Genomic DNA, 57,223 nt, shown 5'->3' with positions numbered 1-57,223 from the left:
TGGCGCGACGATCCGTCCGACTCCCGCTCAGAGCGATACGAGTGGCTCAGGGCGGGCGACGTCGCCCGCTCCGTGAGCTGGCTCGTGCCCCCGTCGTCCACCGGGACGAAGTCCCAGTAGTCGACGACATTCGGCACGGGTCGAGCGAAGCGACCGTCCCTCAGCTGTTCGCGGCTGCGAACTTAAGCAGTAGGAAGCCGACCGCGATTCTGCGAGCGCGTTGTAGGCCCAGCGATCCGACCGGCCGCCCTTCGAGGGAGTGGGCCGCTTCGGCGGCTCATGGTCGCGCCGTCTTGCGCCGGCGACTCGCTGCCGCCGGCGCACGGTTCGTACTTGTCCTCGACTACCACCTCGTGGGGTCGAGTCGGGCATGCCGAGGAGGCTCTCGATCGAGCGTTCGGAGTGCCGCCACTCACTTGGCATGCTCGCCCCATCGGCGTCTCGAGGGGTCCTCTGGAGCGCTGTATCGAATCCGCGTGCCGTCATGGACGCGAACCAGCTGGCGATCCCTTATGACACGTATATGACACGCCATCGCGTTCTAGCAGGTGAGACAGGTGCCCCGAGTGGGATTCGAACCCACACTGGATCGGGTTTGAGCCGAACGCCTCTGCCGGTTGGGCTATCGGGGCCGGGCAGCAGGATAGCCGCCCAGCTCACCGCGGGTGGTGCCCGGCGTCGGGCGCGCGGACCCGGCTCACGGTGAACGGCCCCGGCTGCTCGCCAGCGGCACGCTCCCCGAACTGGCTGTTCACCACGAGCAGCGACCGGCCCACGAGTGCGGCCGTCGTCGGGTCGTCGAACCCGGGGTCGGTGGTCCGGTACACCACCGTGCCCGAGGTCAGGCGGCGGTCGAGGGCGATCGTGACCACGTACCCGACGTCGCCCTGCCGCTCGACGGCGTAGAGCGTGCGGCCGGTCAGGACCAGCCCGTCGCCGGCGACGGTGCCGCCGGCGAGGTCGATCGGCCGGACCGAGCCGTCGGCGAGCCCGATCCGGAAGAGGGTCGCGGTGTTCGACTGGGCGACGACCGCGTACCGGGCGTCGGCCGAGACGGCGATGCCGTTCACGTTGAACCCAGGGCGGTACTGCAGCGGGGTGCGGGTGAAGTCGAGGAACGTCGGCAGCATCTCCACGGTGGTCGTGCGGCGGTCCTGCGCGGCGATCCGGTAGAGGACCGGGCGCAGCGAGTCGGTGACGTAGACGTCACCGCGCGGGCTGATGGCGATGTCGTTGAGGAACGTCGGCTCGCCGGTCGGGGCGACCGTCCACGACCCGGTGAGCTCCCGGGTGCGCACGTCGTACGCGAACACGCGGCCGGTGGCGCCGCCGGCGACGAACAGGGTGCGACGGTCGACCTTCATGCCGACGGCGGACGTGCGGCCGTCGGTCCCGCCGAGCAGGAAGGGCGTCGCGGTGGGGGAGCGCAGGTCACCGCGGTAGACGGTGCCGTCCGTCGTGCTGCCGACGTAGTAGGCGTCCCAGCCGACGGCGATGCCCTCCGGGAAGATGTCGTCGGCCGCGGGGCCAGCCGGGTCAAGCAGGTAGCTGGTCGGTCTCTCGTGCGCACCCGCAGCGGGAATGGCCACGCCGAGCAGGAGCAGGGCGGCGAGGGCCGTGCGGACGGATCGGTGGCTGCGCATCGTCGGGCCTCCTCGGACGTGTCCGTTCGCCTCCGAGGCTACGACGCGGACGGGCGGGAGTCACCGGCGAGCACGCGCGTGGGCCGCCTCACAGGCGTATCTGCTGCGAAGCGGGCGGCGGCGCCCACTACTCTGTGCAGGTGAGCACCGACGCGACCCCCGAACCCACCGAGGCGGCCCCCGCCGCCTTCGACCTGAGCGCGCCTGCTCCCTCGGGCGAGCCGACCCCTCCCGCCACGGCGCGTCCTGCGCGGCGTGCGGTCGTGGCCGAGGACGAGGCGCTCATCCGCATGGACGTCGTTGAGACGCTCCGCGACGCGGGCTTCGACGTGGTCGGCGAGGCCGGTGACGGCGAGCAGGCCGTGCAGCTGGTCACGGACCTGCGGCCCGACGTCGTCGTCATGGACGTGAAGATGCCCGTCCTCGACGGCATCTCGGCGGCCGAGCGCATCGGCAAGGCCCACCTGGCGCCGGTCGTGCTGCTGACCGCCTTCTCGCAGAAGGAGCTCGTGGAGCGGGCGCGCGACGCCGGCGCGATGGCGTACGTGATCAAGCCGTTCAGCCCGGCGGACCTGCTCCCGGCCGTCGAGATCGCGATCTCCCGGTACGCGCAGATCAGCGCGCTGGAGTCCGAGGTCGCCGACCTGGCCGAGCGGTTCGAGACGCGCAAGCGCGTGGACCGCGCCAAGGGGCTGCTGATGACCAAGATGGGTCTGACGGAGCCGGAGTCGTTCCGCTGGATCCAGAAGACGTCGATGGACCGCCGGCTCACCATGCGCGAGGTGGCCGACGCGGTCATCGAGCAGGTGGGTGGCGCGTCGTCCTGACGCGGTGCTGACCAGGCCGGCCGGAGCGATCCGGCCGGCCTTCGTCGTCCTCAGCGCAGGGACACGTCGACCACGAGCGCGCGGTGGTCCGACAACCCGGTGTCGACCGAGCGGGCCGGGCCGGCGGGCTCGACGCGGCCGTCCGCCAGGATGTGGTCGAGCTGGCGGTCCGGCTCGCTCACGGGGAACGTCGCGGCGGTCGCCAGCGACCGGAGGCCGGAGGAGCGGACCGCCTCGTCGGCCTCGATGTTGAGGTCGCCGAGCAGGACGAGCGGGCGCGGGTGCGGCTGCACCATGGTGACGAGCCGGCGCAGCTGCCGGCGGTTCCAGCCGGGGATGTAGGTCAGGTGCGTGGCGACGACGGTGAGCGCCCCGGCGGGGTGCTGGACGACGGCCACGAGCGCCGCACGGGGCTCGTCGCGGACGAGGGTCGGCCAGCGCGCGTCCGGCCAGCGCACCGGTGCCCGGCGGCGCAGGACAGGCAGCTGGTAGACGTGCCAGCTGAGGACCGGGTGACGGCTGAGCAGGGCGATCCCGTAGCTCGCGAGCGCGGGCTGGCGGTCGCCCGTCGCGGCGGTCCACAGCCCCGGCTCACCGTGCAGGGTGGCGACGAAGCGGTGCTCCGGAGCGCCCATCGCCTCGGCGGCGACGACCGTGAGGTCCGCCCCGTGGGACCGCGGCTGGTCGCGGTCCACCTCCTGGAGCGCGAGGACGTCGACGTCCAGGTCGCGGACGGCGTCGGCGAACCGTCCCACGTGGACCTCGCCGTCGGCGAGCGACCGACCATGCAGGATGTTGAAGGTTGCCAGGCGCACCCTGGTGATTCTCCCGGCCGACCTGCGAGCCCGCCCGTCGGCGTGTAGACAGTCGTTGCATGAGCCAGCAAGGGGCCCTCGTCGACCCACCCGACGACCGCACCGCCCTCCAGGACGGGCTGCGGCTCGTCGCGGTGGCGCTGACGGACGCGAAGATCCCGTTCGCCCTCGTCGGCGGGTACGCCGCCTGGGCGCGCGGTGCGCCGGAGCCGAGCCACGACGCCGACTTCGCGGTGACCCCGGAGGACGTCGACCGCGCCAAGGAGGCGATCGCGGCCTCCGGCATGGACGTGGAGCAGCCCGCCGAGAACTGGTTGTTCAAGGCGTTCCACCACGGGCAGCTCGTCGACGTCCTGTTCCGGATGGTCGGTGAGCCGGTCACCCGCGAGCTGCTGGAGCGCAGCGACGAGCTGGAGGTCCTCGCGGTGCGGATGCCGGTGCTCCAGGCCACCGACATCGTCTCGGCGAAGATGCGCGTGCTGGGCGAGCACGCGTGCGACTTCGGGCGGCTGCTCGCCATCGTGCGGGCGCTGCGGGAGCAGATCGACTGGCCGCGGGTGCGGGCGGACGTCGCCGGTCACCCGTACGGCCGCGCCTTCCTCTTCCTCGCCGACGAGCTCGGGATCACCGACGCCGGCACCGGAGGGGCCCCCTCCGAGGTAGCTCCCGGAGCGGCTGCACCGGCGTCCTGAGCAGCACGGGCAGCCGGTCGGGCGTCCAGATGCCGGTGTTACTGGTTGGTCACAACTCGGCAACAACCCGCCGTGAGACGTCCCCATTCACATCTCGGACACAAACAATGAGTACCTTCGCGCCACACCTGCTGGATCCCTACCGGGTTCCCGCGGATCGCAGTACTCACAGAGGGGTACCAGGCATGATTCGTTCGACCCACGTAGTCCGCGCCGCCGCCTTGGCCGGCGCTGTCGCCCTCGCCCTGACCGCGTGCAGCGGCGCCGACGAGCCGGCCGACGGCGAGAGCTCCGCAGCGCCCACCGCTTCGGGCCCGCTCAAGATCGGCTCCCTGCTCCCCGTCACGGGCAACCTCGCCTACCTCGGCCCGCCCGAGATCGCCGGCGTCGACCTGGCCGTCAAGGACATCAACGACGCCGGCGGCGTCAACGGTGTCCCGGTGACCGTCTCGCACAAGGACTCCGGCCCCACGTCGGACCTCGCGACGATCGGCACCCCGTCCGCCAAGGCGCTCATCGAGGAGGGCGTGCACGTCATCATCGGCGCCGCGTCCTCCGGCCTGTCGCTCGGCGTCGTCGGCCCCATCACCGACGCGGAGATCGTGCAGATCTCGCCCGCCAACACGGCGGCGGACCTGTCCGGCATCAGCCCGTACTACTTCCGGACGGCTCCGCCGGACGAGGTCCAGGGCCAGGCGCTCGCCACCCAGATCATCGCCGACGGCCGCAAGTCGGTCGGAATCCTCGTCTTCGACGACCCGTACGGCACGGGTCTGCGCGGCTTCGTCCAGCAGAACCTGGAGCCCGCGGGAGTCTCGGTCACGTACGGCGCCGAGGGTGCGGGCCAGGACTTCCCGCCGGAGCTGTCGGACTACTCCACCGAGGTGGGCGAGGTCGTCGCCTCGAACCCCGACGCGATCGTGATCATCACGTTCGACGAGGTCCGCGTCATCGTCCCGCAGCTGGTCCAGGCCGGCTACGACATGTCGAAGGTCTACCTCGTCGACGGCAACGTGGCGAGCTTCAAGCAGGACCCGGCCGACTCGGCGAAGTTCTTCTTCGACCCGGGCACCATGGAGGGCGCACAGGGCACCAACCCGGGCGCCAACCCGACCGACGAGTTCAAGGCCCGCCTGCTCGAGGTCAACCCGGACCTGAAGGACTTCAACTACGGTCCCGAGTCCTACGACGCGACCATCCTGGCGGCCCTCGCGGCGGTCAAGGGCGGCTCGAACGACGGCCCCACCGTGCAGGAGAACATGGCGGCGGTGTCCGGCACGACGGACGGCGAGGAGTGCGCGACCTTCGCCGAGTGCGTCGAGCTGCTCGAGGCCGGTGAGGAGATCGCCTACCAGGCCGTCTCCGGTGTCGGTCCGTTCAACGAGAACAACGACCCGTCGTCGGCGTACGTCGGCATCTACAAGTACGACGCCGAGAACGTGCCCGTGTGGCAGAAGGCGGAGTTCGGCGAGGTCAAGGGCAGCTGACACCCGTCAGCCGCGCATGACGCGGGCCCGGTGGGGGAGTAATCCCCCGCCGGGCCTTCGTCGTCGCCAGGACGGTACCGTCGCCAGGGCGGCACGAGAGCCGCCACGAGCAACGAGAGAGGCCCGGCCGGGACGTTCTCCGGCCGGGCCTCTCTGCGTGCTCTCAGTCGTCCGTGGCGATCTCGTCGGCCGCCAGCGTGCCGAGGTACAGCTCGACCACCTTCGGGTCGTGCATGAGCTCGCGCCCGGTCGCGGTGTAGGCGTTGCGCCCCTGGTCGAGGACGTAGCCCCGGTCGCAGATCTGCAGGGCGCGCCGGGCGTTCTGCTCGACGATGATGATCGACACACCCGCCCGGTTGATCTTGCGGGTCCGGATGAACGTCTCGTCCTGACGCACGGGGGACAGGCCCGCGGACGGCTCGTCCAGCAGCAGCACCTTCGGGTCCATCATGAGCGCGCGGCCCATGGCCACCATCTGGCGCTCGCCACCGGACAGGGAGCCGGCACGCTGGCCCCGGCGGTCCTTGAGGTTGGGGAAGAGGTCGACGATGAAGTCGAGCCGCTCCGCGAACTTCCCGGGCTTGAGGAAGCCGCCCATCTGGAGGTTCTCCTCCACGGACAGCGACGGGAAGACGTTGTTGTTCTGCGGCACGCACCCGACGCCGCGGGCGACGAGCGTGTTCGCCTTGAGGTTGGTGATGTCCTCTCCGCCGAGCGTCACCGAGCCCGAGCGCACGTGCACGAGGCCGAAGATCGCCTTGAGCAGGGTCGACTTGCCGGCACCGTTGGGACCGATGATGCCGACCAGCTCGCCGGGGTAGAGGTCGAGGTTGCAGCCGTTGAGGATGTTGACGCCGGGGATGTACCCGGCGACCAGCTCGTCGGCGCGCAGCAGGGGCTCTCCGCGGTCCACGGGTGCAGGTGCGGGGGCGGGATCGGTGACGGTCATTCCGTGGCCTCCTCGGCCTCGAGCTGTTCGAGCACACCTTCGGCCATGACGCTCTCGTCACCGAGGTCGGTCTCGTGGTGGGCGCCCAGGTAGGCGTCGACGACTGCGGGGTTGGCCATGACGGCGGCCGGGGGCCCCTCGGCGACGATCTTGCCCTCGGCCATGACGACCACCCAGTCGGCGATCCGCCGGACCATCTGCATGTCGTGCTCCACGAACAGCACCGTGGTGCCCTCGTCGCGCACCGTCTGGATGTGCCCGAGCAGCGACTGGGTGAGCGCGGGGTTCACCCCGGCCATGGGCTCGTCGAGCATGACCAGCTCCGGGGTGGCCATGAGGGCACGGGCCATCTCGAGCAGCTTGCGCTGGCCGCCGGAGAGCGACCCGGCGAAGTCCTCGCGCTTGGTGTCGAGCTTGAATCGCGCCAGCAGCACCTCGGCCTGCGCGGTGATCTCCCGCTCACGCGCGATCCACAGCGGCTTGACCAGGGACGTGAAGAACCCCTCGCCCGGCTGCTTCGTGGCACCGAGCTGCATGTTCTGCAGGACGGTGAGGCGGGAGAGCGCCTTGGTCAGCTGGAACGTGCGCACCATGCCGGCGCGGGCGACGCGTCCGGCGGGGACCCCGTTCAGGCGCTTGCCGTTGAACTCCCACGTGCCGGAGTTCGGCTTGTCGAACCCGGTGAGCAGGTTGAACAGCGTGGTCTTGCCGGCACCGTTGGGGCCGATCAGCGCGGTGATGGCGCCGCGCTGGACCTCCAGGTGACGCACGTCGACGGCGGTCATGCCGCCGAACCGGCGCACGACGTCGTCGGCGACGATGATCGGGTCGGGCTTGGCGACGCCGGGCTCAGGCGCGACGCCCGCCAGCGCCTCCGCCGCGGTCCGCGCGATCGGGGCGGGGGAGGACAGCTCAGCGGACATCGAGCATCAGCTCCTTCTTGTCACCGAAGATGCCCTGCGGGCGGTAGATCACCAGGAGCATCAGCGTGATGCCCACCAGGATGCCCGCGAGGGGCTCGAGCTGCTCGGGCTTCATGACGGACGGCGGCAGCAGGTCGCGCATGACCGTCTTGATGAGCATCAGCGCGACGAAGAAGATCATCGAGCCGATCACCGGTCCCCACAGGGTGGCGGCGCCACCGAGCAGCAGGATGGTCCAGATGAAGAAGGTCATCGAGCGGCCCATGGCGTCGGGCTGGACGCTGGCCGGCATGACGAACAGGATCCCGGCGAACCCGGCCATCGCGCCGCCGAGCACCAGCGCCTGCATCTTGTAGCCGTAGACGCCCTTGCCGAGCGACCGGACCGCGTCCTCATCCTCACGGATGCCCTTGAGCACGCGCCCCCACGGGCTGGACATGAGGCGCCACACCAGCAGCACGGCGAGCAGCACGACGACCCACGCGACGATGCGCGTCCACCAGCCGTCGCCGACGTTGTTGGAGTAGTTGAACGGGCCGAGGGCCGTCCGGCCGTCCGGCAGCACGGACAGGGCCAGGAAGTCCTGGTTGAACCGGCTGGCGGGGATGCCGGCGGCGCCGTTGGTGAGGTCGGAGAACACGGACGACCGACCGGTGAGGCGCACGATCTCGGCCGCGGAGATCGTCACGATCGCGAGGTAGTCGCCGCGCAGCTTCAGCGTGGGTATGCCGAGGATCAGGGCGAAGACCACCGCGCAACCGACGCCGACCAGCGCGGACAGGGCGAAGCCCTGCTCGGCCTGGGCCGTCGCGGCGAACCCGTACGCGCCGACGAGCATGAAGCCCGCCTGACCCATGTTCAGCAGGCCGGTGAAGCCGAAGTGGATGTTGAGGCCGATCGCGGCGAGCGCGTAGGCGGCGGTGGTGGGGGCGATCAGCTCGCCCGCGGTGAGGGACAGCAGGTCCGACCAGTTCATGGGAGTCTCCTAGCCGACCCGCTCGGCGCGGCCGAGGATGCCTTGAGGTCTGATGAGCAGGACGAGGATCAGGATCAGCAGGGCGACGGCGAACTTGAGGCTCGACGGCAGCCAGAGCGTGGACATCTCGACGACGACGCCGATGATGAGCGACCCGATGAGGGCGCCGTAGGCCGTACCCAGACCGCCGAGCGTCACCGCGGCGAACATGAGCAGCAGCATCTGCAGCCCGAGGTCCCACGAGGCCCCGTTGAAGGCCAGCGCCAGGAGCGCGCCGCCGAGACCGGCGAGGCCGGTCGCGAGGATCCACACCAGCCGGATGATCTTGTCGACGTCGATCCCGGAGGCCGCGGCGAGCGCCGGGTTGTCCGAGATCGCGCGGGTGGCCCGGCCGGTGCGGGTGCGCTGCAGGAAGAGCGCGACGCCGACCAGGACGACGGCAGCGCAGCCCATCGCGATGTACGAGGGGATCGACAGCCGGATCGGACCGACGCTCCACGCCTTCGCGATGGACGGGAGGACCTGCAGCGTGCTCCCGCCGAAGCGGAACTGGAACAGGTACTGCAGGGCCAGGGACAACCCGATCGTGACGATCATGAGCTGGACGAGGCCGACTCGTCGCCGGCGCAGGGGTCTCCAGATGACCACGTCCTGCAGCCAGCCGCTCGCGGCGCTGATGACCACCGCGGCGAGGACCGACAGGACGATCGGCCAGTGCAGCTGGATCGAGAACACGAAGGTCAGCAGGGCGCCGAGGGTGACCTGCTCGCCGTGCGAGAAGCTGGACAGCCCCGTGGTGCCGTAGATCAGGGACAGCCCGACAGCGGCCAGCGCCAGGATCAGCCCGTACCGGATGCCGAGCGCGAACTGCTGGAGCAGCCGGGTGGGGGTGACCGTGCCGGTGGCGGACGAGCTGCCGCCGGTGCTCGGCGTGGTGTCGAGGACGAGGTTGAAGTCCACGGTCGACGACGCACCGACCACCGCCAGCTGCTCGGTGGGGTTCTCCGCCGACTCCGCGAGGGCCGCCGTGCTCGGCAGGGTCGACTCGTCGAGCTCCACCGTGTACCGGGCCCGGCCGGGGATGGCCACGGACCAGGTGCCGTTGGCCGCGGTCGTCGTCTCCTCCTCGAAGTCCTCGTCCTCGTCCGACACCGTGATGGTCACGCCCTCGACCGGTCCGGCGGTGTTCTGCAGGGTGCCACCGATGCAGCCCGTCTCGGCGTCCGCGACGCAGGGGGTCGCGGCGGCGGCGAACGCGGGACCGGCCTGCAGGCCGATCACCCCGAGGAGCGCCGCTGCGAGCATGCCGAAGGCGATCAGCAGTCGAGTTCTGCGGGGCCTGTCCGTCGTCGCGACAAGCGGCACGGTGGGTCTCCGTCCAGGTTCTAGGGGGGTCGAGCTCTCGCACGTTCCGACGCCGTCGTCGAACGCGCGACGCCTACCGTGTGGCAGGACGATAGGCACGGATTGTGTCCTGTTCATTTCGCCATGGCGAGTCTGCGGGTGCTGCGGATGTGTGCGTGTCGGTGATTTGTGGTCGGACGTCCAGCTTTGCGCGGGCGCCGGTACGGTCTGTCCCCGTACGGGGACTAGGTATTTCGGTGCCCCTGCGTCATGATCGAGGCGGCGGCATCGCGGGCAGAGGTGACGCCACCCCGACCGGATCCCCCTCGTCCCGTCTGGAGGTACTGCTGCCGTGCGTCTCGGAGTGCAAGTCCGCGAAGCCCTTCCGGGCGACCTGGAGAGCCTCGTCGCGCTCTGCCTGGCGGCCCGCCGCGAGTCGGCGGTCGGCTCACAGCTGTGCACCGACGACGCGGACCGCCTGCGCGACCAGCTCGGGGCGCTCCTCGCGGTACCGGGTGGACGCGTGCTGCTGGCGCTGCTCGACGACGAGCCGTCCGGGCTCCTGCTTGCCCGGTTGGTCGGACCCGGACCGTTCACCGACGTCGTGAGCCTCGACATCGAGGCCGTCTACGTGGTCCCGGCGGCCCGCCGTCGTGGACTGGGCCACGCACTGCTGGTCGGCGCCGTGACCGTCGCTGAGGAGTCCGGCGCCACCGAGCTCTACTCCTCGCCGCTGCCCGGGTCCCGCGGCATGCAGCGGTTCCTGGCCCGGCTCGGCTTCGCCCCGGCGGCGTCGCACCGCGTCGTCACCACGTCCGGGCTGCAGCGCAGGCTCGCGCACGAGCACGGAGCCGGTGTAGGCGGCACGCTCCGCCGGTCCGGTCCCCGCGGGCTGGAGGACCTCATCGCCCGGCGCCGGCAGGTGCGCGAGGCACGCCAGCTGCAGGCGGAGGAGCCGGTGCCGACGGCCCGGGCGTCCGGAGCCGATCAGCCGAGGGCGGCGTCGATCAGCATGCAGGTCAGCCGCGCGGTGCAGACGGGGCGTCCCTCCTCGTCCACGACCACCACCTGGTAGGTCGCCAGCGTCCTGCCGAGGTGCAGGGCGGTCGCGGTCCCCGTGACGAGGCCTGACCGCGCCGAGCGGTGGTGGGTCGCGTTCAGCTCGATCCCGACCGCGGCGCGCCCCTCGCCCGCGTGCGCCATGGCGGCGATGGAGCCGAGCGTCTCGGCGAGCACAGCGGAGGCCCCGCCGTGCAGCAGGCCGTACGGCTGGGTGTTCCCGGCCACCGGCATGGTGGCGACGGTGCGCTGCGCGGAGGCCTCCGTCACCACGATGCCCATGCGGTCGATGAGGGTGTCTGTGAACGTGGAGAGCAGGGCTGGCGATGGCGTGGTGGTGTCGGACATGACAGATAGGTTGGCACCCGTGAGCGACGCACTGCCAGCGGTCCCGCCGGCCACACCCGGAACGCCTGCCCGACTCCTCCTGATCGACGGTCACTCGATGGCCTACCGGGCGTTCTTCGCGCTCCCGGTGGACAAGTTCGCGACGTCGTCCGGAGAGCCGACCAACGCGGTCTTCGGGTTCTTCTCGATGATCGCGAACCTGCTGCGCGACGAGGAGCCGACACACGTCGCCGTGGCCTTCGACGCCGGGCGCACCACGTTCCGCACCGAGGTGTACGAGGCGTACAAGGGCAACCGCGACGCGACGCCCGCGCCGTTCAAGGGGCAGGTGGCGGTGATCGAGCGGGTCCTGGAGACCATGCACATCCCGTCGCTGACCAAGCCGCAGTTCGAGGCGGACGACATCCTGGCCACCCTGTCGGTCCAGGCGCGCGCGCAGGGCATGCAGGTGCTCATCTGCACGGGAGACCGGGACGCGCTGCAGCTGGTCAACGACGACGTCACGGTGCTCTACCCGGTCAAGGGCGTCTCGGAGCTGGCCCGGATGACGCCCGCGGCCGTCGAGGCGAAGTACGGCGTGCCCCCGGGGCGCTACCCCGACCTGGCGGCGCTGGTCGGGGAGACCAGCGACAACCTCCCCGGCATCCCCGGCGTCGGTCCCAAGACCGCGGCGAAGTGGATCACGCAGTACGACGGGCTCGACGGGATCCTCGCGGCCGCGGACCAGGTGGCCGGCAAGGCGGGGGAGTCGCTGCGCGAGAACCTCGAGCAGGTCCGGCTCAACCGCCAGCTCAACCACCTGCTCACCGACCTGGAGCTCCCGCTCGGGCCGGAGGACCTGGCGGCGCGGCCGTGGGACCGCCCGGCGCTGCACGCGATCCTCGAGGAGCTCGAGTTCCGGGCCATCCGCGACCGGCTCTTCGCGATGCTGCCCGACGAGGCCGGGGAGGGCCCGGGCACGGTCGCCGCTGCCCAGCTCGACCTCACGGTCCTGGGCTCGGGCGAGCTCGCCGCGTGGCTCGCGGAGCGGTCCGGGCGGGCGCTGGGTGTCGACGTGCGCGGATCGGGCGCCCCGGCCGGCGGTGACGCCTGGGGGATCGCCGTGGCGGACCCGGAGGGCCAGGCGGCCGCCTTCGACCTCCAGGAGATCCACCCTCCGGACGAGACCGCCCTGGCGGCGTGGCTCGCGGACGCGTCGGCGCCGAAGATCGTGCACGCGGCCAAGGAGGCGTGGCACGCGCTCGCCGGTCGTGGCCTGCCGCTGGCGGGCGTGGTGTTCGACACCGAGCTCGCCGCGTACCTGTGCCAGCCCGACCGCCGTGCGTACGACCTGACGGACCTGGCGATCGGCTACCTGCACCGCGAGCTGGGTGCCGAGGCGACGGACGGTGCGCAAGGAGCGCTGGACCTCGAGCTGGACGGTTCCGACGAGGGCCGGCGGGCCGCGGTGCGTGCCGCGGCGGTCCGGGACCTCGCGGACGTGCTCGGCGGGGAGCTGACGGACCGCGGTGCGACCTCACTCCTGGAGGGTCTCGAGCTACCGCTGGTGGACGTCCTGGCACGCATGGAGCGCACCGGCATCGCGATCGACTCCGGCTACCTCTCGGGCCTCGAGAAGGCGTTCGACGGCCAGGTGCAGAACGCCGCCGCGGAGGCGTACGCGGTCATCGGTCGCGAGGTGAACCTCGGGTCGCCCAAGCAGCTCCAGGAGGTGCTCTTCGACCAGCTGGGCATGCCCAAGACGAAGAAGATCAAGACGGGCTGGACCACCGACGCCGCGGCGCTCACCGACCTGTTCGCGCGGACGCAGCACCCGTTCCTCGAGCAGCTGCTCGCGCACCGGGACGCCATCCGGCTGCGGCAGACGGTCGAGGGGCTCCTGCGGTCCATCGCTCCCGACGGGCGGATCCACACCACGTTCCAGCAGACGATCGCCGCCACGGGACGGCTGTCCTCGGCGGACCCGAACTTGCAGAACATCCCCATCCGCACGGAGGCCGGCCGCCAGATCCGGCGCGCGTTCGTGGTCGGCGACGGCTACGAGACGCTGCTGACCGCCGACTACTCCCAGATCGAGATGCGGATCATGGCGCACCTCTCGGGTGACGAGGGGCTGATCGAGGCGTTCCGCTCCGGGGAGGACCTGCACAGCTACGTCGGGTCGCGCGTCTTCGGCGTGCCCACCCACGAGGTCACCCCGGCGATGCGCTCCAAGATCAAGGCGATGAGCTACGGCCTGGCGTACGGGCTGTCCTCGTACGGCCTCTCGCAGCAGCTGGCCATCGAGGTGTCCGAGGCCGCGGCGCTCATGCAGGACTACTTCTCCCGGTTCGGCGGCGTCCGGGACTACCTGACGGGGGTCGTCGACGTCGCCCGGCAGACCGGCTACACGGCAACGATCCTGGGACGGCGCCGCTACCTGCCGGACCTGACCAGCGACAACCGCCAGCGCCGGGAGGTCGCCGAGCGGATGGCCCTCAACGCGCCGATCCAAGGCAGCGCGGCCGACCTGATCAAGGTGGCGATGCTGGGGGTCGACCGGGAGCTCGCCGGCCGGGGCCTGCGCTCACGGATGCTCCTGCAGGTGCACGACGAGCTCGTGCTCGAGGTCGCGCCGGGGGAGCGGGACGAGGTCGAGGCGCTGGTGCGCGAGCAGATGGGCGCCGCGGGCGACGCTGCCACGGACGGGCCGCTGGACGTGCCGCTCGACGTCACGGTCGGTGCGGGCGGGTCCTGGCACGACGCCGGCCACTGACACGTCCCTCGATCGTGCGGATTCCTGGCCTTTCGGGAGGTTCGTCGTAAGTATCGGGTGCATTTTGGGGTGATCTACGCCACAGTGTCGGGCACACAGTGGCGACGGAGCCGCTGACGTCCCTGCTGGGAGGCGCTGGTGACCGACACCTTCGGAGAACGCGAGACCGACTACCAACGAGTGCAGAGCAGCGACGAGTTCCAGGCCCTCAAGCGCCGGTTCCGCCGCTTCGTCTTCCCGATGACGGCCTTCTTCCTGGCCTGGTACTTCCTGTACGTGCTGCTCGCCAACTACGCGCACGACTTCATGGCGACCAAGGTCTGGGGCAACATCAACGTCGGCCTGCTGTTCGGGCTGGGGCAGTTCGTCTCGACCTTCGTCATCACGATGCTCTACGCGCGCTGGGCCAACAACAAGCAGGACGCCGTGGCCGAGCGGCTGCGGCTCCACATCGAGGACGGCACCGCGCTGGACGGGGGTGTCGCATGAGCGCCTCGCTGAGCAGCCTGCTGCGCGCGGCCGAGTCGGAGGACATCGGCAACCCGGCCGTCAACATCGCGATCTTCGGCGCCTTCGTGCTCATCACGCTGGTGATCGTCTTCCGCGCGTCCCGCAACAACAAGACGGCCGCCGACTACTACGCCGCCGGGCGCTCGTTCACCGGCCCGCAGAACGGCACCGCGATCGCGGGCGACTACCTGTCCGCGGCGTCGTTCCTGGGCATCTGCGGCGCCATCGCGATCAACGGCTACGACGGCTTCCTGTACTCGATCGGCTTCCTGGTGGCGTGGCTCGTGGCGCTCCTGCTGGTGGCCGAGCTGCTGCGGAACACCGGCCGCTTCACCATGGCCGACGTGCTGTCGTTCCGGCTCAAGCAGCGGCCCGTCCGCATGGCCGCGGCGCTGGCCACCCTGACGGTCGTGTTCTTCTACCTGCTGGCGCAGATGGCCGGCGCGGGTGGCCTGGTCGCACTGCTGCTGGGCGTCGAGGGCGTCGCGGCACAGGGCCTGGTCATCGCCGTCGTCGGCGCGCTGATGATCCTGTACGTGCTGGTCGGCGGCATGAAGGGGACCACCTGGGTCCAGATCATCAAGGCGATCCTGCTCATCGCGGGCGCGGCGGTGATGACGCTCTGGGTACTGGCCAAGTTCGGCTTCAACCTCTCCGACCTGCTCCAGGGCGCCATCGACACGGCCGGTGAGGGCGGCGAGGCGCTCATCGCGCCCGGCAAGCAGTACGGCGTCAGCGCGATGAGCCAGCTGAACTTCCTGTCGCTCGCCCTGGCGCTCGTCCTGGGCACCGCCGGCCTGCCGCACGTGCTCATGCGGTTCTACACGGTGCCCTCGGCCAAGGAGGCCCGCCGGTCGGTCGTGTGGGCCATCTGGCTCATCGGCATCTTCTACCTGTTCACCCTCGTGCTCGGCTACGGCGCGGGAGCGCTCGTCGGGCCCGACGTCATCAAGGCCGCGCCTGGTGGCGTGAACTCGGCGGCGCCGCTGCTCGCGTTCGAGCTGGGCGGCGTCGTCCTGCTGGGCGTCATCTCGGCGGTCGCGTTCGCCACCATCCTCGCGGTGGTCGCCGGCCTGACCATCACCGCGGCGGCGACGTTCGCGCACGACATCTACGCCTCGGTGATCAAGCACGGCGAGGTGTCGCCGGACGGCGAGGTCCGCGTCGCGCGGATCACGGTGGTCGCCATCGGCATCCTGGCCATCATCGGCGGCATCTTCGCCAACGGGCAGAACGTGGCGTTCCTGGTGGCGCTGGCCTTCGCGGTCGCCGCCAGCGCCAACCTGCCGACGATCCTCTACTCGCTGTTCTGGAAGAGGTTCAACACGTCCGGCGCGCTGTGGAGCATGTACGGAGGGCTCATCTCGTGCATCGTGCTCATCGCGTTCTCGCCGGTGGTGTCCGGCAAGGTCGACCCGGTGACCGGTGCGAGCCTGTCGATGATCCGGAACACGGACGTCGACTTCCACCTGATCCCGCTGGAGAACCCGGGGCTGATCTCGATCCCCCTCGCGTTCCTCCTCGGGATCGTCGGCACCTACCTGAGTAAGGAGCCGCCGCACCCCGAGAAGTACGCGGAGATGGAGGTCCGGTCCCTGACCGGCGCCGGCTCCGAGAAGGCCACGGTGCACTGACCCACGCGCGCCTGGACCGCGGGCGGCCGTCTACGCAGACGGCCGCCCGCGGTGCGTCACGAAGATGGCGGTCCCGGGCAGCCGCGCCCCGCGCACGGGTCCCCAGCCGCCCCACGTGCGGTCGTGACCGACGGGCCACTCCGGTTCCACCAGCCGGTCCAGGACGAAGCCGGCAGCGACCAGCTCGCCGACGTGGTCGCCGAGCGTCCGGTGGTACTCGGCGTACAGGACCGCGCCCGACTCGCCGATCTCGGCGTACGGCGTCCGGTCGAAGTAGGAGCGGTTCGCGGTCAGCCCGGCCTCGCCCGGGTCGTCGGGGAACGCCCACCGCACGGGGTGCGTCACGGCGAACACCCAGCGCCCGCCGGGGCGCAGCACGCGGGCGACCTCGGCGTGGACCCGGTCGGCGTCGGGGACGAAGGGCAGCGCCCCGAACGCCGTGAAGGCCACGTCGAAGGACGCGTCGGCGAACGGCAGCGCCCGGGCGTCGGCCTGCACCAGGGGCGTGATCGGGCCGACCTCGTCGTCGTACCGGGCTCCCGCGGCGAGCATCCCGCCGGACACGTCGGTCGCGACGACGTCCACGCCCTGTCCGGCGAGCCAGCGCGCGCACTGTGCGGCACCGGCACCGACCTCGAGCACCCGACGCCCCGCCAGGTCACCGAGCAGGTGCGCGTCCTTCTCCCGCAGGCCCTCGGGGCACCAGCAGAAGTCGGCCGGTCCGAGGAACGTGCCGTGCTCGTCGAGGTACTCCTGCGCGTTGGCGTCCCACCAGCCGCGGCTCGCCGACCCGCCCGCTGCGGACGGGACGTCGAGGTAGCCTGCCTCGGCCAGGTGGTCGTCGCTCATGGGACCAGTGTCACGTCTGCGGTGCCAGGGACGCGGATACGCTGTCGCACGGCAGCCCGACGACGCGCTTCCCCCCAGTAGTTCCCGCGATCAAGGAGTGCCAGCGTGCGAGTCGGACTGCTCACGGGCGGCGGCGACGTCCCCGGCCTCAACGCCGCGATCCGCGCCGTTGTCAAGCGTGGCGAGGGCGAGTACGGCCACACGATCACCGGGTTCCGGAACGGCTGGCGCGGCGTGGTGGACGGGCACAGCATGCCGCTGTCCCGCGAGCACATCCGCAACCAGCTGGCCGTCGGCGGCACCCTGCTCGGCACGGCCCGGTACCACCCCCACGCCGCCGACGGTGGGCTCGACGCGGTGCTGGCCACCCTCGAGGCGGAGAAGATCGAGGCCCTCATCTGCATCGGTGGGGACGGGACCCTGCACGCCGCCAGCAAGGTGGCCGAGGCGGGGATCCGGATCGTCGCGATCCCGAAGACCATCGACAACGACGTGTGGGGCACCGACCAGTCCATCGGGTTCGACACCGCGGTCTCCATCGCCACCGAGGCGATCGACCGCATCCACACCACCGCGGAGAGCCACAACCGCGTGATGATCGTCGAGGTCATGGGGCGGCACGCCGGCTGGATCGCCGCGACGTCGGGCATCGCCGGGGGAGCCGAGATCGTCCTGGCGCCCGAGCGGCCCTTCGACATCGACAAGATCGAGAAGTTCCTCAAGCACCGCCACCGCGCGCACGCCAGCTTCTCGATCATCGTCGTCGCCGAGGGTGCGGTCCCCGCGCCGGGCACCTCGATGGACTACGAGACCCCGATGGGCAAGTTCGGCGACATCGTCGCGGGGGCCATCGGCCAGCGGCTCAAGGTGGAGATCGAGAACCGCACCGGCTTCGACACCCGCGTCGTGGTGCTGGGGCACGTCCAGCGCGGCGGCATCCCGACGCACGTCGACCGGATCCTCGGGTCCCGGTTCGGCGTCGCCGCGATCGACGCGGCCACCGAGGGGCAGTCGAACGTCATGACCGCCCTGCGGGGCGAGTCCGTGGTGATGGTGCCGCTGAGCGAGGTGGCCGGGAAGGTCAAGTACGTCTCGGACGAGCTGCTCTCGGTGGCCAGCGCCCTGTCCTGACCTGCTTTGACCAGCGCATCGTCGTCCCGATAAGGTAGACGGCGGTGCCGCGCGCCTTGTTGCGTCGGCGTGTCCTCACTCGTACTGCTCGTACGAGGGCTTCCTCCGGGGAGTCGAGGGCGTCCCATCAGATCGCGCTCACCATCTCGCATGTCTTGTGCATGTCACCGTGCCGCCGGCACACACGTCCAGTCCGTACAACTTCCCTGTCCGCATCGGAGCCCATCCCTACATGAGCATCACCACCCCCGCGAAGCCCGCCACCCCGCAGGTCGCGATCAACGACATCGGCTCGGCCGAGGACTTCCTCGCCGCGATCGACGCCACCATCAAGTACTTCAACGATGGCGACATCGTCGAGGGCACCATCGTCAAGGTCGACCGCGACGAGGTCCTTCTCGACATCGGTTACAAGACCGAGGGCGTCATCCCCTCCCGTGAGCTGTCCATCAAGCACGACGTGGACCCCGGTGAGGTCGTCAAGGTCGGCGACGTGGTCGAGGCCCTCGTCCTCCAGAAGGAGGACAAGGAAGGCCGGCTGATCCTGTCCAAGAAGCGCGCACAGTACGAGCGCGCCTGGGGCACGATCGAGAAGATCAAGGAAGAGGACGGCGTCGTCACCGGCACCGTCATCGAGGTCGTCAAGGGCGGCCTCATCCTCGACATCGGGCTGCGCGGCTTCCTGCCCGCGTCGCTGGTGGAGATGCGTCGCGTCCGCGACCTCCAGCCGTACGTCGGCAAGGAGATCGAGGCCAAGATCATCGAGCTCGACAAGAACCGCAACAACGTGGTCCTGTCGCGCCGTGCCTGGCTCGAGCAGACGCAGTCCGAGGTGCGCTCCACCTTCTTGCAGACGCTGCAGAAGGGCCAGGTCCGCCCCGGTGTCGTGTCCTCGATCGTCAACTTCGGCGCCTTCGTGGACCTGGGTGGCGTGGACGGGCTCGTGCACGTCTCCGAGCTGTCCTGGAAGCACATCGACCACCCGTCCGAGGTCGTCGAGGTCGGCCAGGAGGTCACCGTCGAGGTTCTCGACGTCGACTTCGACCGTGAGCGTGTCTCCCTGTCGCTGAAGGCGACGCAGGAGGACCCGTGGCAGGCATTCGCCCGCACGCACGCCATCGGCCAGGTCGTCCCGGGCAAGGTCACCAAGCTGGTCCCGTTCGGCGCGTTCGTGCGCGTCGAGGACGGCATCGAGGGCCTGGTGCACATCTCCGAGCTGGCCGTGCGCCACGTCGAGATTCCGGAGCAGGTCGTCCAGGTCGGCGACGACGTCTTCGTCAAGGTCATCGACATCGACCTGGAGCGTCGCCGCATCTCGCTGTCGCTCAAGCAGGCGAACGAGGGCTTCGACCCGGCCAGCGAGGACTTCGACCCCGCGCTGTACGGCATGGCGGCGGAGTACGACGAGGCCGGCAACTACAAGTACCCCGAGGGCTTCGACCCGGCCACGAACGAGTGGCTCGAGGGCTTCGAGGCCCAGCGCGAGGTGTGGGAGGCGCAGTACGCGCAGGCCCACGAGCGCTGGGAGGCGCACCGCAAGCAGGTCGCCGACGCCGCGAAGGCCGACGCGGAGGCCGCCAGCGGCGCCGCCGAGGGTGCGACGTCGTCGTCCTCGAGCTCGTCGAGCTCGTCGTCCGGCCCGGTGCCGTCGACGTACTCGTCGTCCACCGAGGAGGCCGCGGGCACGCTCGCGTCCGACGAGGCGCTCGCCGCTCTGCGCGAGAAGCTCACGGGTAACTGAACCCACCCGCTCGATGGCCGGTCACCTTCCGAGGTGGCCGGCCATCGGCGTCTCCGGCTGTGCCGGTCGGGCCAGCAGGGCAGGATGGGCGGATGCAACGCATCGGTCTGACAGGCGGGATCGCGGCCGGCAAGTCCGTCGCGGCACGGCGACTGGGTGAGCTCGGGGCGGTGGTGATCGACTCCGACGTCCTGGCGCGGGAGGCCGTGGCGCCCGGGACCGCCGGGCTGGACGCGGTCGTCGAGGAGTTCGGCGCCGGCGTGCTCGCCGTCGACGGCTCGCTGGACCGGCCAGCGCTGGCGTCGATCGTGTTCAGCGACCCGGCAGCCCGGGCGCGGCTGGACGCGATCGTGCACCCGGTGGTCCGTCGGCTCTCCGCCGAGCGGGAGGCGGCTGCTGCCGTGATCGACCACGGCGCGGTCGTCGTGCACGACATCCCGCTCCTGGTGGAGACCGGCCAGGCGGACGCGTTCCACGTGCTCGTGGTGGTGCACGCGCCCGCCGTGCTGCGGGTCGAGCGTCTGGTGCGGCTACGTGGCATGGACCGGGCCGAGGCCGAGGCGCGGGTGTCGGCGCAGGCGAGCGACGACGACCGGCTGGCCGTCGCGGACGTCGTGCTGGACGGCACGGGGAGCGACGACTCCCTGCGGGCCCAGGTGGACGAGCTCTGGGATCGCCTGGCGGTCGAGCGGGCCGACGAGCTCGCTGCCGAGACCCCGTGACCGTCGTCCTGCTGACCGGGTTCGGACCGTTCGACGGGCAGGGCGTCAACGCGTCCTGGCTCGCCGTCTCCGAGGCCGCCACACGGTGGAAGGGTCCGGAGGAGCTCGTCGTGCGCGAGCTGCCCGTGTCGTTCCGGGGCGCCCGCCAACAGCTCCGGGTGGCGGTCGCGGAGGTCGAGCCTGACCTGGTGGTGTGCGTCGGGGAGGCCGGCGGCAGGGCGGCCGTCGGGCTCGAGCGCGTGGCCGTGAACGTCATCGACGCGCGCATCCCGGACGTCGACGGCTCCGCACCGGTGGACGTGCCGGTGGTCGCCGGGGCGCCGGCCGCGTTCTTCTCCACGCTCCCCGTCAAGGCGTGCGCGCTGGCCGTGCGGGAGGCCGGGGTGCCGGTCGAGATCTCGAACACCGCGGGGCTGTACGTCTGCAACGCGACGTTCTACGCGCTCCAGCACCTCCTGTCCGCCCGACCGCAGGTGCGCAGCGGGTTCGTGCACCTGCCGCGCACCCCCGCCCAGGTCGACCCCGGCGCGCCCTCGATGTCGACCGCCGACGCCGCCACCGGCCTGCTCGCCGTCCTCCGGGCCGTGCTGTCCACCACGACCGACGTGTGGGTGTCCGCGGGGACGCTCGCCTAGGACACGGGTGTCAGTGGTGCCACGTACCGTGGTGGCATGCGTCCAGTCACCGATCTCCAGCGGACCGTCGCGCCGTTCGAGGTGATCTCCGAGTACACGCCGTCCGGCGACCAGCCCAAGGCGATCAAGGAGCTGACGGAGCGCATCAAGGCGGGGGAGAAGGACGTCGTCCTGCTCGGCGCCACGGGCACCGGGAAGTCGGCGACCACCGCCTGGCTGATCGAGCAGGTGCAGCGACCGACGCTCGTCATGGCGCCGAACAAGACGCTCGCCGCGCAGCTGGCCACGGAGTTCCGGGAGCTGCTGCCCAACAACGCCGTCGAGTACTTCGTCTCGTACTACGACTACTACCAGCCCGAGGCGTACATCGCGCAGACGGACACGTACATCGAGAAGGACTCGTCGATCAACGACGAGGTCGAGCGGCTGCGGCACTCGGCCACCAGCTCGCTGCTCACCCGCAGGGACGTCATCGTGGTCGCGTCGGTGAGCTGCATCTACGGCCTGGGCACCCCGCAGGAGTACGTCGACCGCATGGTGACGCTCTCGGTGGGCGACCAGGTGGACCGCGACCAGCTGCTGCGCAAGTTCGTCACGATGCAGTACACCCGCAACGACATGGCGTTCACGCGCGGCACGTTCCGCGTGCGCGGGGACACGGTCGAGATCATCCCGGTGTACGAGGAGCTGGCCATCCGGATCGAGTTCTTCGGCGACGAGATCGAGGCGATCGCCACCCTGCACCCGCTGACCGGTGACGTGGTGCACTCCGAGCAGCAGATGCACATCTTCCCCGCCACCCACTACGTCGCCGGGCCCGAGCGGATGGAGCGCGCGATCCGCGGCATCGAGCTGGAGCTGGAGGAGCGGCTGGCGGAGCTGGAGCGGCAGAACAAGCTGCTCGAGGCCCAGCGGCTGCGCATGCGCACCACCTACGACATCGAGATGATGCGGCAGATCGGCTCGTGCTCGGGCATCGAGAACTACTCGCGGCACATCGACGGCCGCAGCCCGGGCAGCGCGCCGAACACCCTCATCGACTACTTCCCCGAGGACTTCCTGCTGGTCATCGACGAGTCGCACGTCACGGTGCCGCAGATCGGGGCGATGTTCGAGGGGGACATGTCGCGCAAGCGGGCGCTGGTGGACCACGGGTTCCGGCTGCCCAGCGCGACGGACAACCGGCCGCTGCGCTGGGAGGAGTTCGTCGAGCGGATCGGCCAGACGGTCTACCTGTCCGCGACGCCCGGCAACTACGAGATGTCGATCTCCGACGGTGTCGTGGAGCAGATCATCCGGCCGACCGGCCTGGTGGACCCCGAGGTCGTGGTGAAGCCGACCACCGGGCAGATCGACGACCTGCTGGGCGAGATCCACGACCGCGTCGAGAAGGACGAGCGGGTGCTGGTCACCACGCTCACCAAGAAGATGGCCGAGGACCTGACGGACTACTTCCTGGAGAAGGGTGTCCGGGTCCGCTACCTGCACTCGGAGGTCGACACACTGCGCCGGGTGGAGCTCCTGCGCGAGCTGCGCATGGGCGAGTACGACGTCCTGGTCGGCATCAACCTGCTGCGCGAGGGCCTCGACCTGCCGGAGGTGTCGCTGGTCGCCATCCTCGACGCCGACAAGGAGGGGTTCCTGCGCTCCGGGCGGTCGCTCATCCAGACCATCGGGCGCGCGGCGCGGAACGTCTCCGGCCAGGTGCACATGTACGCCGACCGGATCACCGACGGTATGGCGCAGGCGATCGACGAGACGGCCCGGCGCCGCGAGAAGCAGGTGGCCTACAACCTGGAGCACGGCATCGACCCGACCCCGCTGCGCAAGAAGATCGGCGACATCACCGACCTGCTGGCGCGCGAGGACGCGGACACGGCCGAGCTGCTCGGCGGTGCCGGACGCCAGAGCAGCCGCGGCAAGGCGCCGGTGCCGGGGTTCGGCTCCAAGGGTGCGCCCCGTGACGAGCGGACCCGGCTCACGGGTGCCGCGGCGGGCGAGCTGGCGGACCTCATCCAGCAGCTGTCGGACCAGATGCATGCGGCGGCCGGCGAGCTGCAGTTCGAGCTCGCCGCGCGACTGCGGGACGAGATCTCCGGCATGAAGAAGGAGCTCCGCCAGATGCAGGCCGCGACGGCCTGAGCCGCCCGCGGTGGACACCGCAGGGGGCACGCACGGGTGTGCTTTATGCTTGCGCCCGTTGAAGGGGAGTACCCCACACACGATCCCGTCGTCATCACGGACCCGCTAGCGCGGGGCCCGGCGCGATCGGTCCGCAGCGGGCGACCGCGCGGGCGGGGGAGACCTTCGGTACCGACGCCACTCTCGTACCGGAGGTTTCTGCATGGATGTGTCCAGCTGGGTGTGGGCAGGGACGGCGGTCTTCGTCGTCGGACTGATCCTCTTCGACTTCTTCGCCCACGTGCGCACCCCGCACGCCCCGACGTTCCAGGAGTCGGCCCGCTGGTCGATCTTCTACGTCGGCCTCGCGCTCGTGTTCGGCGTGGTGGTCGGCGTGGTCTACGGCTGGGGCCCCGGCACCGAGTACTTCGCCGGGTACGTGACCGAGAAGAGCCTGTCGGTCGACAACCTCTTCGTCTTCCTCATCATCATGACGAAGTTCGCGGTGCCCAGGAACTACCAGCAGAAGGTCCTGCTGGTCGGCGTGGTCATCGCGCTAATCCTGCGGACGGTCTTCATCCTGGCCGGCGCAGCCGCGATCGAGCGGTTCTCCTGGGTGTTCTACCTGTTCGGCGCGTTCCTGGTGTACACCGCCGTGAAGCTCGCCCGGGAGCACCACGACCCGGACCACCTCGACCCCCGCGCGGAGCGCGACGGCCTCGCGGTGCGCACCCTCAAGCGGATCCTCCCGACGACGGAGGAGTACCACGGCGACCGCCTCACGGTGAAGATCGACGGCAAGCGGCTGCTCACGCCGATGCTGCTCGTGATGGTGGCCATCGGCTCGACGGACATCCTGTTCGCGCTCGACTCGATCCCGGCGATCTACGGGCTGACCGAGGAGCCGTACATCGTCTTCACCGCCAACGCGTTCGCCCTGCTCGGCCTGCGCCAGCTGTACTTCCTCATCGGTGGTCTGCTGGAGCGGCTCGTGTACCTGTCCCAGGGGCTGGCCGTCATCCTCGGGTTCATCGGCGTCAAGTTGGTGCTCCACGCCCTGCACGTCAACGAGCTCGCGTTCGTCAACAACGGCGAGCCCGTCGCGTGGGCTCCCGAGATCCCCATCTGGCTGTCCCTCACGGTGATCCTCGGCACCCTCGCCGTGGCCACCGTGGCCAGCCTCCTGAAGACCCGCAACGACGAGCGCATCGCCTCGTCGACCGAGAGCTGAGGACCACCACGTGAACGTCGACCCCCTGGTCTGGATCGTCTCCCTGGGCCTGGCCGGTGCGCTCCTCGTCGTCGACGTCGCCGTCGTGGGCCGTCGCCCGCACGTGCCGTCGACCGCCGAGTGCGTGCGGTACCTGACCTTCTACATCGGTCTCGCGGTGCTCTTCGGGATCGGTGTGTGGGCCACCTCGGGTGCCGAGTACGCGGGCCAGTTCTACGCGGGATGGCTGACCGAGTACTCGCTGTCGGTCGACAACCTCTTCGTGTTCCTGCTGATCATGGGCAAGTTCGCGGTGCCGCGTGCATACCAGCAGACCGCGCTGCTCATCGGGATCATCCTGGCGCTGCTGTTCCGTGGGCTGTTCATCTGGGCGGGCGCCGCGGTGATCGACGCCTTCAGCTGGGTGTTCTACCTGTTCGGCGCTTTCCTCGTGTACACGGCGTGGAAGGTCGGCCGCGAGGGGGAGGTCGACGAGGACGACGAGTTCCACCCGCCGCTCCTGCTGCGCATCGTCCAGCGCGTCTTCCCCGCCACGTCGAGCTACCACGGCGTCAAGCTGACGGTGGTCGAGGGCGGCCGCCGCCTCATCACCCCGATGTTCGTCGTGCTGGTGGCGCTCGGCGCCACGGACCTGCTCTTCGCGTTCGACTCGATCCCCGCGATCTTCGGGCTGACCAGCGAGCCGTACCTGGTGCTCATGGCGAACCTGTTCGCCCTCATGGGCCTGCGCCAGCTGTACTTCCTGCTGGGCGACCTGCTCACGCGGCTGGTCTACCTCAACATCGGCCTCGCGGTCCTGCTCGGCTTCATCGGCGTCAAGCTGGTGCTGCACGCGCTGCACGAGAACGAGGTCCCGTTCATCAACGGCGGCGAGCCGGTCGCCTGGGCGCCGGACATCCCGATCTGGCTCTCGTTGAGCGCGATCGTGCTCATCCTCGCGGTGACCGCCGTGGCCAGCATCGCCAAGGTGCGGGTGGACGAGCGACGGGCCCTGACCGCGCCCGACGAGCCGGTGGCCGAGCCGACGGACTGACCTTCAGGCGCTCCAGGGGCCGAGGACGACGTCCCAGCTCCGGACGTCGGTGTGCGCCACGACACCCTCGCGGACGAACGGGTCGTCCGCGAGGATCGCGGCGACGGCCTCCGGCGACTCCGCTCGGAACACCAGCAGGGCTCCGGGGTCGCCCTCCGTGAACGGCCCTGAGCCCAGCAGCGTCCCGTGCTCGACCAGGGCGGACAGGTAGGCGCGGTGCTCGGGGCGGACCAGGTCGCGCACGTCGGTGCGCTCGTCGTAGGTGTAGCGGACGGCATAGGTGGGCATGGCGTCATCCTGCCGGAGCCGGTGGCAGAGTGCTGGCATGGCACGGAACCTGCGCACGCTGCTCACCGAGGACCTGCTGACCCGTCTCCACGACCGCGCGCCGGTGCACGACCGCGACAACACCTTTCCGCACGAGGACCTCGCGGACCTGGTGGCCGCCGGGTACCTGCGGGCGTTCGTCCCGGAGCGGCTGGGCGGCGCCGGGCTGACGCTGGAGGAGGTGGCACGCGAGCAGGTGCGGCTCGCCGCGGCCGCGCCGGCGACCGCCCTCGCGGTGAACATGCACCTGGTGGTCACCGGGCTGGCGGCGCTGCTGGTGGGGCGAGGCGACGACTCCGTCGAGTTCATCCTGCGCGACGCCGCCGCCGGGGAGGTCTTCGCGTTCGGCAACTCCGAGGCGGGCAACGACCTGGTGATGTTCGGCTCGCGGACGCGCGCGGAGCGGCAGCCCGACGGTGCGTACCGGTACACGGGCAGGAAGATCTTCACCTCGCTGTCACCGGTGTGGACACGGCTGGCGACGTTCGGGCTCGACGACTCCGACCCGGACGACCCCCGGCTGGTGCACGGCGTGGTGTCCCGCTCCGACGGGGGCACCGAGACCCTCGACGACTGGGACACGCTCGGCATGCGCGCGACGCAGTCGGCCACGACGGTGCTCGACGGAGCGCTCGCGCCGGCTGACCGCGTGTACCGCTCGTTGCCCCCCGGGCCGAGCGCGGACCCGTTCGTGTTCGCCCTGTTCGCCGTGTTCGAGATCCTGCTCGGCGCCGTGTACACGGGCATCGGCCGACGGGCGATCGAGCTCGGGGTCGCGGCCGCCCGGCGCCGGACGTCGATGAAGCACGAGGGCCGCTCGTACGCCCAGGACCCCGACATCCGGTGGCGGATCGCCGATGCCGTGCTGGCGCAGGACGGCACGGAGCTGCAGGTGTTCGCCCTGGCCCGCGACGTCGACGAGCAGGCAGACCACGGAGCCCGCTGGTTCGCGCAGCTGGTGGGGCTCAAGGTGCGTGCCACCGAGTCGGCCCGGGTGGTCGTCGAGAACGCGATCCGGGTCTCCGGGGGCAGCTCGTACGTCAGCGGCAACGAGGTCGCGCGGCTGTACCGCGACGTGCTGGCGGGGCTGTTCCACCCGTCGGACGACGAGTCGGCGCACGCCACGCTCGCCACCTCGGTGCTGGGACCACCGGAGTCCTGACGTGGAGCTCCCGGACGTGCTGGAGCTGCCCGGTGCTCGGGTGCGAGCGCTGCGCACGGACGACTGGGTGCTCGACCACGCCCTGTCCCGGATCCCCGACGTGCACCGGTGGACGTACTACCCCGCCGCGATCGAGCCGGCGGAGGCGCGCGAGCGCGTGGCCCGCAGCCTGGCCCAGCGCGCCGACGGCCGAGGTGCGCGGTGGGCCGTCGAGCGTGCCGGGTCCGCCGTCGGCACGATCGGGATCGTGCTCCGGGTCGACGGCCCGTACGTGTACTACGCGCTGCTCCCGGAGGGGCGCGGTTCGGGCCTGGCGACCGCCGCGGTGCGGGTCGTCTCGGACTGGGTTCTGGCGCACTGGGCCGCCGACGTGCGCGCGGTGACGATGGTCGGCAACCTGAGCAGTGAACGAGTGCTCGAGAGGGTCTCGTTCCGTCGTGCAGGCGTCGACGTGGAGCCGGACGGAGTCTCGGTCACGCGCTGGGTCCGGACCCACGACACTCAACCTACTGTCCAGTAACTTACGGAAGCGTAGGTTACGCTCGGGGGATGACGACCGTGGGACCAGGACGACCGCACACCGCCGACACGGGCGTCCCCCGCGAGGTGCCGATCCCCGACGAGCCGCTCACCGCGGCGCTCGACCGCGCTGCGCTGCGCTGGCCCGACCGGGTCGCGGTGGACTTCCTCGGTGAGCCGACCACGTACGCCGAGCTGGCCGATGCGGTGGCCCGGGGCGCCCAGGTGCTGCTCGACCTGGGCGTCAAGCCCGGCGATCGCGTCGCCCTGGTGATGCCCAACTGCACGGGGCACGTCGTCGCGTTCTACGCCGCGCTGCGCATCGGTGCGGTCGTCGTCGAGCACAACCCGACCTACACGGCGGGCGAGCTCGCCCACCAGCTGGCCGACTCGGGAGCCGTCGTCGCACTCGTGTGGGAGAAGGCGGTCCCGCGCGTCCTCGAGACGCTCGCGCGGACCTCGCTCAAGGCCGTCGTCGCGATGGACCTGTCCGCCGACCTGCCGCGGGGCAAGCGGATCGCCCTGCACCTGCCCGTGCCCCGCGCGCGCCGGCTGCGGCAGGCGATGTGCGGCAAGGTGCCCCCTGCGTTCCCGATGTGGCACCGGCTCGTCGCCAAGGCGGCACCCCTCGATCCTGCGCACCCGGTGCCGTCGGCCTCCGACGTCGCTCTCCTGCAGTACACGGGCGGCACGACGGGCACCCCCAAGGGCGCGATGCTCACGCACCGCAACCTCGTGGCGAACGCGGTCCAGGGCCACGCCTGGACCGGCGTCGAGCCGGGGACCGACGTCGTCTACGGGGTCCTGCCGTTCTTCCACGCCTTCGGGCTGACGCTCTGCCTCACGTACGCGGTCCGCGTCGGAGCCACGATGGTCGCCTTCCCGTCCTTCGACCCCGCCATGGTGCTCGACGCGCAGCAGCGCCTGCCGGGAACCTTCCTCCCCGCCGTCCCGCCCATGCTGGACCGGCTCGCCACGGCCGCGGAGGCGTCCGGGGCCGACCTCACGTCGTTCCGGTACGCGATCTCCGGCGCCATGGCGCTGCCCGCGGCGACCGCCCAGAAGTGGGAGCGGGTCACCGGGGGCCTGGTCTCCGAGGGGTACGGCATGACCGAGACCTCACCGGTCGCGCTCGGCAACCCCCTGACCGACCGACGCCGGCCAGGCACGCTCGGGCTGCCGTTCCCCAGCACCCACATCCGCGTGGTGGACCCCACGGACGTGACGCGGGAGGTGGAGCCGGGGGAGCGCGGTGAGCTGCTGATCCAGGGCCCGCAGGTGTTCGCCGGCTACTGGGGCCGCCCCGAGGAGACGGCGGAGCAGCTGCTCGACGACGGCTGGCTGCGCACCGGGGACATCGTGACGGTCGACGAGACCGGCTGGGTCGTCCTGGTGGACCGCATCAAGGAGGTCATCGTCAGCGGTGGCTTCAAGGTGTACCCGTCGCAGGTCGAGGACCACCTGCGCGGCATGCCGGGAGTCGCGGACGTCGCGGTGGTCGGCGTGCCCGGCGGGGACCTGGGCGAGACCGTGGTGGCCGCCGTGGTGCTCGAGCCGGGCGCCCACGGGGTGGACCTCGACGCGATCCGTGCGTGGGGCGAGCGACACCTCGCGCGCTACGCCCTGCCGCGTCGGCTCGTGGTGCTCGAGGAGCTCCCGCGGTCGCAGGTGGGCAAGGTGCTGCGTCGCGTGGTGCGCGACTCGGTCCTGGCGGGCTGACGCACCTCACCAGCCGCGGGCGCGCCACTCCTGCAGGTGCGGACGCTCCGCGCCGAGCGTGGTGTCACGGCCATGGCCCGGGTACACCCACGTCGCGTCGTCGAAGCGGTCGAACAGCCGGGACGTGACGTCGGCATAGAGCTGGCCGAACGCCTCCGGGCTCGTCGTCCGGCCCACGCCGCCGGGGAAGAGGGAGTCGCCCGTGAACAGATGCACCCGGCCGGCGGGCTCGCGGTAGGCGAGCGCGACCGATCCCGGGGTGTGACCGCGCAGGCCCACGACCTCGAGGGCCAGGTGCCCGACGGTCAGGACGTCACCGTCGTGCAGCCGCCGCCCGACCGGCAGGTCGGCCGCCGCCGAGATCGCGTCGGCGTCGTCGGCCCCCGCCGCGACGGTCGCGCCGGTGACGGCGACCAGCGAGGTGAGCGCCCCCAGGTGGTCGGGATGGCGGTGCGTCGTGACGATGACGTCCAGCCGGGACGACCCCTCGCGCACCAGCTCGAGCAGCCGGTCGGGCTCGGCCGCAGCGTCGACGAGCACCTGGGCGCCGTCGCGCCGGGACGTCACGAGATAGGTGTTGTTGTCCATCGGGCCGACCGCGGCCTTGCGGATCTCGACCTCGTCGAGCACCCGGACGCCCGACGGTCCGCCGACGCGCACGTCACCGGTGTAGGTCATCGTGCGCTCCGCTCCAGCGCGAGGTCGTGGCTGTGCACCGCCCGGACCAGCGCCAGGTGGGACAGCGCCTGGGGGTGGTTGCCCGCCATCCGCCGACCTGCCGGGTCGTACTGCTCGGCCAGCAGGCCCACGTCGCTCGCCAGGCCGACCAGGATGTCGAGCACCTTGCTGGATCCCTCCACGTCGTCGGTGCGCGCGAGCGCGTCGGCGAGCCAGAAGGAGCAGGCGAGGAACGCGTGCTCGTCGCCGGGCACGCCGTCGTCCGTGCGCTCCACGCGGTACCGGCGCAGCAGGCCCGGGGCGACCTCGAGCTCGGCGCGGATGGCCGCCAGCGTCGAGAGGAGCCGGGGGTCGTCGGGCGGCAGGAAGTCGACCTGCGCGAGCTGCAGCAGCGCGGCGTCGGTGTGCTGCGCGCCGTAGGACTGCACGAACGTGCCGCGCTCCTCGTTCCAGCCGTGCGTCAGCACGTCGGACCGGATGGCCTCCCGCTCGGCGCGCCAGCGGTCCACGGGCGCGTCGAGACCGTGCTTCTCGGCGGCCCGGACCCCGCGGTCGACGGCGGCCCACGCCATGACCTTGGAGTGCGTGAAGTGCTGCGGGTCGCCGCGCACCTCCCAGATGCCGCGGTCCGGCTCCCGCCACTGCGAGAGCAGCTGGTCGACCAGGTGACGCTGCATCGACCAGGAGTCGGTGGTCTCCTCCAGGCCGGCCTCGCGCGCCATCTCCAGGGCGCACATGACCTCGCCGAGGACGTCGTTCTGCACCTGGCCGACGGCGGCGTTGCCCACCCGGACGGGTCGCGAGCCCGCATAGCCGGGGAGGTGGTCGAGCACGCGCTCGGGCAGGTCCCGACCCCCGTCGACGCGGTACATGATCTGCAGGTCCGACGACCGGCCGGCGACCGCCCGCAGCAGCCAGTCCCGCCACTCCGTGGCCTCGTCCCGGTAGCCGTGCTCGAGCAGCGCCTCGAGGGTCATCGCCGCGTCCCGCAGCCAGCAGAACCGGTAGTCCCAGTTGCGGGCACCGCCGAAGTCCTCCGGCAGGGAGGTCGTGGCGGCCGCGACGATGCCCCCCGTCTCGGAGTCGGTGAGCATGCGCAGGACCAGGAGCGAGCGGACGACGGCCTCGCGGTACGACCCCTGGTAGGCGCAGCTGCGCGCCCACAGGCCCCAGCTGATCCGCGTCGTGTCGATCCGGTCCGCGATGGTCAGTCGCGGCGGGACGGGTTCCCACGAGCGGGTCCAGGTGAGCGAGAGGTCGACCGCCTCACCCGCGCGCAGCGTGAAGCGGTCGGCGTGCCGGTGGTCCGCCGCGGTCGGGAGCCGGTCACCGCGCAGCGTGAGGGAGTCCGGGCCGGCGATCGCCCGGATCGCGTCGTTCCCGTCCTCGTCGGTGATGTGGCGCACCCACGGCTCGATGGCGCCGTACCCGAACCGCACGACCCACTCGTGCTCGACCTCGACGTGGCCGCGGGTGCACGCGATCCGCCGCACCAGGTCCGAGCGGCCGTCGTTCAGCGGCATGGTCTCCAGCGCGACCGCCGTCCCGGCCGCGGTCTCGTAGGTGGTCTCGAGCACGAACGAGTCGTCGAGGTACCGGCGGGTCACCGAGGTGGCGTCGCGGACAGTGAGGAGCCACCGCCCGTGCTCAGGGGTCCCGAGCAGGCGCGCGAAGCAGGCCGCCGCGTCGAAGGTGGGCAGGCACAGCCAGTCGATCGAGCCTCGCAGGGAGACGAGCGCGGCCGTCCGCCCGTCGCCGAGGACGGCGTAGTCCTCGACGGGGACCAGAGGGGGGTCGACGACGGCGTCAGGTCTGTCCACCACGTGAGCATGGCCCGACCGCGCCGAGGCGGCACGTCGGCGGTTCTGTGGGTTCGCTCACGTCGAACAGATGTGCGAATGTCAGTGCGGGCACGTAGACTCCCCGCGTGAACGAACGACTGGTGGTGCAGGGCGCCCGCGAGCACAACCTCCGCAACGTCGACCTTGATCTCCCGCGTGACAAGCTCATCGTGTTCACCGGTCTGTCCGGTTCCGGGAAGTCGTCGCTGGCCTTCGACACCATCTTCGCGGAGGGGCAGCGCCGGTACGTCGAGTCGCTGTCCGCGTACGCCCGCCAGTTCCTCGGGCAGATGGACAAGCCGGACGTCGACTTCATCGAGGGCTTGTCGCCCGCCGTGTCCATCGACCAGAAGTCGACCAACCGGAACCCGCGGTCGACCGTCGGCACCATCACCGAGGTGTACGACTACCTGCGTCTGCTGTTCGCACGCGCGGGCACGCAGTTCTGCCCGGTCTGCGGCGAGCGGGTCACGGCCCAGACGCCCCAGCAGATCGTGGACCGGCTGCTCGAGCTGCCCGAGGGCACCCGGTACCAGGTGCTGGCCCCCGTCGTGCGCGGGCGCAAGGGGGAGTACGCCGACCTGTTCAAGGAGCTCCAGAGCAAGGGCTTCGCGCGCGCCCGCGTCGACGGCGAGGTGGTGCAGCTGACCGACCCGCCCGCGCTGGAGAAGAAGCTCAAGCACGACATCGAGGTGGTCATCGACCGGCTCGTGTCGCGCGAGGGCGTCCAGCGCCGGCTCACCGACTCCGTCGAGACCGCCCTCGGCCTGGCCGGCGGGCTCCTCGTCGTCGAGCTGGTGGACGCCGACATCGACGACCTCAACCGCGAGCGTCGGTTCTCGGAGCACCGCGCCTGTCCGAACGACCACGTGCTGGCCCTCGACGAGATCGAGCCGCGGACGTTCTCCTTCAACGCGCCCTACGGCGCCTGCCCGGAGTGCACCGGGATCGGCTCGCGGCTCGAGGTGGACCCGGACCTGGTCATCCCGGACGAGGACCTGTCCCTCGACGACGGCGCGGTGGCGCCGTGGTCGCAGATCTCGAGCGAGTACTTCGCCCGGGTGCTCAGCGCGCTCGCCGCGGACATGGGCTTCTCCACGTCGGTGCCCTGGCGCGCACTGCCGCAGCGCGCCAAGGACGCCGTGCTGCACGGCCAGAACCATGAGGTGAAGGTCCGGTACAAGAACCGCTGGGGTCGCGAGCGGCAGTACTCGACGGGCTTCGAGGGCGTCATCACGTTCCTGGAGCGTCGGCACAACGAGACGGACTCGGACTGGAGCAAGGAGAAGTACGAGGCCTTCATGCGCGAGGTCCCGTGCCCCGTCTGCGAGGGTGCGCGGCTCAAGCCGGAGGTCCTCGCGGTGCGCGTCGGCGGCAAGTCGATCGCCGAGGTCTGCAGCCTGCCCATCCGGGAGGCGCGTGCCTTCCTCGACGACCTGCAGCTGGGCGAGCGCGAGCGGGCCATCGCCGTGCAGGTGCTCAAGGAGATCCAGGCGCGCCTCGGCTTCCTGCTCGACGTGGGCCTGGACTACCTGTCCCTCATGCGACCGGCGGGCACCCTGTCCGGCGGCGAGGCGCAGCGGATCCGGCTGGCCACGCAGATCGGCTCCGGCCTGGTCGGCGTCCTGTACGTCCTGGACGAGCCGAGCATCGGCCTGCACCAGCGCGACAACCGGCGGCTGATCGACACGCTCACCCGGCTGCGGGACCTGGGCAACACGCTCATCGTCGTCGAGCACGACGAGGACACGATCCGGACCGCGGACTGGATCGTGGACATCGGTCCCGGCGCCGGGGAGCACGGCGGTCGGGTGGTGCACTCGGGCGACCTGGCGGGGCTGCTGTCCTCGGCCGAGTCCGTGACGGGTGCGTACCTGTCCGGCCGCCGGTCCATCCCGACGCCCCAGGTGCGCCGACCCACCGACAGGTCCCGGGAGCTCACCGTCGTCGGCGCGCGGGAGCACAACCTGCAGGGGATCGACGTCTCGTTCCCGCTCGGGGTGCTCACCGCCGTCACCGGGGTGTCCGGATCGGGCAAGTCGACGCTGGTCAACGCGATCCTCTACACGGTGCTCGCCAACGAGCTCAACGGCGCCCGCCAGGTGGCCGGCCGCCACAAGCGCGTGACCGGCCTCGAGCACCTGGACAAGGTCGTGCACGTGGACCAGGGACCGATCGGGCGGACGCCACGCTCCAACCCCGCGACGTACACCGGCGTGTGGGACCACGTCCGCCGGCTGTTCGCGGAGACCACCGAGGCCAAGGTCCGCGGCTACACGCCCGGGCGCTTCTCGTTCAACGTCAAGGGCGGGCGCTGCGAGGCGTGCTCCGGCGACGGCACCCTGAAGATCGAGATGAACTTCCTCCCGGACGTGTACGTGCCGTGCGAGGTCTGCCACGGCGCCCGGTACAACCGCGAGACGCTCGAGGTGCACTTCAAGGGCAAGACGGTCGCCGACGTGCTGAACATGCCGATCGAGGAGGCCGCCGACTTCTTCGCCGCCGTCCCCGCGATCTCCCGGCACCTGCGCACGCTGGTCGACGTCGGGCTCGGGTACGTCCGGCTCGGCCAGCCGGCGCCGACGCTCTCTGGCGGTGAGGCGCAGCGCGTCAAGCTGGCCGCCGAGCTCCAGCGCCGCTCGACGGGTCGCACCATCTACGTGCTCGACGAGCCGACCACCGGCTTGCACTTCGAGGACATCCGCAAGCTGCTCGGGGTGCTCCAGTCGCTGGTGGACAAGGGCAACTCGGTCATCGTCATCGAGCACAACCTCGACGTCATCAAGAACGCCGACTGGGTCATCGACATGGGCCCCGACGGTGGCAGCGGCGGCGGTCTGGTCGTCGCCGAGGGCACCCCGGAGCACATCGCCTCCGTCGTGGAGAGCCACACCGGGCGGTTCCTCGCGGAGGTGCTCGAGCCGGTGGCGGCGCCGCCGGCGAAGCGTCGGGTGGTCAAGCAGCGCGTGCCCGCGTGACCGCACGGGCGGCCGGGGACCTCGTCGTCCTGCGTGAGGACGAGCCGCAGGTGGCCGCCTTGCGAGCCGACGGCTGGTCGGTCGTCGGCACCTCCTGGGGTGCGCGCCTGACGGTCGCGGAGAAGGTGACGGTGGACGCGCTGCGGGCCGCGGTCGACGCCGCCGAGGCGGCCGGCTGGACGGTCGCACGGCTCGGCCCGCTCGACGCGCCCGCCGTCGTGCAGGTGGACCGCGAGTCCCTCGACGACTACCCGGCGGACGCGGTGGCGACGTACCACGCGGTGCCCGACGAGCGGGAGCTCGCGCGGGCTCTGGCCGGCGACTGGCGTGCGTACGGCGCGCGTCAGCCCGACGGCACGCTCGGCGCGGTGACGGTGATGCGGCCGGACGAGGACCGCATCGAGACCGAGTTCACCGTGACCCGCGCGGCGGTGCGCCGGCGGGGGCTCGCCTCCGCCGTCAAGGCGTTCGGGATCCTCGACCACGTCGGCGCGGGGCACCTGACGTTCGGCACGGGCGGTCACGCGGCGAACACCGCCTCGATCCGAGTCAACGAGCGGCTCGGCTACGTCCTCGAACCGCGCTGGCTCACGCTGCGCCGGCCCTGAGGCACGGTGTGCACGGGCCCGATGCGACGGGCACGATGCGCGACGGGCTCGGTGCGCGACGAGCTCGGTGCGCGACGGGCTCCGTGCGCGACGAGCTCAGTGCGCGACGAGCTCAGTGCGCGACGGCCACCCGCACCGGGACCGGCTCGTGCCGGACGGGGAAGTTGACCGAGCGCGCGATGAAGCAGTGCTCGTGCGCCTGGTGGTGGATCCCGGACAGGACCGCGTCGGTCACCGCGCTGCCGGTCGGCAGGTGCGCGCCTGCAGCGAGGGTCACCCGCGGTCGCAGGACGACCTCCCGGAACTGACCGTGCCCCGCGGCCTCGACCCGCATGGTGCCGACCGCCTGGTCCTCGTACCCGACGACCACCACGCCCGCCGCGGACGCGAGGTGCAGGAACCAGAGCATGTGGCACTGCGCCAGCGCGCTGACCAGCAGCTCCTCCGGGCTGTACCGCGCCGGGTCCCCGCGGAACGCGGGGTCCGCGGAGCCGGGCAGCGGCGGCTTGGAGCCGATCCGCACCTCGTGGTCGCGGCTGTACGCGGTGTAGCTCGACGTCCCGGTCCGGCCGGCACCGGTCCAGGTGAGGTCGACGGAGTACGTGTGCAGGGGGCCCATCCGCCCACGGTAGCGGCGTCGGTCGGGGTCCGTGCGTTCGGTGACGTCGGTGCTGCGAACTACGCTCGACCGCATGGCTGATCCCGCCACGTACCGTCCCGCGCCCGGGGAGATTCCCGACTCGCCGGGCGTCTACCGCTTCCGCGACGAGCACGGCCGCGTCATCTACGTGGGCAAGGCCAAGAGCCTCCGCTCGCGCCTCTCGTCGTACTTCCAGGACCTGTCCGGTCTGCACCAACGCACCCGCCAGATGGTGACCACCGCGGCGTCGGTGCAGTGGACCGTGGTCGGCAACGAGGTCGAGGCCCTGGCGCTGGAGTACTCCTGGATCAAGGAGTTCGACCCGCGGTTCAACGTGAAGTACCGCGACGACAAGTCGTACCCCTACCTGGCCGTGACGCTGGCGGACGAGTTCCCGCGGATCCAGGTGATGCGCGGCGCCAAGCGCAAGGGCACCCGCTACTTCGGCCCGTACGCGCACGCGTGGGCGATCCGCGAGACCGTCGACCTGCTGCTGCGCGTGTTCCCGGTCCGCACGTGCTCCGCCGGTGTCTTCAAGCGCGCGCACCAGCAAGGCCGGCCGTGCCTGCTGGGGTACATCGACAAGTGCTCGGCGCCCTGCGTCGGACGGATCTCGCCCGACGACCACCACCAGCTGGCCAGGGACTTCTGCGACTTCATGGCGGGGGACACGGCCAAGTTCACGCGCCGGCTCACGGCCCGCATGAAGGAGGCGGCGACCGAGCTGGACTACGAGCGGGCGGCACGGCTGCGGGACGACATCGCGACCCTCGAGCGGGCGACCGAGAAGAACGCCGTGGTGCTCGCCGACGGCACGGACGCGGACATCTTCGCGCTGGCCGGTGACGAGCTGGAAGCGGCCGTGCAGGTCTTCCACGTGCGTGACGGCCGCATCCGCGGGCAGCGCGGCTGGGTCGTCGAGAAGGTCGAGGACGTCACGGACGCGGAGCTGGTCGAGCACCTGCTGCAGCAGATCTACGGAAGCGAGGCGGAAACAGGCGGGCGTGCCGACGGAGCAGGAGCGGGGTCGTCGGCGGTCCCGCGCGAGGTGCTGGTGCCCGTGCTTCCGCCCGACGTCGACCAGGTGCAGGCGTGGCTCACGGGCCTGCGCGGCAGCCGGGTGTCCGTCCGCATCCCGCAGCGCGGCGACAAGCGGGAGCTGGCGGCGACCGTGCACCGCAACGCCGAGCACGCGCTCGTCCTGCACCGGACACGTCGGGCCGGGGACCTGACCACCCGGAGCCAGGCGCTCCAGGAGATCCAGGAGGCGCTGGACCTGCCCTCGGCGCCGCTGCGCATCGAGTGCTACGACGTGTCGCACAACCAGGGCACCTACCAGTCGGCGTCCATGGTGGTGTTCGAGGACGGGCTCGCGCGCAAGAGCGAGTACCGCCTGTTCACCATCCGCGGACCCGAGGGGCAGGGTGCGCGCGACGACACCGCGGCGATGCACGAGGTCATCACGCGGCGGTTCCGCCGGTACCTGGCGGAGCGCTCCGACGCACGCGACGTGGAGCTGGGCATCGGCGAGGACGACGACGGCCAGCCCCTGCGGTCGGGGCCGATCGACGAGGTCACGGGCAAGCCGGTGCGGTTCGCGTACCCGCCGAACCTCATCGTGGTCGACGGCGGTCCGCCGCAGGTCGCCGCCGCTGCAGCGGCGATGGCCGAGCTCGGCATCGACGACGTCGCGCTCGTCGGGCTGGCCAAGCGGCTCGAGGAGGTGTGGCTGCCGGGGGAGGAGTACCCCGTGATCCTGCAGCGCAGCTCGGAGGGCCTGTACCTGCTCCAGCGCCTGCGCGACGAGGCCCACCGCTTCGCCATCACCGCGCACCGCAGGCGTCGGAGCAAGGGCATGACGACGTCCGTGCTGGACGGTGTTCCCGGCCTCGGACCGGCGCGGCAGGCGGCGCTGCTGCGGCACTTCGGGTCCGTGAAGCGCCTGCGGGCCGCCTCCGTCGAGGAGATCGCCTCGGTCCAGGGGATGGGGGACCGGACGGCAGCGGCCGTCGTCGCCGCGCTCGCCGCGCCGGTGGCGTCGGAGCCGGTCACCGAGTCGGCTGGCATGCTGGACGCATGAGCGACGAGCCTTCGCCGATCACGGTGCCCGCCGGGATCCCTGCCCTCGAGGCGGCCACCGAGGCACCCCACCTGAGCCAGCCGCAGGTCCTGATCATCACGGGGATGTCCGGCGCCGGGCGCACGCGCGCGGCCGCCGTCCTGGAGGACCTCGACTGGTACGTCGTCGACAACCTGCCCGCGCAGATGCTCACGCACCTCGTGGGCATGCTCACCAGCGGCCCTGCGGGTGTCCGGGCCCAGCGGCTCGCTGCGGTGATCGACGTGCGCGGCGGGGAGTTCTTCCAGGACCTGGCGCCCGTGCTGGCGGGGCTGCGGGAGTCCGGCGTGGAGTACCGGATCCTGTTCCTCGACGCGTCCGACGAGGTGCTGGTCCGGCGGTACGAGCAGGTGCGCCGCCCGCACCCCCTGCAGGGCCAGGGGCGCATCCTCGACGGCATCGCGGAGGAGCGCGCGATCCTCGCCGACCTGCGGGAGCGCGCGGACACCCTCATCGACACCTCCGACCTCAACGTGCACGACCTGGCGCGGGAGGTCCGTTCCGTGGTCGCCGGCGGCGCCGAGGAGGCGCTGCGGATCTCGGTCGTCTCGTTCGGGTTCAAGTACGGGCTGCCGCTCGACGCCGACCACGTGGTGGACGTGCGGTTCCTGTCCAACCCCTACTGGATCACTGAGCTGCGGCACCTCACCGGGCTCGACGCGCCCGTCCGGGACTACGTGCTCGGCAGGCCGGGGGCGATCACGTTCATCGACCGGTACGTCGACGCCCTCGAGCCGGTGCTTGCCGGGTACCTCAACGAGGAGAAGCGGTACGCCACCATCGCGGTCGGCTGCACGGGCGGCAAGCACCGCTCGGTCGCCATCAGCGAGGCCATCGCTGCGAGGCTGCGGGAACGGGGGCACCTGGTCGCCGTGTCCGCCCGCGACCTCGGCAAGGAATGAGGGCGAGCGCTCCGGCCGTCGTCGCGCTCGGTGGTGGCCACGGCCTGTCGGCCTCGCTGTCCGCGCTGCGCCTGATGACCGACCGGATCACCGCGGTGGTCACGGTCGCGGACGACGGGGGCTCCTCCGGGCGCCTGCGGGACGAGCTCGGCGTGCTGCCGCCGGGCGACCTGCGGATGGCCCTGGCCGCACTGTGCGACGACTCCGACTGGGGCCGGACGTGGCGCGACGTGCTGCAGCACCGGTTCAGCTCGTCGGGGGACCTGGACCAGCACGCGGTCGGGAACCTGCTCATCGTCGCTCTGTGGGAGCTGCTCGGCGACACCGTCGAGGGCCTCGACTGGGTGGGCAGGCTGCTGGGTGCGCGCGGCCGGGTGCTGCCCATGTCGTCCGTGCCGCTGCTGATCGAGGCGGACGTGGACGACGGCGCCGGGACGATGCGGCGCGTCGTCGGGCAGAGCGCGGTCGCCGTCACCTCCGGGACGGTCTCCCAGGTGCGCCTGGAACCGCCGGACCCGCCCGCGTGCCCGGAGGCCGTCGCGGCCATCGAGGCGGCCGACTGGATCGTCCTCGGACCGGGGTCCTGGTACACCTCGGTGCTCCCGCACCTGCTGGTGCCCGGTCTGCGCGACGCCCTCGCCCGGGCGCGGGCCCGCACGATCGTGACGCTCAACCTGGCGTCGGGCGAGTCGGGGGAGACCGCCGGCATGCGCGCGGACCAATACCTCGAGGTCCTCCTCACCCACGCACCGGAGCTCCGGGTCGACGCGGTGGTGGCCGACCCGACGGCGGTCGAGAACGTGACCGCGCTGGCCGCGCGGACCGCGGACCTGGGCGCCCGCCTGCTGCTGCGGCAGGTCAGCCGCGGCGACGGGACGGCGCGGCACGACCCGCTGCGGCTCGCCGGGGCCTACTCCGACGTGGTCGAGGGCTTCCTCGGGGACGTCGGCACCCGCGCGAAGCCACCCGAGTAGGTGACGCGACCGGTCCCGGACACGCGTCTAGCAATGGCAGGATGCACCCCATGGCGTTGACGGCACAGGTGAAGGACGAGCTCGCCCGTCTGAAGGTGGACAAGACGTCCTCACGGAAGGCCGAGGTCTCCGCCACCCTGAGGTTCGCGGGTGGCCTGCACATCATCTCGGGCCGGATCGTCATCGAGGCGGAGCTGGACACGGGCATCGCCGCCCGTCGGCTGCGGCAGGCGATCTCCGAGGTCTACGGGCACGAGAGCGAGATCATCGTGGTGTCCGGCGGTGGCCTGCGCCGCGGCAGCCGGTACGTGGTGCGCGTGGTCAAGGACGGCGAGTCCCTCGCCCGGCAGACCGGCCTCCTGGACAACCGGGGCCGCCCGGTGCGTGGGCTGCCCCCGCAGGTCGTGTCGGCGGGGGTCGCCGAGGCGGAGTCCGCGTGGCGCGGTGCGTTCCTCGCGCACGGGTCGCTCACCGAGCCCGGTCGCTCGTCCGCGCTCGAGGTCACGTGCCCGGGTCCGGAGGCGGCGCTGGCGCTCGTCGGCGCCGCGCGCCGGCTCGGCATCGCGGCGAAGGCGCGCGAGGTCCGCGGCATCGACCGCGTCGTCATCCGCGACGGGGACGCGATCAGCGCCATGCTCGCCCGGCTGGGCGCCCACGAGACCATGCTCGTCTGGGAGGAACGCCGCGTCCGGCGCGAGGTCCGCGGCACCGCCAACCGGCTCGCCAACTTCGACGACGCCAACCTGCGCCGGTCCGCCCGCGCAGCTGTGGCCGCCGGCGCACGGGTGGAGCGGGCGTTCGAGATCCTCGGCGACGAGCTCCCGGAGCACCTGCGCGAGGCGGGCGAGCTGCGCCTGGCGCACAAGGAGGCGTCGCTGGAGGAGCTGGGCAAGCTGGCCGATCCGACGCTGACCAAGGACGCGGTCGCCGGGCGGATCCGGCGCCTGCTGGCCACGGCGGACAAGCGCGCGGTCGAGCTCGGGATCCCCGACACCGAGGCCGGGCTCAGCCCTGACCTGCTCGATCTCTGACCTGGGACATCACGGTCCGGGGCGTCTCACGGGGGACCTTCGTCACCGCGTGAGCCCGGTCACTGGTATAGGGTTCATGTCATCCGAACGTCACACGACGGTCATGTGTTGGGCACGAGAACTTGCCTATGCCGCCGACGTCCGGAGCGCACAGCGGCGTGCGTGACCCCATCACCAAAATGTGTGCGCCGGCCCCTCGTCGGCGCTGCCGAGGAGGGCAAGTGACCATCCGCGTCGGTATCAACGGCTTCGGCCGTATCGGGCGTAACTTCTACCGGGCCATCCTGGCTTCCGGTGCCGACATCGAGATCGTCGGCGTGAACGACCTCACGGACAACAAGACGCTCGCGCACCTGCTCAAGTACGACACCGTGCTGGGCCGTTTCCCGCTGAGCGTCGACTTCGACGACGAGAACATCATCGTCGACGGCAAGAAGATCCGTGCGCTCGAGGAGCGGGACCCGGCCAAGCTGCCGTGGGCCGAGCTCGGTGCGGACATCGTGATCGAGTCGACCGGCTTCTTCACGGACGCCACCAAGGCGAAGGCCCACATCGAGGCCGGCGCCAAGAAGGTCATCATCTCCGCCCCGGCGAAGAACGAGGACGGCACGTTCGTCGTCGGTGTCAACCACACCGACTACGACGCCGCGACGCAGCACATCATCTCCAACGCGTCGTGCACCACGAACTGCCTCGCCCCGGTGGCCAAGGCGCTCAACGACTCGATCGGCATCGAGCGTGGCCTCATGACCACGATCCACGCCTACACGGGTGACCAGAACCTGCAGGACGGCCCCCACAAGGACCTCCGTCGTGCGCGCGCCGCGGCGCAGAACATCGTCCCGACCTCGACCGGTGCGGCCAAGGCCGTGGCGCTCGTGCTCCCGGAGCTCAAGGGCAAGCTCGACGGCTTCGCGCTGCGCGTGCCCGTCATCACCGGCTCCGCCACGGACCTGACGTTCACGGCCTCGCGCGAGGTCACCGTCGAGGAGGTCAACGCTGCGGTCAAGGCCGCCGCCGACGGCCCCCTCAAGGGCATCCTCGAGTACGTCGAGGACGAGATCGTGTCGAGCGACATCGTCACGAACCCGCACCAGAGCATCTTCGACTCCAAGCTCACCAAGGTGAGCGGCGACCTGGTCAAGATCATCGCCTGGTACGACAACGAGTGGGGCTACTCGAACAGCCTCGTCGCGCTGACGAACTACGTGGGCGAGCGTCTCTGACGTCTCCGCTGCACCAGCAGTGACGGTCATGCGTCCGCGTGCGTCCCGGCCCCCGAGGTCGCGGCGCACGCGGACGCAGCCGTGTCCGCCCCCGATCGAGTCAAGGTAGGAGCTCCCATGAAGACCCTCGAGGACCTCGGTGACCTGCGCGGCAAGCGCGTCCTGGTCCGTTCCGACTTCAACGTGCCGCTCGACGGCACGACCATCACGGACGACGGCCGCGTGCGCGCGGCCCTCCCGACGCTGCAGGCGCTCCTCGCCGCCGGTGCGCGCGTCGTCGTGATGGCCCACCTCGGCCGCCCCAAGGGCGCGCCGGAGGACAAGTACTCCCTCAAGCCCGTCGCGGACCGCCTCTCCGAGCTGCTCGGCCAGCCGGTCGCCCTGGCGACCGACGTCGTCGGCGACTCGGCCAAGGCGACCGTCGCCGCGCTGCAGGACGGCGAGATCGGCCTGCTGGAGAACATCCGCTTCGACCCGCGTGAGACGTCCAAGGTCGACGCCGAGCGCGCCGAGCTCGCCGGTGAGCTGGCTGCGCTGGCGGACGTCTTCGTGTCCGACGGCTTCGGCGTCGTGCACCGCAAGCAGGCGTCGGTCTACGACGTCGCGCAGGTGCTCCCGCACGCGGTCGGCCAGCTGGTCCTCAAGGAGGTCGCGTCGCTGCGCAAGGCGACGGACGACCCGGCGCGGCCGTACGTGGTCGTGCTCGGCGGCTCCAAGGTCTCCGACAAGCTCGGCGTCATCGCCAACCTGCTGACCAAGGCGGACCGCCTGCTCATCGGTGGCGGCATGCTCTTCACGTTCCTCGCGGCCAAGGGCTACTCGGTGGGCGGCTCGCTCCTCGAGGCGGACCAGATCGAGACCGTCAAGGGCTACCTGGCGCAGGCGGAGGAGGCCGGTGTGGAGATCGTCCTGCCCACCGACATCGTCGTCGCCGACGAGTTCAAGGCCGACTCCCCGGCGCAGGTCGTCGCGGCCGACGCCATCCCGGACGGCAAGATCGGGCTCGACATCGGGCCCGAGTCGAGCGCGCTGTTCGCGAGCAAGATCGTCGACGCCAAGACCGTGGTCTGGAACGGCCCGGCCGGCGTGTTCGAGTTCGAGGCGTTCTCCGCCGGCACGCGTGCCGTCGCGCAGGCGCTGGTCGACGCCGGCACCAACGGCGGCTTCACCATCGTCGGCGGTGGCGACTCCGCCGCGGCCGTGCGCACGCTCGGCTTCGACGAGGCCGGGTTCGGACACATCTCGACCGGTGGTGGCGCGAGCCTCGAGTTCCTCGAGGGCAAGACGCTCCCCGGCATCGCGGTTCTGGAGGACTGAGCGTTGACCACTCGCACCCCGCTGATGGCGGGCAACTGGAAGATGAACCTGGACCACCACCAGGCGACGCACACCGTGCAGAAGCTCGCCTGGACGCTCAAGGACGCCAAGCACGACTACTCGTCCGTCGAGGTCTGCGTGCTGCCGCCGTTCACGGACCTGCGCAGCGTGCAGACGCTGGTCGACGCCGACAAGCTCGAGCTGGTCTACGGCGCGCAGGACGTCTCGGCGCACGCGTCGGGCGCCTACACCGGCGAGATCTCGCCGCTGTTCCTGGCCAAGCTGGGCGTCACCTACGTGGCGATCGGTCATTCGGAGCGCCGTGAGTACCACAACGAGTCCGATGAGCTCATCAACGCCAAGGTGACGTCGGCGCTCGGCGCCGGCATCGTCCCGATCCTGTGCGTCGGCGAGGTGCTCGACGTCCGCAAGGCCGGTGAGCACGTCCCGCACACGCTGGCCCAGCTGGACGGCGCCCTCGCCGGCCTCACGGCCGAGCAGGTCAAGACGATCGTCGTGGCCTACGAGCCCGTCTGGGCGATCGGCACCGGCGAGACGGCGACCCCCGAGGACGCCCAGGAGCTGGCCGCGGCCATCCGGGCACGCATCGCCGAGCTGTACGACGCCGAGACGGCCGACGCCGTCCGCGTGCTCTACGGCGGCTCGGTCAAGTCGTCGAACGTCGCCTCGATCATGGCCAAGCCCGACGTCGACGGCGCGCTCGTCGGCGGCGCGAGCCTGGACCCCGAGGAGTTCGCCGCGATCGCGCGCTACAAGTCGCACGCCGTCGGTCTCTGACTGCCGCGGGGCGGGTTCCGTGGACACCGCGGAACCCGCCCGGGCACGGTGGTGGCTTATCGCCCCACTCGTCGCCTACCCTGTACCGCGGTCCACCGCACCGTCGCACGCTCCACCTGCGCGACGTGCCCGCCCAGTAAGGAACTGACACCGACGTGACTGGCCTTCGTATCGCCCTCCAGGTGCTGCTGGTGCTGACCAGCCTCCTGCTCGTCCCGCTCGTCCTGCTGCACAAGGGCAAGGGTGGTGGCCTCTCCGACATGTTCGGCGGTGGCATCACGAGCAGCGCGGGCAGCTCCGGCGTCGCTGAGCGGAACCTGAACCGCATCACCATCGGCACCGCGCTGGTCTGGACGGCGATCATCGTCCTGCTCGGCCTCATCGAGCGCACGGCCTGAGGCGGTAGCGATGGCGAGCGGGAGCGCGATCAGGGGGTCACGGGTCGGTGCGGGCCCCATGGGCGAGGCCGAGCGTGGCGACACGGCCCCGCGCGTGTGGGTCTCATACTGGTGTGCCAACGGGCACGAGACGCGGCCCAGCTTCGCCGAGGAGGCCGCCCTCGAGGCGCCGGTGACGTGGGACTGCCCGCGCTGCGGGTTCCCCGCCGGGCAGGACCAGGAGAACCCTCCGTCGCCGTCCAAGAACGAGCCGTACAAGACGCACCTCGCCTACGTGAAGGAGCGGCGGTCCGACGAGGACGGCGCCGCGATCCTCGACGAGGCACTCGCGGCCCTGCGCGCCAAGCGCGGCGGCTGACTCAGCGAGACGAGACGACAGGAAGGCCCCCTGCAGGGTTGCAGGGGGCCTTCGCTGTCGTCAGGGCTCAGTCGCGGACCCGCAGGAGCGCGAAGCCGTCGTGGCCCTTGCTCCCGACCGTCTGGACGATCGTGCTGTCGTAGCGCGGGTGGTCGGTGAGCAGCTCGACCATCGCTCGCACGCCCTGGACCCGCTCGTCCGGGTGGCCCGCCTCGACGACCGCACCGCCCCGCACGACGTTGTCGACCACGACCACCGAGCCGGGTCGCGTCAGGGCCAGCGTCTGCTCGAGGTAGCGGGGGATCGACTGCTTGTCCGCGTCGATGAACACGAGGTCGAACGGCGGGGTGGCGTCCGCGGCGAGCGCGTCGAGCGTCTCGGCGGCGGGCCCGACGAGCAGGTCCACCAGCTCGCCGACGCCCGCGGCCGCCAAGGAGTCGGTGGCCACGCGGGCGTGCTCCGGGTCGATCTCCAGCGTTGTCAGACGACCGTCCGCCGGCAGGGCCCGAGCGAGCCACAGGGTGCTGTAGCCGCCGAGCGTGCCGATCTCGAGGATGCGCCGGGCGCCCACGGCCTGCGCGAGCAGGTGCAGGAGCTTGCCCTGCTGGGCGGTGACCGCAATGTCGGGCAGTCCACCGTCGGCGGCGGCGCGGCGGGTGGCCGACAGGGCGTCGTCCTCGGGCACGAGGGCGGCGAAGTACTCGTCGACGCTGCCCCACAGGTCGGCCGGCGTCCGCTCCGGGGCGGGGAAGGCGGCTGCGGTCGTCGAGAGCGCGGACGGGGTGCCGAGGCCCTCCGTGGCGGCGACGTCGACGAGCCAGAGCGTCCGCTCGGTGCCGAGCGCGCCCGCGGCCGGCGTCGTCTCGACGGGTGCCCCGCGCAGGGCGGAGGCGACGGCTGCGGCCTTCTCGGAGCCGGCCGCGACCACCCAGACCTCCCGGGCGCCGCGGATCGCGTCGTAGGTCAGCGAGACGCGCTCCGGCGGTGGCTTGGGGGAGCCGTGCACCCCGATCGTCGGGCGGCCCGTCACGGTGAGGGCCTCGTGTCCCGGGAACAGGGAGGCCACGTGCCCGTCGGGACCCATGCCCAGCATCAGCACGTCGAACGCCGGCGAGCCCGCCGCCGCCAGCTCCGCCGCGTAGGCCTCGGCGGACGCCTCGGGCGTCGGCACGTCGTCGCTGCGCGCGGGCATCGCGTGCACGTTGGCGGCGGGCAGGGCGTCGCCCAGCGCGTCGATGAGCGCGCCGCGCGCCTGCGTCTCGTTGCGGTCGGGGTCGCCGTCGGCCAGGAACCGCTCGTCGCCCCACCACAGGTGCACGCCGGACCAGTCGACCGCGTCCCGCACCGGGCTCGCCGCGACGGCGGCCAGCGTGGCGATGCCGACCGTGCCGCCGGTGAGCACCACGTGGACGGGGGAGCGGTGCGACTGCACGTCGACCAGGTGGGTGAGCAGCCGCGCCGCCGCCGCCTCCGCCAGCACCCGGGCGTCGGGGTGGACGACGACGTCCCGGGTCATGCGTCGATCCTCGCCAGCCCCTTGATCAGCACCTCGCCGTACACCTCGTCCGCGTCGAGCCTCCGCAGCTCCTCGGCCAGGCACTCGCGCAGCTGGCGGATGGGCAGTGCGATGCGGTGCTCCGGCTGGTCGGGCTGGCGCAGGGCGGCCGTCTTGCCGTCGGGTCGGTCGAGCACGATGTCCCCGGAGCTGCGCTCGAGGCGCACCTGGGTGATCGCGGGCGCGTCCTTGACCCGCTCGATCTCGACCGGGCACCTGAGGGCGTAGGCGAGCCACGCGGCCATGAGGTCGACGGACGGGTGCGTGCTCTCGCCCACGACGACTGCCTTCTGCACCTGCTCGAACGGCGGCTGGTCCAGCGTGGCCGCGATGAGGCCGCGCCACAGGGTGGCCCGCGTCCACGCCAGGTCGGTGTTGCCGTCGACATGGTGCAGGGCCAGCTTGCGCAGCGCCGCGTTCGGCCGGGCGACCTGCGTGGAGTCGGTGATGCGCCGGGCGGCCATGCGGCCGATCGGGTGCTCGGCGACGTCCTCGGGGATCTCGTACGGCCACCACGCGACGATGGGTGCGTCCGGCAGCAGCAGCGGGATGACGAGCGTGTCCAGGTGGCGCTCGAGCTGGCCGGAGGGGCGCAGGACGAGCACCTCGCTGGCGCCCGCGTCACCCCCGAGGCGGATCTGCGCGTCCAGGTTCGACGCGCGGTCGGTGGTGTCGTTCGCGATGACGATGACGCGGCAGGGGTGCTCGCGGCTGGCGTCGTTGGCCGCGTCGATAGCCTCGTCCGGGTCGTTGTCCCCCACCGGGATGATGAGGGTCAGCACGCGGCCCAGGGCGATGGCGCCGCCCTCGTCGCGCTCCTTGAGCAGCCGCTTGTTGATGTCCCGGGTGGTGGTGTCCGGCATCTCGATGATCATGGCCGCCTCCAGGTCCGTCCGTCGCGCGCCATCATCTTGTCCGCGGACTCCGGCCCCCAGGTGCCGGACCGGTACTCGTCAGGCCGACCGTTCTTGGCCCAGTACGCGGTGATCGGGTCGAGCACCTTCCAGGAGAGCTCGACCTCCTCGTGCCGCGGGAACAGCGGCGGGTCGCCGAGCAGGACGTCCAGGATCAGCCGCTCGTAGGCCTCGGGGGAGGACTCGGTGAACGCGTGCCCGTAGCCGAAGTCCATCGTGACGTCCCGGACCTCCATCGCGGTGCCCGGCACCTTGGCGCCGAACCGCAGCGTCACGCCCTCGTCCGGCTGCACGCGGATGACCAGGGCGTTCTTGCCCAGCTCCTCCGTGGCGGTCGACTCGAACGGCAGGTGCGGCGCACGCTTGAACACGACGGCGATCTCGGTGACGCGCCGGCCGAGCCGCTTGCCGGTGCGCAGGTAGAACGGCACCCCGGCCCAGCGGCGGTTGTCGATGTCCACCCGGATGGCGGCGAACGTCTCGGTGGTGGACTCCGGGTTGAAGCCCTCCTCCTGGAGGTAGCCGACGACCTTCTCGCCGCCCTGCCAGCCGGCGGCGTACTGCCCGCGGGCGGTGTGCTTGCCGATGTCGCGCGGCAGCTTGACCGCCGACAGGACCTTGACCTTCTCCGCGGTGAGGCTGTGGGCGTCGAACGACGCCGGCTCCTCCATGGCCGTGAGGGCGAGCAGCTGCAGCAGGTGGTTCTGGATCACGTCGCGGGCCGCGCCGATGCCGTCGTAGTAGCCGGCGCGCCCCCCGATGCCGATGTCCTCGGCCATGGTGATCTGGACGTGGTCGACGTAGTTCGCGTTCCAGATGGGCTCGTACAGCTGGTTGGCGAAGCGCAGCGCCAGCAGGTTCTGGACCGTCTCCTTGCCGAGGTAGTGGTCGATGCGGAAGATGTCGTCCGGCCGGAAGACGTCGGACACGATGTCGTTGAGCTCGCGGGCGCTGGCCAGGTCGTGGCCGAACGGCTTCTCGATGACGACGCGCCGCCAGGTGTCGTCCGCGGGGTGCGACAGCCCGGAGCGGGCCAGCTGCTTGCACACCACCGGGAACGCGCTGGGCGGGACGGACAGGTAGAACGCGTGGTTGCCGCCCGTGCCGCGGGACACGTCGAGCTCCTCGACGGTGTCACGCAGCCGGTCGAAGGCGTCGTCGTCGTCGAAGGTGCCCTGCACGAACCGGATGCCCTCGGACAGCTGCCGCCAGGTTGCCTCGCGGAACGGCGTCCGGGCGTGCTCCTTGACCGAGTCGTGCACGATCTGCGCGAAGTCCTGTGTCGCCCAGTCGCGGCGCGCGAAGCCGGTGAGCGCGAAGCCCGGCGGGAGCAGCCCGCGGTTGGTGAGGTCGTAGACCGCGGGCATAAGCTTCTTGCGGGCCAGGTCACCCGTGACTCCGAAGATCACCAGGCCGCACGGGCCGGCGATGCGGGGCAGGCGCCGGTCGCGCGGGTCGCGCAGCGGGTTGTGACCCGCGGAGACCTTGCTCGGGCTCACCGGGCGCCCCCGGAGTCGTTCTGCCTGGCGGCACCCAGGAGGCCGTTCGCGACCGTGTCGAGCAGCTCGCCCCAGCTCGCCGTGAACTTGTCCACGCCCTCGACCTCCAGCTGCTCGGTGACCTCGTCGATGTCGATGCCCAGGTCGCGCAGCCCGGCGATGACCGCCTCCGACTCCGCGCGGGTGCCGGTGACGGTGTCGCTGCCGTCCCCGCCGTGGTCCGCGACGGCGTTCAGCGTCGCCTCGGGCATCGTGTTGACGACGCCGGCCACCACCAGCTCGTCGACGTACAGCGTGTCCGGGTAGGCCTTGTCCTTGACGCCGGTGGACGCCCACAGCGGCCGCTGCGGGTGCGCCCCGGCCGCGGCCAGCGCGGCCCACCGGTCGGCGGACACGACCTCCTGGTAGAGGCCGTACGCCAGCCGTGCGTTCGCGATCGCCGCCTTGCCGCGCAGCGCAGCCGCCTCCGGTGTCCCGATCGCGTCCAGCCGCGGGTCGACCGCCGCGTCCACGCGCGAGACGAAGAAGGACGCCACCGACTCGATGGGGGGCAGGTCGTGCCCGTTGGCCCGCGCCTGCTCGAGCCCGCTCTGGAACGCGTCGAGGACGGCGCCGTACCGCTCCAGGGAGAAGATCAGCGTGACGTTGACGCTGATCCCCTCGGCGAGCACTGCCGTGATCGCCGGCAGGCCCTCCAGGGTGGCCGGGATCTTGATGAAGACGTTGGGCCGGTCCACCGTGGACCACAGGGACTTCGCCGACTCGACGGTGGCGTCGGTGTCCTTGGCCAGGCGCGGGTCGACCTCGATCGACACCCGACCGTCCACACCCCCGGTCGCGTCGTACACCGGACGCAGCACGTCGGCCGCCTGCCGGACGTCGTCCGTGGTGATGCGGAAGACCGCCGCGTCCACGTCGGCACCGGCCGCGGCGAGCTCGCGCAGCTGCTCGTCGTAGGCGTCGCCCTTGGACAGGGCGCTGGCGAAGATGGACGGGTTGGTGGTCACCCCGACCACGCCCTTGTCGGAGACGAGCTCCGCGAGGTTGCCGGTACGCAGGCGCTCCCGCGAGAGGTCGTCGAGCCAGATCGCGACGCCGGCGTCCGCCAGGCGTGCCAGAGGGGTGCTGCTCGGTGCCATGGTCGATCCCCTTCTTCCGCGCGCCGGCCCCGAGACGACGGGGCCGGCGCGCACCTGCGAACTCAGGCCTTCTGGTCGCCCGTCCCGCTCTCCGTGGGCACGGACGCCGTGCTGGCGGGTCCGGCACCGGCCGCGGCTGCGGCGATCGACTCGTGCGCCGCCGCCACGACCGCCTCGGCGGTGAAGCCGAACTCGCGGAAGAGGGTCTCGGCGTCGGCCGAGGCCCCGTAGTGCTCGATGGACACTGACCGGCCGGCGTCGCCGACGAGCTTGTGCCACGACAGCGCGATGCCCGCCTCGACGGACACCCGGGCGCGCACCGAGGACGGCAGCACCGACTCGCGGTACTCCTCGTCCTGCTCGGCGAACCACTCGAGCGACGGAGCCGAGACCACACGCGTCGCGACGCCGGCGGCCTCGAGGGTCTCGCGCGCCGCGACGGCGAGCTGGACCTCGGACCCGGTGCCGACCAGGACGACGTCGGGCGTGCCGGTGCTCGCGTCGAGCAGGACGTACGCGCCGCGCGCGACACCCTCGGTCGTCGCGAAGCCGTCCTCGCCGCGCGGGAACGTCGGGACGTTCTGCCGAGTGAGGATGAGGCCGACCGGGCCGTCGGTGCGGGCGAGGATCGCTCCCCAGGCTGCCGCCGTCTCGTTGGCGTCCGCGGGACGGACAACCGACAGGCCGGGGATGGCGCGCACGGCGGCGAGGTGCTCGATCGGCTGGTGGGTCGGGCCGTCCTCGCCGAGACCGATGGAGTCGTGCGTCCACACGTAGATGGCGGGCACCCCCATGAGCGAGGCGAGCCGGACCGAGCCGCGCATGTAGTCGCTGAACGTGAAGAACGTCCCGCCGTAGGGCCGGGTGAGGCCGTGCAGCCGGATGCCCGACAGGATCGCGCCCATGGCGTGCTCGCGGATGCCGAAGTGCAGGGTGCGGCCGAACTGGTCGCCCGCGAACTCGTGCGTCGAGCGCTTGGCCGGGATGAAGGACGGCTCGCCCTTCATCGTCGTGTTGTTCGAGCCGGCGAGGTCGGCGGAACCGCCCCACAGCTCGGGCAGCACGGGGGCCAGCGCGCTGAGCACCTCGCCGGAGGCCGCGCGGGTGGCGACGGACTTGCCGGCGGGGAACACAGGGAGCGCGTCGACCCAGCCGTCGGGCAGCTCCCCGGCGACGAGCCGGTCCAGCAGCGCGGCGTTCTCGGGGTTGGCGGTGCGCCACGCGTCGAAGCCGCTCTGCCACTCCGCCTTGGCCGGGGCGGTGCGCGCCGACAGCCCACGCGTGTGCTCGAGGACCTCGGGAGCGACCTCGAACGCCTTCTCGGGGTCGAAGCCGAGGAGCTCCTTGAGGCCGCGGATCGCGTCGCCGCCCAGCTTGGACCCGTGCGAGGAGTGGTCGTTGGTCTTGGTGGGCGTCGGCCACGCGATGAGCGTGCGCAGGCCGATGAACGACGGACGGTCGGTGACGGCCTTGGCCGCCTCGATCGCCGCGTGCAGCGCGTCGACGTCCTCGCGGTAGCCGTCGGGGCCGCCGGTCCAGTCCACGAACTGCACGTGCCAGCCGTACGCCTCGTAGCGCGCGACGACGTCCTCGGTGAAGGCGATCTCGGTGTCACCCTCGATCGAGATGTGGTTGTCGTCCCACAGCACGATGAGGTTGCCCAGCTCCTGGGTGCCGGCGATGGACGACGCCTCGCTGGTGACGCCCTCCTGCAGGTCCCCGTCGGAGGCGATGACGTAGACGTGGTGGTCGAACGGGCTGGTGCCCGGGGCGGCCTCAGGGTCGAGCAGGCCGCGCTCGCGCCGCGCGGCCATCGCGAAGCCGACGGCGGAGGCGAGGCCCTGACCGAGGGGACCGGTGGTGATCTCCACCCCGGTCGTGTGCCGGAACTCGGGGTGGCCGGGGGTCTTGGAGCCCCAGGTCCGCAGCGCCTCGATGTCCTCGATCTCCAGGCCGAAGCCGGCCAGGTAGAGCTGGATGTACTGCGTGAGGCTGGAGTGGCCGGCGGACAGGACGAACCGGTCACGCCCGAGCCAGTGCGGGTCGGCCGGGTCGTGCCGCAGGACGTTCTGGTAGAGCAGGTAGGCCGCCGGGGCGAGGCTGATCGCCGTCCCCGGGTGACCGTTGCCGACCTTCTCGACCGCGTCGGCGGCCAGGACACGCACGGTGTCCACCGCCCGCAGGTCGAGGTCCGTCCATCCGACCGTCTCGGCCAGGGGAGCCTTCGCGTTCACCGCACCTCATTTCCACCCGGGCTGGTGGCCGGGTGTCGTCGACGAGTCGGCACCCGCGTCGGGATGCCGGGCAGGGGGACGTCGCGCCGTCGCGGCGGTCGTCGGACCGTGCTCACCGACCTTATAGCGCACCCGGGGGACGGCGCCGGGCGTGACCATCCGCGCGGAGCGACCGAACTCACACGGTCGCGCCGCACGATCCGGCCGCCGGGTCGCCTCCCACGCAGGTGCAGGCCGTAGCATGGCCGAAAGTCCTACCCCGGCCCGGAGAACGAACGGAACCGCAGCGCGTGCGCCTGAGCAGCCCCCTGACAGTCGATGACGCCGGAGCGTCGTCCGCGTCGACCCCGGGGGCAGAGCCGACGGCGGTCACGGTCGCACCGCGCGGACCCCTGGCGCGGCTGCGCGCCACGGTCGGCCCCTACGTCGCGCTGACCAAGCCGCGCGTCATCGAGCTCCTGCTGGTCACCACCGTGCCGACGATGATCCTGGCGCAGGGCGGTTTCCCGGGGTTCGGGCTGGTCGTCGCGACGCTCGTCGGCGGCGCGGCCGCGGCCGGCGCGGCCAACGTGCTGAACTGCTACCTCGACCGCGACATCGACAAGATCATGAACCGCACCAAGCGGCGCCCGATCGTGACGGGCGAGGTCTCGCCGCGCGCTGCCCTGGTCTTCGGGCTCGTGCTCGGCGTCCTGTCCCTGGCCTGGCTGGCGCTCGTGGTCAACCCGGCCTCGGCCTGGCTGACCGCCGCGGCGATCCTCATCTACGTCGTCGGCTACACCATGATCCTCAAGCGCCGCACGCCGCAGAACATCGTCTGGGGCGGTGCTGCCGGCTGCATGCCCGTGCTCATCGGCTGGTCGGCGGTCACCGGCGGCGTCTCCTGGACCGCGGCGCTGCTGTTCGGGGTCATCTTCTTCTGGACGCCCCCGCACTACTGGCCGCTGTCCATGAAGTTCCGCAAGGACTACGCCGCGGCAGGCGTGCCGATGCTCCCGGTCGTCGCCAAGGACACCAAGGTCGCGCGGGAGATGATCGCGTACACGATCGCGATGATCGCGTGCTCGCTGCTGCTGGTGCCGGTGCAGGGCATGACCTGGGTGTACGGCGTCGTCGCCCTAGGCCTCGGCCTGTGGTTCCTGTGGTCGTGCATCGGCCTGCTGCGCCGCGCGGAGCACCCGGAGGCGGGCAAGCTGCGCGCGATGAGCGTCTTCCACGCGTCGATCACCTACCTCACGCTGCTGTCCGTCGCGATCGCGGTGGACGTGTTCCTGCCCCTGTGAGCGTGACCGCCACCCGGGTCGACTCGGCGCTCGAGCTCTACCTCGCCCATCTCACGGTCGAGCGCGGTCTGTCCGCGAACACCCTGCTGGCCTACCGCCGCGACCTCACGCGGTACGCGGCGTTCCTCGGCGCACGCGGCTGCACGGACCCGGTCGATGTCACCGAGGAGGACGTCGAGGAGTTCCTGCTCGCCGTGCGCACGGGGTCCGACGGGCGTACCGCGCTGTCGGCGTCGTCGGCGGCCCGCATCGTCGTCGCGGTGCGCGGCTGGCACAAGTTCCTCCTGCTGGACGGCGTGACCGGTCTCGACCCGGCGCGAGCTGTGAAGCCGCCGGCCCAGCCCAAACGGCTGCCGAAGGCGATCTCCGTCGGGGACGTCGAGCGGCTGCTGGACGCGGCGGGGCTGGGCGACGGACCCGTTCCCCTGCGCGACCGAGCGCTCCTCGAGCTGGTCTACGGCACCGGGGCGCGCATCTCGGAGGCGGTCGGGCTGGACGTCGACGACGTCGACCGCACGCCCGGACGCGCCGCGGTCCGGCTGTTCGGCAAGGGCAGCAAGGAGCGCGTGGTGCCGCTGGGCACGTACGCGCTGGAGGCGCTGGAGGCGTATCTGGTCCGCGCGCGGCCCGCGCTGGCCGTCGGCAGCAGGGGCGGCTCCCCGGGGGTGTTCCTCAACACCCGGGGCGCCCGCCTGAGCCGGCAGAGCGCCTGGGCCGTGCTGCGCGTCGCGGCCGAGCGTGCGGGGCTGGCGGGCGCCGAGCACATCTCTCCCCACACCCTGCGGCACTCGTTCGCGACGCACCTGCTGGCCGGCGGCGCCGACGTCCGGGTGGTCCAGGAGCTGCTCGGGCACGCGTCGGTGACGACGACGCAGATCTACACGATGGTCACCCCGGACACGCTCCGCGAGGTCTACGCGGCCTCCCACCCGCGGGCCCGATGAGCATCGCGCCCGCGTCGGTCTGTCGCGGGGTCAACCCGCGCCGTGCTCCGGTAGGTTGTCCCGCGTGGTGAGCCAGCAGACGACCGACCCGCAGCTCGACGCCGTCGGGCGGCCGATGCCCGTGTTCCCCGAACCGCCGCCGCTCGCCTCGCACGGTCCGGCTCGCGTGATCGCCCTGTGCAACCAGAAGGGCGGGGTCGGCAAGACGACGACCACCATCAACCTGGCCGCCGCCCTGGCCGAGTACGGCCGCAAGGTGCTGATCGTCGACTTCGACCCCCAGGGTGCCGCGTCGGTCGGTCTGGGCATCAGCCCGCACGAGCTGGACCGGACCGTCTACAACCTGCTCATGGAGCGCGACGCGGACATCCGCTCGATCATCCAGCACACCGCGACGCCCGGTCTGGACCTGCTGCCGGCCAACATCGACCTGTCGGCCGCCGAGGTGCAGCTGGTGGGCGAGGTGGCCCGCGAGTCGGTGCTCGCGCGGACGCTGCGCCCGATCCTCGACGACTACGACCTGGTGATGATCGACTGCCAGCCCTCGCTCGGCCTGCTGACGGTCAACGCCCTCACCGCCGCGCACGGCGTGCTCATCCCGCTGGAGTGCGAGTTCTTCGCCCTGCGCGGCGTCGCGCTGCTGGTGGAGACCATCGAGAAGGTCCGCGACCGGCTGAACCCTCGCCTCGAGGTCGACGGCATCCTGGCGACCATGTACGACCCCCGCACGCTGCACGCCCGCGAGGTCGTGGCGCGCGTGAACGAGGCGTTCGGGGACACGCTGCTGCACACCGTCATCAGCCGCACGGTGAAGTTCCCCGACGCCACGGTGGCCGCGGAGCCGATCACCACCTACGCACCGACGCACTCCGGTGCGGCGGCCTACCGTCAGCTGGCTCGTGAGCTCGTCGCCCGTGGCGACGCCGCCTGACGAGCGCGCGGTCCCGCCCGAGCAGCCCGCCACGGGCGCGACGAGCGCGCCCGTGGGCACCCAGGCCTTCGAGGTCCACCTCACCAACTTCAGCGGCCCGTTCGACCTCCTGCTCGGGCTGATCGCCAAGCACAAGCTCGACATCACCGAGGTCGCGCTGGCGCAGGTCACCGACGAGTTCATCGCGCACATCCGCGGCGCCGAGAAGGAGTGGGACCTCGGCCAGGCCAGCGAGTTCCTGGTCATCGCGGCCACCCTGCTCGACCTCAAGGCCGCGCGCCTGCTCCCGTCCGCCGACGTCGAGGACGCCGAGGACCTGGAGCTGCTCGAGGCCCGCGACCTCCTGTTCGCCCGCCTGCTGCAGTACCGCGCGTACAAGCTGGTCGCCGCGGACCTGGCGGAGCGGTTCGCTACGGAGGGTCGCCGGTACCCCCGGCTGGTCTCGCTCGAGCCGCACCTGGCCGCCCTGCTGCCCGAGCTCGTCTGGCAGATCGGCCCGGAGCAGCTGGCGCAGCTGGCGGCGAAGGCCGAGCAGCCCAAGGCTGCCCCGCCCGGCGTCGACATCAGCCACCTGCACGGGCCCGCCGTCAGCGTCCGGGAGCAGGCCGCCGTGCTCGTGGACCGGTTGCGGCACGGCGGGGCGATGTCGTTCCGCGCACTGACCGCCGACGCCGACGCCACCGTGGTCATCGTCGCCCGGTTCCTGGCTCTGCTCGAGCTGTTCCGGGAGGGCGCCGTCGCGTTCGACCAGGTCACCCCGCTGGGCGAGCTCACCGTGCGGTGGACCGGCGCCGAGGAGGGGGAGATCGAGGTGTCCGACGACTTCGACACGCTCGACACCACGCTCGACACCACGCTCGACGCAGAACGTGCCCGTGACGGGGCACCCGAGGAGGACGACCGATGACCGAGCAGACCGGTGACGACGCGGTGGAAGGAGAGTCGGCTGCGGCCGACGAGCTCGCGTTCGACGTCGACGACCTGCCCGGCGGTGCCCTGGCAGCCCTCGAGGCCGTCCTCATGGTGGCCGACGAGCCGATCCCGGCCGTGCGGCTGGCGACGGTGCTGGCGCTGCCCACCGCGCGGGTCGAGGCGCTGCTCGACGAGCTGGCTCGCGAGTACCGCGGGGAGACCGGCGGCCGCCCGCGCGGGTTCGAGGTGCGGCGCGCGGGAGACGGCTGGCGGGTCTACTCGGCACCGGTCTACGCGGACGTGGTCGGACGGTTCGTGCTGGAGGGGCAGACCGCCCGCCTGACTCAGGCCGCCCTGGAGACGCTCGCCGTGATCGCCTACCGCCAGCCCGTGACGCGCGGGCAGGTGTCGGCGGTGCGCGGTGTCAACGTCGACGGCGTCGTGCGCACGCTGACCACGCGCGGACTCGTCGCCGAGGTGGGCACGGATCCGTCGAGCGGTGCCGTGCTCTACCAGACCACGGGATACTTCTTGGAGCGGATGGGGCTGTCCAGCCTGGACGAGATGCCCCCGCTCGCGCCCTACCTGCCGGACATCGACTCCTTCGAGGGTGTCGACCAGGCGATCGGAGACATCAGATGAGCCCGCAGGAACGACGGTCAGGGGGCGCCGGCCAGTCCGGCGGCAGGAGCGGTGCGCCGCGGGGCAGCAGCGGCTCCGGCGCCAGCCGGGGTGGCAGCGCCGGCGGGTACCGAGGGGGTAGCGGCGGCAGCTCGAGCGGTGCCGGCGGGT

General features: G+C 71.6%; 50 protein-coding genes and 1 tRNA gene. 33 read left to right on the top strand and 18 right to left on the bottom strand.

From position 1 onward, the window contains the following. Window positions 1-558: 558 nt before the first annotated feature. A tRNA-Leu gene (locus RYN42_RS00255) sits at window positions 559-632 on the bottom strand. A gap of 24 nt (window positions 633-656) precedes the next feature. Further along, the gene (locus RYN42_RS00250) at window positions 657-1,643 is read right to left on the bottom strand and encodes a hypothetical protein (RefSeq protein WP_315092721.1); all 987 of its coding nucleotides are present in this window, start codon (window positions 1,641-1,643) and stop codon (window positions 657-659) included. Between the two features lie 140 nt (window positions 1,644-1,783). Between RYN42_RS00250 and RYN42_RS00245 the strand changes: the two genes are divergently transcribed. After that, window positions 1,784-2,470 (top strand): ANTAR domain-containing response regulator, encoded by a 687-nt coding sequence (locus RYN42_RS00245; protein ID WP_399552349.1) that lies wholly within the window; start codon window positions 1,784-1,786, stop codon window positions 2,468-2,470. A gap of 50 nt (window positions 2,471-2,520) precedes the next feature. Here the strand turns inward: RYN42_RS00245 and RYN42_RS00240 are convergent, their stop codons facing one another. Beyond that, window positions 2,521-3,285 carry an endonuclease/exonuclease/phosphatase family protein gene (locus RYN42_RS00240; RefSeq protein WP_315092718.1) on the bottom strand — a complete coding sequence of 255 codons (765 nt, stop codon included), beginning with the start codon at window positions 3,283-3,285 and terminating at the stop codon, window positions 2,521-2,523. 59 nt (window positions 3,286-3,344) lie between these two features. On the opposite strand from RYN42_RS00240, the gene RYN42_RS00235 reads away from it, so the two are divergent. Beyond that, window positions 3,345-3,977, top strand: coding sequence for a nucleotidyltransferase family protein (locus RYN42_RS00235; RefSeq protein ID WP_315092716.1), 633 nt, complete (start codon window positions 3,345-3,347; stop codon window positions 3,975-3,977). Between the two features lie 185 nt (window positions 3,978-4,162). Further along, the gene (locus RYN42_RS00230) at window positions 4,163-5,464 is read left to right on the top strand and encodes an ABC transporter substrate-binding protein (protein ID WP_315092714.1); all 1,302 of its coding nucleotides are present in this window, start codon (window positions 4,163-4,165) and stop codon (window positions 5,462-5,464) included. Between the two features lie 163 nt (window positions 5,465-5,627). On the opposite strand, the gene RYN42_RS00225 is transcribed toward RYN42_RS00230, so the two are convergent. The 4 genes from RYN42_RS00225 to RYN42_RS00210 are packed head-to-tail and all read right to left on the bottom strand — an operon-like array spanning window position 5,628 to window position 9,677. Continuing rightward, complete coding sequence (locus RYN42_RS00225; protein WP_315092712.1) at window positions 5,628-6,413, bottom strand: ABC transporter ATP-binding protein; 786 nt, start codon at window positions 6,411-6,413, stop codon at window positions 5,628-5,630. After that, window positions 6,410-7,336, bottom strand: coding sequence for an ABC transporter ATP-binding protein (locus RYN42_RS00220; RefSeq protein ID WP_315092710.1), 927 nt, complete (start codon window positions 7,334-7,336; stop codon window positions 6,410-6,412). The genes RYN42_RS00225 and RYN42_RS00220 overlap by 4 nt, the downstream gene beginning before the upstream one ends. Next, window positions 7,326-8,312, bottom strand: coding sequence for a branched-chain amino acid ABC transporter permease (locus tag RYN42_RS00215; protein WP_315092708.1), 987 nt, complete (start codon window positions 8,310-8,312; stop codon window positions 7,326-7,328). Before RYN42_RS00215 ends, RYN42_RS00220 begins: the two co-directional genes overlap by 11 nt. 9 nt (window positions 8,313-8,321) lie before the next feature. Next, entirely contained in the window at window positions 8,322-9,677 is a 1,356-nt protein-coding gene (locus tag RYN42_RS00210; RefSeq protein ID WP_315092706.1) for a branched-chain amino acid ABC transporter permease, read from the bottom strand. Between the two features lie 343 nt (window positions 9,678-10,020). Between RYN42_RS00210 and RYN42_RS00205 the strand changes: the two genes are divergently transcribed. Beyond that, window positions 10,021-10,731, top strand: coding sequence for a GNAT family N-acetyltransferase (locus RYN42_RS00205; RefSeq protein WP_315092704.1), 711 nt, complete (start codon window positions 10,021-10,023; stop codon window positions 10,729-10,731). Here RYN42_RS00205 and RYN42_RS00200 read toward each other — a convergent pair. After that, window positions 10,644-11,063, bottom strand: a complete 420-nt coding sequence (locus tag RYN42_RS00200) for a hotdog fold thioesterase (protein ID WP_315092703.1) — start codon at window positions 11,061-11,063, stop codon at window positions 10,644-10,646. The two genes, RYN42_RS00205 and RYN42_RS00200, sit on opposite strands and share 88 nt — an antisense overlap. On the opposite strand from RYN42_RS00200, the gene polA reads away from it, so the two are divergent. From polA to RYN42_RS00185, 3 genes are all read left to right on the top strand, one after another. Then, a complete protein-coding gene (gene polA / locus RYN42_RS00195) occupies window positions 11,062-13,818 on the top strand; it encodes a DNA polymerase I (RefSeq protein WP_399552348.1) in 2,757 nt (918 codons plus the stop codon). The two genes, RYN42_RS00200 and polA, sit on opposite strands and share 2 nt — an antisense overlap. Window positions 13,819-13,956: 138 nt before the next feature. Next, complete coding sequence (locus tag RYN42_RS00190; RefSeq protein WP_315092699.1) at window positions 13,957-14,307, top strand: DUF485 domain-containing protein; 351 nt, start codon at window positions 13,957-13,959, stop codon at window positions 14,305-14,307. Next, complete coding sequence (locus RYN42_RS00185; protein ID WP_315092697.1) at window positions 14,304-15,962, top strand: cation acetate symporter; 1,659 nt, start codon at window positions 14,304-14,306, stop codon at window positions 15,960-15,962. Before RYN42_RS00190 ends, RYN42_RS00185 begins: the two co-directional genes overlap by 4 nt. Before the next feature lie 30 nt (window positions 15,963-15,992). Here the strand turns inward: RYN42_RS00185 and RYN42_RS00180 are convergent, their stop codons facing one another. Next, window positions 15,993-16,811 (bottom strand): class I SAM-dependent methyltransferase, encoded by an 819-nt coding sequence (locus RYN42_RS00180; RefSeq protein ID WP_315092696.1) that lies wholly within the window; start codon window positions 16,809-16,811, stop codon window positions 15,993-15,995. A gap of 105 nt (window positions 16,812-16,916) precedes the next feature. Between RYN42_RS00180 and RYN42_RS00175 the strand changes: the two genes are divergently transcribed. The 7 genes from RYN42_RS00175 to RYN42_RS00145 all read left to right on the top strand — a co-directional run bounded on the left by RYN42_RS00175 (window position 16,917) and on the right by RYN42_RS00145 (window position 25,425). Next, window positions 16,917-17,942: an ATP-dependent 6-phosphofructokinase gene (locus tag RYN42_RS00175; protein WP_315092695.1), complete on the top strand. Its 1,026-nt coding sequence runs from the start codon at window positions 16,917-16,919 to the stop codon at window positions 17,940-17,942. A gap of 232 nt (window positions 17,943-18,174) precedes the next feature. Then, complete coding sequence (gene rpsA / locus RYN42_RS00170) at window positions 18,175-19,683, top strand: 30S ribosomal protein S1 (RefSeq protein WP_315092694.1); 1,509 nt, start codon at window positions 18,175-18,177, stop codon at window positions 19,681-19,683. 92 nt (window positions 19,684-19,775) lie between these two features. After that, the gene (coaE, locus tag RYN42_RS00165; RefSeq protein WP_315092693.1) at window positions 19,776-20,405 is read left to right on the top strand and encodes a dephospho-CoA kinase; all 630 of its coding nucleotides are present in this window, start codon (window positions 19,776-19,778) and stop codon (window positions 20,403-20,405) included. Continuing rightward, a complete protein-coding gene (gene pcp, locus RYN42_RS00160; RefSeq protein WP_315092692.1) occupies window positions 20,402-21,040 on the top strand; it encodes a pyroglutamyl-peptidase I in 639 nt (212 codons plus the stop codon). Before coaE ends, pcp begins: the two co-directional genes overlap by 4 nt. Window positions 21,041-21,076: 36 nt before the next feature. After that, window positions 21,077-23,182 carry an excinuclease ABC subunit UvrB gene (uvrB, locus tag RYN42_RS00155; protein ID WP_315092691.1) on the top strand — a complete coding sequence of 702 codons (2,106 nt, stop codon included), beginning with the start codon at window positions 21,077-21,079 and terminating at the stop codon, window positions 23,180-23,182. A 202-nt stretch (window positions 23,183-23,384) separates the two neighbouring features. Beyond that, complete coding sequence (locus RYN42_RS00150) at window positions 23,385-24,392, top strand: TerC family protein (RefSeq protein ID WP_315092690.1); 1,008 nt, start codon at window positions 23,385-23,387, stop codon at window positions 24,390-24,392. A 10-nt stretch (window positions 24,393-24,402) separates the two neighbouring features. Next, window positions 24,403-25,425 (top strand): TerC/Alx family metal homeostasis membrane protein, encoded by a 1,023-nt coding sequence (locus RYN42_RS00145; RefSeq protein WP_315092689.1) that lies wholly within the window; start codon window positions 24,403-24,405, stop codon window positions 25,423-25,425. Window positions 25,426-25,428: 3 nt separating this feature from the next. Here RYN42_RS00145 and RYN42_RS00140 read toward each other — a convergent pair whose 3' ends face one another. Further along, a complete protein-coding gene (locus RYN42_RS00140; RefSeq protein WP_315092688.1) occupies window positions 25,429-25,713 on the bottom strand; it encodes a YciI family protein in 285 nt (94 codons plus the stop codon). Between the two features lie 37 nt (window positions 25,714-25,750). On the opposite strand from RYN42_RS00140, the gene RYN42_RS00135 reads away from it, so the two are divergent. From RYN42_RS00135 to RYN42_RS00125, 3 genes are read left to right on the top strand one after another with little or no spacing between them, the layout of a single operon-like run. Continuing rightward, window positions 25,751-26,914 (top strand): acyl-CoA dehydrogenase family protein, encoded by a 1,164-nt coding sequence (locus RYN42_RS00135; protein WP_315092687.1) that lies wholly within the window; start codon window positions 25,751-25,753, stop codon window positions 26,912-26,914. Between the two features lies 1 nt (window position 26,915). Continuing rightward, window positions 26,916-27,434: a GNAT family N-acetyltransferase gene (locus RYN42_RS00130; RefSeq protein ID WP_315092686.1), complete on the top strand. Its 519-nt coding sequence runs from the start codon at window positions 26,916-26,918 to the stop codon at window positions 27,432-27,434. 29 nt (window positions 27,435-27,463) lie between these two features. Then, window positions 27,464-29,152 carry an AMP-binding protein gene (locus RYN42_RS00125; RefSeq protein WP_315092685.1) on the top strand — a complete coding sequence of 563 codons (1,689 nt, stop codon included), beginning with the start codon at window positions 27,464-27,466 and terminating at the stop codon, window positions 29,150-29,152. Between the two features lie 6 nt (window positions 29,153-29,158). Here RYN42_RS00125 and RYN42_RS00120 read toward each other — a convergent pair whose 3' ends face one another. Then, on the bottom strand, window positions 29,159-29,830 hold the full coding sequence (locus RYN42_RS00120) for an MBL fold metallo-hydrolase (protein WP_315092684.1): 672 nt from the start codon (window positions 29,828-29,830) through the stop codon (window positions 29,159-29,161). After that, window positions 29,827-31,650 carry a glycoside hydrolase family 15 protein gene (locus RYN42_RS00115; protein WP_315092683.1) on the bottom strand — a complete coding sequence of 608 codons (1,824 nt, stop codon included), beginning with the start codon at window positions 31,648-31,650 and terminating at the stop codon, window positions 29,827-29,829. Before RYN42_RS00115 ends, RYN42_RS00120 begins: the two co-directional genes overlap by 4 nt. 107 nt (window positions 31,651-31,757) lie before the next feature. On the opposite strand from RYN42_RS00115, the gene uvrA reads away from it, so the two are divergent. Next, on the top strand, window positions 31,758-34,649 hold the full coding sequence (gene uvrA, locus RYN42_RS00110) for an excinuclease ABC subunit UvrA (RefSeq protein ID WP_315092682.1): 2,892 nt from the start codon (window positions 31,758-31,760) through the stop codon (window positions 34,647-34,649). Next, complete coding sequence (locus tag RYN42_RS00105; RefSeq protein ID WP_315092681.1) at window positions 34,646-35,257, top strand: acetyltransferase; 612 nt, start codon at window positions 34,646-34,648, stop codon at window positions 35,255-35,257. The genes uvrA and RYN42_RS00105 overlap by 4 nt, the downstream gene beginning before the upstream one ends. A gap of 112 nt (window positions 35,258-35,369) precedes the next feature. Here RYN42_RS00105 and RYN42_RS00100 read toward each other — a convergent pair whose 3' ends face one another. After that, on the bottom strand, window positions 35,370-35,876 hold the full coding sequence (locus RYN42_RS00100; protein ID WP_315092680.1) for an OsmC family protein: 507 nt from the start codon (window positions 35,874-35,876) through the stop codon (window positions 35,370-35,372). Between the two features lie 73 nt (window positions 35,877-35,949). Here RYN42_RS00100 and uvrC point away from each other — a divergent pair, with 73 nt between their 5' ends. The 9 genes from uvrC to RYN42_RS00055 all read left to right on the top strand — a co-directional run bounded on the left by uvrC (window position 35,950) and on the right by RYN42_RS00055 (window position 45,020). After that, a complete protein-coding gene (gene uvrC, locus RYN42_RS00095; protein ID WP_315092679.1) occupies window positions 35,950-37,977 on the top strand; it encodes an excinuclease ABC subunit UvrC in 2,028 nt (675 codons plus the stop codon). Continuing rightward, complete coding sequence (gene rapZ, locus RYN42_RS00090) at window positions 37,974-38,918, top strand: RNase adapter RapZ (protein WP_315092678.1); 945 nt, start codon at window positions 37,974-37,976, stop codon at window positions 38,916-38,918. Before uvrC ends, rapZ begins: the two co-directional genes overlap by 4 nt. Beyond that, window positions 38,915-39,892, top strand: coding sequence for a uridine diphosphate-N-acetylglucosamine-binding protein YvcK (gene yvcK / locus RYN42_RS00085; protein ID WP_315092677.1), 978 nt, complete (start codon window positions 38,915-38,917; stop codon window positions 39,890-39,892). Before rapZ ends, yvcK begins: the two co-directional genes overlap by 4 nt. 50 nt (window positions 39,893-39,942) lie before the next feature. Further along, a complete protein-coding gene (gene whiA / locus RYN42_RS00080) occupies window positions 39,943-40,923 on the top strand; it encodes a DNA-binding protein WhiA (RefSeq protein ID WP_315092675.1) in 981 nt (326 codons plus the stop codon). A 221-nt stretch (window positions 40,924-41,144) separates the two neighbouring features. Further along, a complete protein-coding gene (gap, locus tag RYN42_RS00075; protein ID WP_315092674.1) occupies window positions 41,145-42,149 on the top strand; it encodes a type I glyceraldehyde-3-phosphate dehydrogenase in 1,005 nt (334 codons plus the stop codon). A gap of 117 nt (window positions 42,150-42,266) precedes the next feature. Continuing rightward, window positions 42,267-43,466 carry a phosphoglycerate kinase gene (locus RYN42_RS00070; RefSeq protein ID WP_315092673.1) on the top strand — a complete coding sequence of 400 codons (1,200 nt, stop codon included), beginning with the start codon at window positions 42,267-42,269 and terminating at the stop codon, window positions 43,464-43,466. A 3-nt stretch (window positions 43,467-43,469) separates the two neighbouring features. Then, the gene (gene tpiA, locus RYN42_RS00065) at window positions 43,470-44,264 is read left to right on the top strand and encodes a triose-phosphate isomerase (RefSeq protein WP_315092672.1); all 795 of its coding nucleotides are present in this window, start codon (window positions 43,470-43,472) and stop codon (window positions 44,262-44,264) included. A gap of 155 nt (window positions 44,265-44,419) precedes the next feature. Continuing rightward, window positions 44,420-44,662 (top strand): preprotein translocase subunit SecG, encoded by a 243-nt coding sequence (secG, locus tag RYN42_RS00060; protein WP_315092671.1) that lies wholly within the window; start codon window positions 44,420-44,422, stop codon window positions 44,660-44,662. Between the two features lie 10 nt (window positions 44,663-44,672). Further along, window positions 44,673-45,020, top strand: a complete 348-nt coding sequence (locus RYN42_RS00055) for an RNA polymerase-binding protein RbpA (protein ID WP_056094567.1) — start codon at window positions 44,673-44,675, stop codon at window positions 45,018-45,020. A gap of 67 nt (window positions 45,021-45,087) precedes the next feature. On the opposite strand, the gene pgl is transcribed toward RYN42_RS00055, so the two are convergent. From pgl to tkt, 5 genes are all read right to left on the bottom strand, one after another. After that, window positions 45,088-46,536: a 6-phosphogluconolactonase gene (gene pgl / locus RYN42_RS00050; protein WP_315092670.1), complete on the bottom strand. Its 1,449-nt coding sequence runs from the start codon at window positions 46,534-46,536 to the stop codon at window positions 45,088-45,090. Continuing rightward, on the bottom strand, window positions 46,533-47,450 hold the full coding sequence (locus tag RYN42_RS00045; protein WP_315092669.1) for a glucose-6-phosphate dehydrogenase assembly protein OpcA: 918 nt from the start codon (window positions 47,448-47,450) through the stop codon (window positions 46,533-46,535). Before RYN42_RS00045 ends, pgl begins: the two co-directional genes overlap by 4 nt. Beyond that, window positions 47,447-48,988, bottom strand: a complete 1,542-nt coding sequence (gene zwf / locus RYN42_RS00040) for a glucose-6-phosphate dehydrogenase (RefSeq protein ID WP_315092668.1) — start codon at window positions 48,986-48,988, stop codon at window positions 47,447-47,449. The genes RYN42_RS00045 and zwf overlap by 4 nt, the downstream gene beginning before the upstream one ends. Beyond that, window positions 48,985-50,127: a transaldolase gene (gene tal, locus RYN42_RS00035; protein ID WP_315092667.1), complete on the bottom strand. Its 1,143-nt coding sequence runs from the start codon at window positions 50,125-50,127 to the stop codon at window positions 48,985-48,987. The genes zwf and tal overlap by 4 nt, the downstream gene beginning before the upstream one ends. A gap of 62 nt (window positions 50,128-50,189) precedes the next feature. After that, a complete protein-coding gene (gene tkt, locus RYN42_RS00030; protein ID WP_315092666.1) occupies window positions 50,190-52,361 on the bottom strand; it encodes a transketolase in 2,172 nt (723 codons plus the stop codon). 290 nt (window positions 52,362-52,651) lie between these two features. Between tkt and RYN42_RS00025 the strand changes: the two genes are divergently transcribed. The 5 genes from RYN42_RS00025 (at window position 52,652) to scpB (ending at window position 57,073) form a co-directional block, all read left to right on the top strand. Further along, complete coding sequence (locus RYN42_RS00025) at window positions 52,652-53,644, top strand: heme o synthase (protein ID WP_399552346.1); 993 nt, start codon at window positions 52,652-52,654, stop codon at window positions 53,642-53,644. Window positions 53,645-53,646: 2 nt separating this feature from the next. Continuing rightward, window positions 53,647-54,588: a site-specific tyrosine recombinase XerD gene (locus tag RYN42_RS00020; RefSeq protein ID WP_315092665.1), complete on the top strand. Its 942-nt coding sequence runs from the start codon at window positions 53,647-53,649 to the stop codon at window positions 54,586-54,588. A gap of 115 nt (window positions 54,589-54,703) precedes the next feature. Beyond that, window positions 54,704-55,519 (top strand): AAA family ATPase, encoded by an 816-nt coding sequence (locus RYN42_RS00015; protein ID WP_315092879.1) that lies wholly within the window; start codon window positions 54,704-54,706, stop codon window positions 55,517-55,519. After that, window positions 55,503-56,426 carry a segregation and condensation protein A gene (locus RYN42_RS00010; RefSeq protein WP_399552358.1) on the top strand — a complete coding sequence of 308 codons (924 nt, stop codon included), beginning with the start codon at window positions 55,503-55,505 and terminating at the stop codon, window positions 56,424-56,426. The genes RYN42_RS00015 and RYN42_RS00010 overlap by 17 nt, the downstream gene beginning before the upstream one ends. Then, entirely contained in the window at window positions 56,423-57,073 is a 651-nt protein-coding gene (gene scpB, locus RYN42_RS00005; protein WP_315092664.1) for an SMC-Scp complex subunit ScpB, read from the top strand. The genes RYN42_RS00010 and scpB overlap by 4 nt, the downstream gene beginning before the upstream one ends. Window positions 57,074-57,223: the final 150 nt, after the last annotated feature.

This window comes from uncultured Cellulomonas sp. (assembly GCF_963527515.1).
Lineage (GTDB): Bacteria > Actinomycetota > Actinomycetes > Actinomycetales > Cellulomonadaceae > Cellulomonas.
This window is presented reverse-complemented; position numbering and strand designations above follow the sequence as displayed.

Coding starts and splice junctions, on each gene's coding strand:
- RYN42_RS00120 (WP_315092684.1), bottom strand. CDS start 29,830: ATGACCTACACCGGTGACGTGCGCGTCGGCGGACCGTCGGGCGTCCGG.
- tal (WP_315092667.1), bottom strand. CDS start 50,127: ATGGCACCGAGCAGCACCCCTCTGGCACGCCTGGCGGACGCCGGCGTC.
- rapZ (WP_315092678.1), top strand. CDS start 37,974: ATGAGCGACGAGCCTTCGCCGATCACGGTGCCCGCCGGGATCCCTGCC.
- RYN42_RS00125 (WP_315092685.1), top strand. CDS start 27,464: ATGACGACCGTGGGACCAGGACGACCGCACACCGCCGACACGGGCGTC.
- RYN42_RS00230 (WP_315092714.1), top strand. CDS start 4,163: ATGATTCGTTCGACCCACGTAGTCCGCGCCGCCGCCTTGGCCGGCGCT.
- polA (WP_399552348.1), top strand. CDS start 11,062: ATGACAGATAGGTTGGCACCCGTGAGCGACGCACTGCCAGCGGTCCCG.
- RYN42_RS00045 (WP_315092669.1), bottom strand. CDS start 47,450: ATGATCATCGAGATGCCGGACACCACCACCCGGGACATCAACAAGCGG.
- RYN42_RS00015 (WP_315092879.1), top strand. CDS start 54,704: ATGCCCGTGTTCCCCGAACCGCCGCCGCTCGCCTCGCACGGTCCGGCT.
- RYN42_RS00135 (WP_315092687.1), top strand. CDS start 25,751: ATGGCACGGAACCTGCGCACGCTGCTCACCGAGGACCTGCTGACCCGT.
- scpB (WP_315092664.1), top strand. CDS start 56,423: ATGACCGAGCAGACCGGTGACGACGCGGTGGAAGGAGAGTCGGCTGCG.
- RYN42_RS00220 (WP_315092710.1), bottom strand. CDS start 7,336: ATGTCCGCTGAGCTGTCCTCCCCCGCCCCGATCGCGCGGACCGCGGCG.
- coaE (WP_315092693.1), top strand. CDS start 19,776: ATGCAACGCATCGGTCTGACAGGCGGGATCGCGGCCGGCAAGTCCGTC.
- pgl (WP_315092670.1), bottom strand. CDS start 46,536: ATGACCCGGGACGTCGTCGTCCACCCCGACGCCCGGGTGCTGGCGGAG.
- RYN42_RS00235 (WP_315092716.1), top strand. CDS start 3,345: ATGAGCCAGCAAGGGGCCCTCGTCGACCCACCCGACGACCGCACCGCC.
- RYN42_RS00185 (WP_315092697.1), top strand. CDS start 14,304: ATGAGCGCCTCGCTGAGCAGCCTGCTGCGCGCGGCCGAGTCGGAGGAC.
- RYN42_RS00200 (WP_315092703.1), bottom strand. CDS start 11,063: ATGTCCGACACCACCACGCCATCGCCAGCCCTGCTCTCCACGTTCACA.
- RYN42_RS00140 (WP_315092688.1), bottom strand. CDS start 25,713: ATGCCCACCTATGCCGTCCGCTACACCTACGACGAGCGCACCGACGTG.
- RYN42_RS00250 (WP_315092721.1), bottom strand. CDS start 1,643: ATGCGCAGCCACCGATCCGTCCGCACGGCCCTCGCCGCCCTGCTCCTG.
- RYN42_RS00180 (WP_315092696.1), bottom strand. CDS start 16,811: ATGAGCGACGACCACCTGGCCGAGGCAGGCTACCTCGACGTCCCGTCC.
- whiA (WP_315092675.1), top strand. CDS start 39,943: ATGGCGTTGACGGCACAGGTGAAGGACGAGCTCGCCCGTCTGAAGGTG.
- RYN42_RS00070 (WP_315092673.1), top strand. CDS start 42,267: ATGAAGACCCTCGAGGACCTCGGTGACCTGCGCGGCAAGCGCGTCCTG.
- RYN42_RS00055 (WP_056094567.1), top strand. CDS start 44,673: ATGGCGAGCGGGAGCGCGATCAGGGGGTCACGGGTCGGTGCGGGCCCC.
- yvcK (WP_315092677.1), top strand. CDS start 38,915: ATGAGGGCGAGCGCTCCGGCCGTCGTCGCGCTCGGTGGTGGCCACGGC.
- uvrB (WP_315092691.1), top strand. CDS start 21,077: ATGCGTCCAGTCACCGATCTCCAGCGGACCGTCGCGCCGTTCGAGGTG.
- RYN42_RS00100 (WP_315092680.1), bottom strand. CDS start 35,876: ATGGGCCCCCTGCACACGTACTCCGTCGACCTCACCTGGACCGGTGCC.
- rpsA (WP_315092694.1), top strand. CDS start 18,175: ATGAGCATCACCACCCCCGCGAAGCCCGCCACCCCGCAGGTCGCGATC.
- RYN42_RS00225 (WP_315092712.1), bottom strand. CDS start 6,413: ATGACCGTCACCGATCCCGCCCCCGCACCTGCACCCGTGGACCGCGGA.
- RYN42_RS00215 (WP_315092708.1), bottom strand. CDS start 8,312: ATGAACTGGTCGGACCTGCTGTCCCTCACCGCGGGCGAGCTGATCGCC.
- RYN42_RS00150 (WP_315092690.1), top strand. CDS start 23,385: ATGGATGTGTCCAGCTGGGTGTGGGCAGGGACGGCGGTCTTCGTCGTC.
- uvrC (WP_315092679.1), top strand. CDS start 35,950: ATGGCTGATCCCGCCACGTACCGTCCCGCGCCCGGGGAGATTCCCGAC.